Genomic DNA, 50,882 nt, shown 5'->3' with positions numbered 1-50,882 from the left:
AGCAGCGGCGCAGCCGCCCCTGCATGCTGGTCGAGTAGCGGCGCAGCCGCGTATCGAGACCCGGCGTCGTCTGACGGGTGGATCTCGATACGCCCTCTGCGAGGGCTACTCGATCAGCATGACTCTGCAGGCTCGTCCGTTCATGGTGGTCGAGGAGCGGCGCAGCCGCCCCTGCATGCTGGTCGAGTAGCGGCGCAGCCGCGTATCGAGACCCGGCGTCGTCTGACGGGTGGATCTCGATACGCCCTCTGCGAGGGCTGCTCGATCAGCATGGCTTCGCCGGCTCGGCATCGCAGGGCGGCGTCCCTCCCATGCTGGTCGAGTAGCGGCGCAGCCGCGTATCGAGACCCCACGTCTCCGCTCAGACGCCCCGCGGCGTCTTGTCGCGCAGCGACCACACCGCCGCGCTCGCGACGAGGAGCAGGAGCGCTCCGACGCCGAGGGCGAGCGCGCTCAGCGGCACGCCGAGGTCGCCGACGGCCCGCGGCTGGAACCCGCCGTGGAAGACGAGCCACGGCGCCGCGACGCTGGGAACGAGGTTCCGCGGGTCCCACGGCCCCAGGATCGGCAGCAGGTAGTAGGCCAGGGCGAAGACGGTGAGCGAGAACGCGCGCTCCCGTGTCAGCGTCGCGACGAGGAAGCCCAGCGCCGCGAACGCGACTCCGATCAGCACGAAGGCGGCCGCCACTGCGCCGATCGCCGCGGGATCCGCGGACGGCGGCGCCGACGATCCGTCGACGGGGAACGGCCTCAACTGCGCGGTGACGAGTCCGGCGACGGCCGCCGTCAGCACGAGCGCCGCGCCGAAGGCCAGGACGGCCACGACGAGGAGCGCCGCTTTCGCCGCGACGAAGGTGCGAGCCCGGCGGACCTGCGGCCATCGCACGATGATCGACCCGCCGCGGAGATCCGTGGTCGCCGCGAAGAGCCCCGTCGCGTAGCCGAGGAGCGGGGTCACGAGGAACACCGCGAGGCTCAGCCCCGTGCCGACCGCACCGAGCGGAGTCAGCGCCGCCGAGGCCGCCGTCGCCGCCTCGAAGTCGTAGCGCAGCGGATTGTCGATCTCCGTCCGCCCGTCCTCGTCCGTGGTCACGCTCACGGGCTCCGCCAGTGCCTCCTCGACGGAGTGCCCGGCCGAGCGGTACTCCGCGGCGGTCCTCTCGAACAGCGACGCCGTCGACCGCGCGTTGCCGACGTCGGTCACCGCGCTCCCTACCGCGAAGACGGCGCCGGCGAGCAGGACGACGAGGAGGAGCCGGGAGGCGACCGCACCGCGCAGCTCCCTCCGCACCTCGCCGCCCAGGGTCCTCATCGCCCCTCCGCCCGACGCAGGCTCGGGTGCGCCTCGGTGACGTCGACGAGCCTCCCGTCGACGAGCTCGGCGACCCGGGAGGGCAGGCCCTCGAACGCGGAGAGGTCGTGGCCGGTGGCGAGCACGATGCGACCGTCGGCGCAGGCGCGCCGCAGCCCGGTCCGCAGCTGCTGCCGGCCGGCGAGGTCGAGGCCGTTCGCGAACTCGTCGAGCAGCAGGACGGGGGCGTCCCCGGCGAGGGCGATCGCGAGCATGACCGTCTTCCGCTGGCCGGTGGACAGCCGTCCGGCTGCCGAGCGGAGGATCGCGGACGGGATCAGCTCCTGCACGAGAGGGCGGCGATGCCCCTTCGAGTCGTTCAGCTGGTAGTCCACGTTCGCCCGAACGGACCAGCCGGGGTGCAGGCTCGTCCGGTCGAGAACGGGGGCGAAGTCGGCGCGGCGCCCTGTCGCCGCGCCACCGACGTCGACCCGGAGGGAGCCGGAGTACCGGGTGAGCCCCAGCAGGCACCGGAGCAGCGTCGTCTTGCCTGCACCGTTCGGCCCCAGCAGCAGCATGAAGTCACCCGGCGCCAGCTCGAGGTCGATGCCCCGCAGGACAGCTCGCCCGCAGCTCCGCGTCGCGAGCTGCTCGATGTGCAGGCCCTCGCGCACCGTCGCTACCAGGAGGCCGACCAGCCGTCGCCGGAACGCACCTCGGTCGTCGCCGTCGCACTGGCGTTGTAGACGTTCGCATTGCCCCACGGCGTCGGGACACCCGCGCCCACCGTGTATCCCCCGCGCCAGATGTGCTTCGCGCGACTGTTCAGGATGCGGGACGTGCCGTTCTGCGTCACGTTGTTCGGGAAGACGGCTCCGGACTCCTGGAAGCCGGAGCTCCAGAGAACGGAGGAGGAGGTCGAGCTGAAATCAACCCTCTCGTTCGCCCACATCAGGATGCTGCCGCGGTAGAGGCTCGTCCGTGTCTTCCAGGTCTGCTCGTCGCTCATCGCACCCGGCGCCGGTGCCGAGGCGGTGGAGCGTCTCGGTGCTGATTCCGACGTCTTCTGCGGCGCCTCCCAGATCGCGATCGCCTCCTTCTGCTGGGCGGTCAGGTCGTCCGGGGTGAAACGGTCCTCGGCGTGAGCCGCTCCCGGCGCCAGTAGCAGCGCGCCGATCAGCGCGGCCGTCCCGGTGATGGCGACGATCGTCCTCGTCATCTCGTTCCTCTTCCTGCTCGGAGAAGGGCCGACCGCTGATGAGGCCTCACCGGCATGACCTTCTGTGTGTGGCCATAACCCTCCTCTCGATCGCCCCCGTCGGCAAGGGCGTGACGCGAAACGCAAGGGGCGAGGCCGCGCCGCGTCGCATCGACGGCTCGGGTGCGAGCGAGCGGACAGCGTCGGACCCGTCGTGCCCGGAGGGGTGGATCTCGATATGCGCCCTGCGGGCGCTACTCGATCAGCATGCTGCGGTCGGCGGGCTGCCGTGGGGGCGGGCGGGCCATTCATGCTGGTCGAGTAGCGGCGCAGCCGCGTATCGAGACCCCACGTCTCCATGCCGGTGGATCTCGATACGCCCTCTGCGAGGGCTAGTCGATCAGCATGGCTCTGCCGGCCCGGCATCGCAGGGCGGCGCCTCCTCCATGCCGGTCGAGTAGCGGCGCAGCCGCGTATCGAGACCCGCCGCCCCGCGCCGCTACAGTGACCGGCATGACCCCCTCGCGCGTCCTCGCACCGGAGCCTCCCGCCGACGGCTCGAAGCCGAAGGGACCCGCGTCGTACTTCCCGAGCATCGAGACCACCTACGGCCGTCCGATCCAGGAGTGGCTCGACCTCGTGAACGAGCGGCTCGACTCCGAGACGCACATGCAGGTCGTCTCCTGGCTGAAGACCGAGCACGGCCTCGGCCACGGGCACGCGAACGCCCTCGTCGCCTACGTCAAGGCGGCCCGCGCGTAGCCACCCCTTCAGGTGCAGAGCCATGAGCGAGGAAACGATCTCGTCGCTCATCGGCGACCACCTCCACTCGGAGCTATGATGCTAATTTATAGTCATCGACTCAGGAGGGCCGCATGTACGTCGCCCCCGACCTGAGCAGCGAGGAGCGGGACGTCCGCGTCGCCATCCAGGAGCTGAGCGCTTCGCTGAGGTACCAGGTGCGTCAGGGCAACCGGTGGACGGCGTCGCTGCGGCGGATGACGTTCGCGCGGAACGTGCAGGGGTCGAACAGCATCGAGGGCATCCACGCCAGCGTCGACGACGTGGCGGCGATCGCGCAGGGCGAGAGGCCGGTCGACATCGACGAGGAGACGGAGCGCGCTCTCGCGGGCTACCAGCTGGCGATGACCTACGTGCTCCAGCTCGCGCAGGACCCCGTCGTGGTCGACCCCACCCTGATCCGCAGCCTGCACTACATGGCGACCTCCTACGACCTCTCGAAGCGACCGGGTCGCTACCGGACCGGACCCGTCTTCGTGCAGCAGGAGACCACGGGGGACATCGTCCACGAGGGAGCCGACGCCGATGCCGTCCCGGCCCTGATGGAGGAGCTGGCCGACACGATCGTCGTGACCGGCGACCACCTCGTCGACGCGGCGATGGCGCACCTCAACTTCGTGCTCGTGCACCCCTTCAAGGACGGCAACGGGCGCATGGCACGCGTGCTGCAGTCCCTCGTCCTCGCCGCGCACGACGACGTCTCGCCCGTCTTCCTCTCGATCGAGGAGTACCTGGGCCGCCGTACGCAGGCCTACTACGACGTCCTCGCGCAGGTGGGCCGGGGCCGGTGGGATCCGGACTCGGCGACGCCCGAGAGCGTGCGCCCCTGGATCCGCTTCGTCCTCGCCGCACACCTCAATCAGGCCCGGGAGCGCGCCGCGCGCATCACTGCAGCCAGCGACGCCTCGACCGCCCTCAGCGAGCTGCTGCGAGCCGCGGGCATCGACGACCGGGCCCTGGATCCGCTGTTCGACGCCCTCTTCGGGGCGACCGTCAGCCGCGGCCGCTACATCGCGTCCCTGGCGGAGGCGGGAACGCCGATCAGTCCCCAGACCGCCACGCGCGACCTGGCGACGCTCGCGCAGGCGGGACTCCTCGCGACGAGCGGCGAGAAGCGCGGCCGCGTCTACACCGCGGGCGACTCGCTCCTCCGCCTCCGCCGCGAGGTCGGCCTCGGCCGCGCCTGGCGCGACGTCGACCCGTTCGCGTAGCCGACTAGGACGGGGACGACCTGCTCGCCGACCAGCCGGAGGTCGGTGACAGCCGTGCTCGAGGAGGGGGATCTCGATACGCGCCCTGCGGGCGCTACTCGATCAGCATGCTGCGGCGGCCCGGCGGCTGGTCGATCAGCATGCTGTGGTCGCGCTGCGGCTGGTCGGTCAGCATGCTGGGGCCGCACTGCGGGTGGTCGATCGGCATGCTGTGGTCGCGCTGCGGCTGGTCGATCAGCCTGCTGGGGCCGCGCTGCGGGTGATCGATCGGCGTGCTGTGGCCGGCGTGCAGGTGGTCGATCGGCATGCTGGGGCCGGCGTGCTGCCGTGGGCGAGGCGGGCCGTCCACGCTGGTCGAGTAGCGGCGCAGCCGCGTATCGAGACCCGGCTCCGTCTGCCGGGTGGATCTCGATACGCCCGCGGAGCGGGCTACTCGATCAGCATGACGCTGCCGCTCGACCGCTCCGCCGATGCAGCGCACCGTGGTGCCTCAACGGATCGAGGGCGCCTCGCGGGCCGCGCGATCCGGGCCGCCGCGAGTGAGGCTACGGGAATCTACCCGAATCTAAGAAAAACGTTAGACAGCGGTAGAAAGTCTTAGACAGCGCCGGCGGGCGGGCCGCTCGGCCTCATCGCCCTCGAGCGGTCGCACGGAGATCCAGCTCGAGGTGGCCGCGAGGACGATCGACAGGTGCGGGTGATGCGGCACTTCGGCGACCAGTTCCGCACGGACGACGTCGGGGACGACGACGGGTGCTCGCCGGCGACGAGCTCGAGGAGTCCGAGCCACGCGGCCGACGAGTCCCGTCCGGCGACCGAGACCTCCGCCGATCAGCGGACGCCCTCGGCACCCGCTGGATGCCGAGGACGGTGATCTCTAGAAGGAGATGTACTTCCCGTTGTCGAACAGAAGGAAGCTCTGCGCGCTCTCGGGGACGACGTAGGTGGTGTATCCCGTGAAAGTCGAGCCCGGATAGAGCGTCGGTCCGTCGCTCATCGAGGACATTCCCTCGCCGAGGGTCACGTACTCGTTGTCGTAGCGATTTCCCTCCGGAGTCGCGAGGGAGAGGTCGAATCCGGCGAGAGAGGGCTCCACTCCGTCGGGATCGATCCCCGTCATCGTCAATTCGGCGACGACGTACTTGAATCCGGCAGGCGCCTCGGAATTGAACATGTTCCATTCCGCGACCAGTCCGCCGGCATTCGCGTCGACGATCCTCGCGGTGAGGCTGTACTTGTCGCCACCGAACAGACCCTTGGCGGTGTACGGCTGAGCCATCGGAGCCGCGGCGGTCCCCGCGGCCGGGGCAGCTGCTTCGGCAGGAGCCGCCTCCGCGGCGGGAGCCTCCTCCACCGGTGCGGCTTCGGCCGGAACCTCGGCCGCCTGGGCCTCCTCCGTCTCGGCGGCAGCGGGAGCCGGCTCGGCGGGCTCGACGGCACTCGTCTCGGCGGTGACGGAGTCGGAGGAACCGGCGGAGACGGCGGTGGAGACGATGCCGGTCAGCAGGGCGATCGAGCCGAGGGCGAGGCCGGTGACGGCCATGCCCTTCGGCTGCTTGCGCACGAGGGCGAAGACCGCGAGCCCGACGGCCGCGACCGCGAGGATCAGTCCGAGCCCGGGGACCAGGCCGGTGAGGAAGGCGAGGATGCCGAGGATCAGGGCGAAGAGGGCGAGCAGGGCCGGGCCGCCGGAGCGGGGGCGAGCGGCTCGAGCCGACGCCTCGGTCGTCGAGGAGGCGGCCGGCGCCTGGACGTAGGCGGGCTGGACGGGAGGAGCCGGCGGCGCGGCTTCGTGCCAGCGGGTTCCGTCCCAGTAGCGAGGCTGGTTATCGGCGTGCGGTGCTGGGTACCAGCCGGCGGGGGCTTGTTCGGGCATTCTCGACTCTTCCGGGTAGCGCCGATCAGCGGACGCTGCGATCTCCGTCGCGTCGCCGTCGGTCTTTCAGGGGGCTCTCGGAGTATCTCAGAGAGGAAAAGGAATCGGTGACGCGGGGGACTCCGGGTCTCGCTTTTCTCGAGGCGCGAGGAGGACATCCGGTGCCGATCGTCCACGACTAGGTAATACCACCTGCTTGTCGTCCGCTCAGTCGGAGAATCCGGTCATGCCCGCCTGCTCGAATCGCGCTTCCATCACGCGGTGATTCGTGGAGATCGGTCGATCCGGAAGGCTTTCGTCCTCTGAAGTCGCCGGGCGGTCGGCTCGCGTCAGTGCGACCGCGTGTCGGTGACAGCCGTGCTCGAGGAGGGGGATCTCGATACGCGCCCCGCGGGCGCTACTCGATCAGCATGCTGTGGCGGCCCGGCGGCTGGTCGATCAGCATGCTGCAGTAGGCGAGCTGCCCCGGCTTGGGGCGCCCCCATGCTGGTCGAGCAGCGGCGCAGCCGCGTATCGAGACCCGGAGTCGTCTGCCGGGTGGATCTCGATACGCCCGCGGAGCGGGCTACTCGATCAGCATGACTCCGCCGCTTCACCGCCCCGCCGCTGTGTCGGGCCCTGCCCCGGCGCCCGCGCGGCCGAACTCGAGGAGCTTCGCGAAGAGGTCCTCGAGGAGCCAGCGGGTGTCGAAGGACTCGCAGACGCGGATCGGGTGGGGGCCGACGTCGGGCCGGAGGTCGCCGGCGGGGGTGAAGCGCGGCGCGGGGACGGCGCGCCAGCGGCCGCCGGCGGGGTTCATCACGGCGCCGATCGCGGGGCTGTCGCCGAGGGAGCGGAAGTCGAGCGGGCCGTAGGGGATCGTCGCGTTGAAGGCGATCAGCTGGTCGACGAGGTAGTCGCCGAGCGGGCTCGTGCCGCCCAGCCGCGTGCGCAGCTCGGCGTGGCCGACGCCGACCATCGTGTAGACGGGCATCGGGATCTGCCAGACGGCGACTCCGGAGGCGAGCACGGCGTTCGCGGCGGCGACGTCGTTGATCAGGTTGAACTCCGGGTGGTACGCGGCGATTCCCTCGTAGGGCGGGCCGCCCACCCAGACCACGACGACGTCGCGCTCGGCGATCGACGGCTCCGCGAGCAGGGCCGCGGCGACGTCCGTCAGCGGGCCGAGCACGGCGATCCACAGCCGGCCCTCGCCGTGCAGCGCCTCCTCGACGATCACGCGCGAGCCCTCGGACGCCACGGACTCCGCGGAGCCGCCGGCGACCAGCGCCGCGGACGCCCCGTCGAGGACCCGCACGTCGGCCCCGGCGAGGGCGACCACGCGATCGATCTCCGCGCGCGACTCCCGCAGGCTGCCGGACCGGCCGAAGTGCGCGGCCACGAGCGCCCGGACGTCGAGCGTCGCGCTCAGCAGCGCCTGCACGATCGCGAACTGGTCGTCGGCCTCGTTCGCGGCGTCGGTGCTGACGATCAGCCGGTGCGGGGCCGGCCCGACACTCACGCCGACTCCCGCTGCACGAGCGTCGTCGCGAGGATCGGCTGCCGGTCGACCTCGCGGCCCGCCACCACGGCGACCACGGTCTCCGCGGCGACGCGCCCCATGTCCTCGAGCGGCTGGCGGATCGTGGTCAGGGTCGGATCCGAGGTGGTCGCGATGACCACGTCGTCGAAGCCCACGACCGAGATGTCGGCGGGCACGCGCCGGCCGGAGGCCTGCAGCACGCGGATCGCGCCGTTGGCCATCAGGTCGGAGGAGGCGAAGACGCCGTCGAGGTCGGGGTGGCGCTGCAGCAGCCGCGCCATCGCGGCCGAGCCGCTCTCGAGGGTGAACTCGCCGTGCACGATCGGGCTGTGATCCAGCCCCAGCTCGGTCAGCTCGTCGCGCCAGCCGCGGATGCGGTCGCGGGCCGGCTCCATGTCGTGCGGGCCGGCGATGATGCCGAGCCGGCGCCGGCCGGAGTCGGCGAGCGCGCGGGCGGCGAGCCGGCCGCCGCCGTAGTTGTCGGAGTCGATCACGATGGCGTCCTCGGCCAGCGCGACGCGCGGCCGGCCGACCCATGCGATCGGCACGGGGGAGTCGGCGAGCGCCTGCGCGAGGTGCGTGATCTCGTGCTGCAGGATCACGATCGCTCCGTCGACCGCGCGCGAGCGGAGGAACTTGGGGATGCGGTCGCCGTCGTCGTGGTCCGCCGGCAGCAGCACCGGCTGCACCTCGGCGGCGTAGAGCCCCTTCGCGGCGCCCTTGAGCACCGAGGTGAAGAAGGTGCCGGTGAGGCTGTCGAGCTCGTTGAAGGCGACGATCAGCGCGATCGCGCCGGAGCGGCCGCCGCGCAGCATCCGCGCGGCACTGTTGGCCTCGTAGCCGAGCTGCTTCGCGGCGTGCTCGACGGCGGCCGACATGCGGACGTCGACGTTCGTGCCGCCCGCGAGAACCCGGGCGGCGGTGGCGCGGGACACGCCCGCGGCCCGTGCGACGTCCACGAGCGTGGGTCGGGTCATGGCTGCATCCTTCTGAACGAGGAGGGGAGCCGGCCGGGGCGCCGGATGCTCGATCTCCAGAGTCCCACGGGGACGCCTTCCCCGGGGCCGAAGCGGTCCGATTTGCGAAACTTCTTACAGATACTAGGGGAGATCGATATCTCACGCTGCGGTAACGACTCCGAGATCGCGCTTGCACGAGGTGGAAAGGCCAGCTACCTTGGCGTCCAAGAGATCGTTCTCTTGCTCCCGGTCTCCTCCAGCGAGACCCCCCGCGAATCCCCGACGAAGAGGAACAATCGTGAAAAGAAGACTGACGGCCGTGGCCGCAGCAGCCGCCGCCGTGGCCCTCGCCCTCACCGGATGCTCGTCCGGAAGCGGTGGCGGCGCGTCCGACGACCCGAACGCCGAGGCGACCTTCTGGTCCTTCACCGGCATCAACGCCAAGGACAGCGTCGACGAGTACCTCGCCAAGATGCCCGACGCGAAGATCAAGCTCTCCGAGGTCGGCAGCACCACCGAGACCGCCACCGCCCTCACCGCGGCGCTGGCCGGCGGCAAGGTGCCCGACCTGGTCATGATCCAGAACGACGACCTGCCCCAGTTCGTCGCCAACAGCTCGAACTTCCTCGACCTGCGCACCCTCGGCGGTGACGACGTCGCCTCCGCCTACCTCCCATGGGCCGCCTCCGCGGCGACCGCCGACGACGGCTCCGTCGTGGGCGTGCCCACCGACGTCGGCGGACTCGGCTTCGCCTACCGCGCCGACCTCTTCGAGGCCGCCGGTCTGCCGACCGACCCGGCCGAGGTCGCCGAGATGTGGAAGGACTGGCCGTCCTTCATCGCCATGGGCGAGAAGTACACCGAGGCCACCGGCAAGCCGTTCGTCGACAACATCGAGACCAGCGTCTTCTTCTCGACCGTCAACCAGGTCTCCGAGAAGTACTACTCGCCCGACGGCGAGCTCGTCTACGACACCAACCCGCAGGTGAAGGACGCCTTCCAGGTCGCCGTGGACGCCAAGGACGCCGGCATCAGCGCCGGCATCGCCGCCTGGTCCTCGGGCTGGGCCCCCGGCCGCGCCAACGGCGCCTTCGCCGTGACCATCGCGCCGTCGTGGATCCTCGCCGGAATCAAGACCGACGCCCCCGACACCGCCGGCAACTGGCGCGTCACGAGCGTCCCCGGCGTCGGCGGCAACTGGGGCGGCAGCGTCATCGCCATCCCGGCCCGCGCCGAGCACCCCGAGGCCGCCTGGCAGTACATCAAGACGATGATGTCCGCCGAGGGCCAGACCGACCACTTCGCGGCCTCGGGCACCCTGCCCGCCGCCACCGAGGCGGTCGCGAGCGACGAGGTCCGCAACTACACCGACCCGTTCTTCGGCGACTCGAAGATCGGCGAGGTCATGGCCACCTCGGTCGAGCAGTTCCCCTCCTTCTACAACGGTCCCGACACGACGCCGATCAACGGCGCCCTGCTGAACACCCTCGTCGAGCTGGAGGCGGGCAACGTCACCTCCGACAAGGCGTGGACGACGGCCCTCGACACGGCCAAGCAGGCCATCGGCGGCTGATCGCCCCACCCACCCGAGCGGCCCGGCGCCTCGCGCGCCGGGCTGCCCCTTCGACGGAGGTAACCCACGTGTCAACGGCGACAGCCATACGTCCCCCCAGGCAGCGCAAGCAGCCCAGCGTCCCGGTCCAGAAGGCCGCGAGGATCCGCAACTCCCTCTCGGAGCGGATCGCCCCCTACGCGTACGTCGCGCCCTTCTTCCTCATCTTCATCGTGTTCGGGCTCTTCCCGCTGCTCTTCACGTTCTACGTCTCGCTCTTCGACTGGAACCCGATCGGCGAGCAGACCTTCGTCGGCCTCGCGAACTTCCAGCAGCTCTTCGCGGACAGCCGGTTCTGGAACGCCCTGGTCAACACCTTCGGCATCTTCATCATCTCGACGGTGCCGCAGCTGCTCTTCGCGCTCTTCCTGGCGCACCTGCTCAACCACGCGCGACTGCGCTGGGCGAACTTCTGGCGCATGGCGCTGCTGGTGCCCTACATCACCTCCGTCGCGGCGACCGCGATCGTCTTCGCGCAGATCTTCGACAAGAACTTCGGTCTAATCAACTGGTTCCTCGGCATCTTCGGACTGCCCTCGATCAACTTCCTGGCCACCAACTACGGCTCCTGGATCGTCATCTCGACGATGGTCTTCTGGCGCTGGTTCGGCTACAACACGCTCCTCTACCTGGCGGGGCTCCAGTCGCTCCCGCGCGAGATGTTCGAGGCCGCCTCGGTCGACGGCGCCTCCAGCTGGCAGCAGTTCCGCCACCTCACCATTCCGGCGCTGCGCCCGATCATCGTCTTCACCGTGATCATGTCGACCATCGGCGGTCTGCAGATCTTCACGGAGGCGCTCCTGGTGGCTCCCGAATCGGGCCTCACCTGCGGCGCCGGCCGGCAGTGCCAGACGCTCGCGCTGTTCCTCTACGAGCAGGGCTTCGGCCAGTTCAAGTTCGGCTACGGCTCCGCCATCGGCGTCGTGCTGTTCGTGATCGTCGTGGTCGTCTCGCTGATCAACTTCTACCTGTCCACCCGCACCCGGAAGGCGTCCGTCTGATGTCCGATGTGATCGATCAGGCCCTCCCGCAGGCCCGGGCCGTCGCCACCGGCGACACCCCGAAGACGCTGCCGAAGCGCCGCGGCAAGGGCGGCGGGGTCGGCTGGCCGACGTACGTCTTCCTCGTCGTCGCCGTGCTCGTCTCGGTGTTCCCTCTCTATTACATGTTCGTCATCGCGTCGGTCGGAGCGACCGCCGTCACGTCGATCCCGCCGCGCCTGTACCCGGGCACGAACTTCTTCGCCATCGCGGAGAAGGTGTTCGACACCGTGCCGTTCATCGCGTCGCTGTTCAACTCGCTGATCGTGTCGCTGAGCGTCGCGGTCCTCTCCGCGATCCTCTGCGCGATGGCCGGCTTCGCCTTCGCGAAGCTGCAGTTCCCGGGCCGCAACGTGCTGTTCCTGATCGTGCTGCTGACCATGACGGTGCCGGCGCAGCTGAGCATCATCCCGCAGTACCTGATCGTCTCGGCCCTCGACTGGGTCGACACCCTCCAGGCGATCATCGTCCCGGGTCTGGCCAGCGCCTTCGGCATCTTCTGGATGCGCCAGCACATGTCCACGACGGTCAGCGACGAGCTGATCCAGGCGGCGCGCATCGACGGCGCCAACTCCTGGCAGCTGTTCTGGCGCATCGCCTTCCCGGTGGTCCGCCCGGCGGCGTTCGTGCTCGGGCTGATCACGTTCACCGCGGTCTGGAACGACTTCATGTGGCCGTTCATCGTGCTGAAGTCGCCGGAGCTGTTCACGGTGCAGATCGCGCTGAAGCAGCTGCAGGCCAACCGCTCGATCGACGTCGCCCTGGCGATGGGCGGCTCGTTCATGGCCACGCTGCCGCTGCTGATCGCGTTCTTCTTCGTCGGCCGCCGCATGGTGTCCGGGATCATGGACGGAGCGTTCAAGGGCTGATGCACGACGCCTCCACCACTCTCGTCCCCTCCGACCGCACCGACGAGACCGGGGATCGGAGCGGTGGTCGCGACTGGCGGGACCGCTCCCTCTCCGCGAGCGAGCGGGCCCGCCTCCTCACCGCCGAGCTCACGCTCGAGGAGAAGGCGGCCCAGCTCGGCTCCGTCTGGCTCACCGACTCCGCCGACGACTTCGCCCCGAAGCTCGAGGGCGGCCCCGAGACCGCGGCCGATCCGTTCGACGGCGGCCTCGGCCAGCTCACCCGCGTCTTCGGCACCGAGCCCGTCTCGGTGCCGGAGGGCGTGCGCCGGCTCCGCGAGCTGCAGGAGCGGGTCGTCGGCTCGCAGCGCCTGGGCATCCCGGCGATCGCGCACGAGGAGTGCCTGACCGGGCTCGCCGCGTACGGCGCGACCGCCTTCCCCACGCCGCTCGCCTGGGCGGCCACCTTCGACGAGGACCTCGTCGGCGAGATGGCGGAGGCGATCGGCTCCGACATGCGCGCCCTCGGCATCCACCAGGGGCTCGCGCCCGTGGTCGACGTCGTGAAGGACTACCGCTGGGGCCGCGTCGAGGAGACCCTCGGCGAGGATCCGTATCTGGTCTCGCAGCTCGGCACCGCGTACGTCGCCGGGCTCGAGTCGGCGGGGATCATCGCGACGCTCAAGCACTTCGCCGGCTACGCGGCCTCCCGCGGCGCCCGCAACCACGCTCCGGTGAGCATGGGGCCGCGCGAGATCGCGGACACCGTGCTGCCGCCGTTCGAGGCCGCGCTGCGGCACGGCGGCGCGCGCAGCGTGATGACCTCGTACACCGACATCGACGGCGTGCCCAGCAGCGCGAGCCGGCACCTGCTCACCACGATCCTGCGGGAGAAGTGGGGCTTCGAGGGGACGGTCGTGGCCGACTACTGGGCCGTGCCGTTCCTCCAGGCGATGCACCACGTCGCGGTCGACACCGCCGACGCGGGGCGGCTGGCGATCCGCGCCGGCGTGGACGTCGAGCTGCCGCAGACCGCGGCCTACGGCGAGCTGCCGCGGCTCATCCGCGAGGGCGTCGTCGACGAGCGCGACCTCGACCGCTCGGTCGAGCGGCACCTGCGGCACAAGTTCGAGGCCGGGCTGCTCGACGGCGGGCCGCTCGTCCCCGAGGGCGCCGAGTCGGTCGACCTCGACAGCGCGCGCAACCGGGCGATCTCGCTCCGGATCGCGGAGGAGTCGGTCGTGCTGCTGCGCGACGACGACGTGCGTGGGCTGCTCGCCGCGGGCACGGTCGCCGTGGTGGGCCCGGCGGCGGACCAGTTCCGCAGCCTGGTCGGCTGCTACGCGTTCCCGAACCACGTGCTCTCCAAGCACCCGGGGCACGACCTCGGGATCGGGATCCCGACCGTGCTGACCGCTCTGCGTGCCGAGCTCGGCGAGGAGCGGGTGCGCTTCGCGGCAGGCGGGTCGATCACCTCCGCGGACACCTCCTCGATCGCCGAGGCGGTCGCGACGGCGCGCTCCAGCGACGCGGCCGTGGTCGTCGTCGGCGACGTGGCCGGGCTCTTCGGCGACGGGACCTCGGGCGAGGGCTGCGACGCCGCCGACCTGCGGCTGCCGGGTGCCCAGGACGAGCTGGTCGCGGCGGTCCTCGCGACCGGCGTGCCGACCGTGCTGGTCGTGCTCTCGGGCCGGCCCTACGCGCTCGGCGCCTACGGAGCGGCGCGCGGGGTCGTGCAGGCGTTCTTCCCCGGGGCGGACGGGGCGGCCGCGGTCGCCGGCGTGCTCTCGGGGCGGGTCTCGCCGACCGGGCGCCTGCCCGTGCAGATCCCGCGGCTCCCCTCGGCGTCGACGACGTACCTGCAGCCGTCGCTCGGGCTCTCGAACCCGGGCATCACGGCGCTCGACAACACGCCGCTGCACCCGTTCGGCTTCGGGCTGACGCGGGGCGACATCGCCTACGAGGCGCTGTCCGCACCGGCCGTGCTGGCGGTGGACGGGGCGCTCGACGCCGCGGTCACCCTCCGCAACAGCGGCGAGGACACCGTCGAGGTCGTGCAGCTGTATGCCGCGTATCCGACCGCGCCCGTGGTGCGGCCGGCCGCGCAGCTGCTCGGCTACGCGCGCGTGCCGATCGCCGCGGGGGAGTCGCTGACCGTGCACTTCCATGTCGAGGCGGCGCGGCTCGCGGCGACCGGCGAGGACGGCGCGCTCAGCGTCGACCCGGGCCCGCTCCGCCTGATCGCCGGCCCGTCGGCCGCCGAGGCCGCGCAGACCGCCGACGTCGCCCTGACGGGCGCGCGCCGCGTGCTCACGGAGCGCGCCCTCCGCACCCCCTGGTCGGTGACCCGCGGCTGACCCGCCACCTGCTGGCCGAGCGGCGGCCGCACATGCTGGTCGAGCAGCCGCCGAGCGGCGGCCGCACATGCTGGTCGAGCAGCCGCCGAGCGGCGGCCGCACATGCTGGTCGAGTAGCCCCGGAGGGGCGTATCGAGACCCACCCTCCTGGTGACGTCGGATCTCGATACGCGCCCTGCGGCCGCTACTCGATCAGCATGGGTCGGCTCCGCAAGGGGCCTGCGCCCGCCGCCCCGCGCGCCTACCGTGAACAGCAGCACCCCCGGCGCGAGGACGCGCGCGGGGCCGGACTTCTCGAGGAGAGACATGCCTGCACTGACCGACACCTTCACCCTGTCCAACGGGGTCGAGATCCCGAAGATCGGCTTCGGCACCTGGCAGATCGAGGACGGCGCCGACGCCTACGACGCGGTGACCACGGCGCTCGAGGCCGGCTACCGCCACATCGACACCGCCCGCGGCTACGGCAACGAGGCGAGCGTCGGCCGGGCCCTGCGCGACAGCGGGATCCCGCGCGACGAGGTCTTCATCACCACGAAGCTGCCCGCCGAGGTCAAGGACCACGCCGGCGCGAAGGACAGCCTCGAGACGACGATGGCGGCGCTCGAGCTCGAGCACGTCGACCTCTACCTGATCCACGCGCCGTGGCCGTGGTCGGACATGGGCTCGGACCACCGCGACGGCAACATCGCGGCCTGGAAGGCGATGGAGGAGATCTACGACTCCGGCCGCGCCCGCGCCATCGGCGTCTCCAACTTCTCCGTCGACGACCTGGAGTCGCTGATCGCGGCGACCGACGTGAAGCCGCACGCGAACCAGATCCGCTGGTTCGTCGGCAACACCCAGGACGAGACGACCGACTACTGCCGCACCAACGGCATCCTCGTCGAGGGCTACTCGCCGCTCGCGACCGGCGGCCTGCTGGAGAACTCCGACCTCGCCGACATCGCGAAGGCGAACGGCGTCTCCGTCGCGCAGCTCTGCATCCGCTACCTGCTCGAGAAGGACGTCCTGCCCCTGCCGAAGTCGACCACCCCCGCGCGCATCCGCGAGAACGCCCAGGTCGACTTCGACCTCTGCGCCGACGACGTCGCCCGCCTCGACGCCCTCACCGACACGGAGTCCTGACCCGCCCCGAGAACGCGAAAGTTGCGGTAGTCGCGCCCGACTACCGCAACTTCTGCGCACTGGCGGCGGCGCGCTGGTCGAGCAGCCGCGCAGCGGTCCCGCATGCAGGCCGAGCAGCCGCGCAGCGGCTTCCTTTTTTGCTGGTCGAGTAGCCGCGGAGCGGCGTATCGAGACCCGGCGTGCTTGCGGTGGTGGATCTCGATACGCGCCCTGCGGGCGCTACTCGATCAGCATGGGCAGCGCTGCGCCCCTCCCTGCTTCTCCCGAGAACTCGGAAGTTGCGGTAGTCGAGGGCGACTACCGCAACTTTTGAGGACTCGGGGTGGGCGGGCGCGGCGGGTCAGGCGAAGCGGAGCAGGTGCGCGCCGTGGGGCTCGAGGGTCAGGGCGACCGCGCCGTCGGCGACGGGGAGGGGCTCGCCCGTCCAGGCGTCGACGGGGGTGCCGGTGCAGCCGAGGTCGGCGAGGTGCGCGGAGTACTCGCGCGGGGCGTCGCCGAGCCAGAAGACGCCGCGCCACTGGACGTCGCCCTGCCAGGCGCTCCAGACGACGAGGTCGCCGTCGCGGACGATCTCGCGGCTGCCCTCGCTGGACAGCAGGGCCAGCACGTCGTCGTTCGTCAGCAGCGCGAGCGTCTCGGGCGGGGTGTCCGGCAGGTGGCCGCCCACCATCAGCGGCGACCGCAGCAGGCACCACAGCGTCACCAGGGTGCGCTGCTCGGCGGGGGTGAACCGCGAGAGGCGGTCCTCGCCCACGTGCGCCCGCACGCCGATCCGCCCCAGAGGCAGCATGTCGGCGTCGGCCCACGCGCCCGGTCGCTGGTGCGGCGCCCAGCGCGCGGCGCGCTGGAACTGCTCCTGCAGGTGCCCCCAGTCGTCCCAGAAGTCGTCCGAGATCCGCCACATCTGCGCGGTGTCGCGCAGCAGCTCCAGGTTCTCCAGCGAGAGCTGCTTGCCGGGCGAGAGGCTCAGCACCATCGGCCGGCCGGTCGCGTCGATCGCGCGGGAGAGCGCGGCGATCTCGTCGGCCTGGATCGGCGGGTAGAGCACGTCGTCGAGCTTGACGAAGTCGACGCCCCACGACGCCAGCTGCGCCATCACCGAGTCGTAGTACTGCTGCGCGCCCGGCACCGTCATGTCGACGCCGAAGTTGTCCGGGTTCCACGGGCAGACGTTCCCGCGGTCGGCGATGTCGGCGCAGGTCGCGTCGGAGCCGAGCACCGGCAGCGCGAGCTCGGCGGCCCGGCGGGGCACGCCGCGCATCAGGTGCACGCCGAAGCGCAGCCCGAGGGCGTGCACGCGCGCGGCGAGCGCGGTGAAGCCCGCGACGGAGGCGGACGGGAAGCGCCCCACCGCGGGCTGCGGCCGGCCCCAGTCGTCCAGGACCGGCTCCGACACCTCCTGGTAGTCGCTCGTGCCGGGGTCCGGCTCGTACCACTGGATGTCGACGACGACCGTGTCCCAGCCGTGCGGCAGCAGGTGCTCGGCGAGGTACTCGGCGTTGGCCAGCACCTCGTCCTCGGTCACGGAGGAGCCGAAGCAGTCCCAGCTGTTCCAGCCCATCGGCGGGCGGCGGGCGGCCTCGGTGCGTGCGGCGGCAGTGCTCACGGCGGTCACGCCTCCGACCCTGCCACGAGAGCCCCGACGAGCTCCAGCGACACCGTCGCGAAGGAGTGCGGCGGCAGCGTCACCCGCAGCCCCGTCGCCGTGGTCTCCAGCCCCTCGAGCGCGACCGGGCTGACCGCGTCGGCGTCGCCCGGCCGGTTGTGCGCCTGCGGCGAGTCGGCGGTGAGGAGCCGCCCCGTCGCTCCGGTCACGGAACCGCCGCGGAAGGACAGCTCGATCTCCAGCGGCTCGTCGAGGTCGACGTTGGTCATGGAGACCAGCACGCGCCCGTCCTTCACCGAGGCGGAGGCGGAGGCGAGCGCGATCTCGCGCCCGTCGACCGCGTGGGTCGGTCCGGCGACCGTGGTCGGCAGCACCGTCGCGTCCTGGTGCCCCTTGTTCATCTCGAACACGTGGTACGTGGGCGTCCGCACCATCTCGCCGCCGTCGGGGTCGGTGAGCAGCATCGCCTGCAGCACGTTGACGGTCTGCGCGATGTTCGCCATCGAGAGCCGGTCGGCGAAGGCGTGGAAGACGTCGAAGTGGATCCCCGCGACCATCGCGTCGCGGATGGTGTTCTGCTGGAAGAGGAAGCCCGGGTGCGTGCCCGGCTCGACGTCCCACCAGGTGCCCCACTCGTCGAGCACCATCCCGTACTTCTTCTCGGGGTCGTGCACGTCCATCACGGCGGCGTGCGAGCGCAGCAGCTCCTCGATGCCCTGCGCGGCGACGATCGTGCTCCAGTAGGTGTCCGCGTCGAAGTCGGTGGCGCTGCCCTTCGCGTGCCAGCTGCCGCCGATCGTGTAGTAGTGCACCGAGACCGACTCCCAGGGCACGGAGGAGAAGGGGTGCCCCTCGATCTCGGGGATCACCTCCATCAGCGTCTGCGTCCAGTGCGTGTCCGCGCCGTCGGCGCCGGCCGCGATGCGGTGCAGCGGCACGTCGTTGCCGCTCTGCACGAAGGTGCCGAACTGGCGCGCGAGGTCGGCGTAGGCGCCGGCGCGCATGTTGCCGCCGCAGCCCCAGGTCTCGTTGCCGAGGCCCCAGTAGCGGACGGTCCACGGCTCCTCACGGCCGTGCGAGCGGCGGAGGTCGGCCATCGGCGACTTCCCGGAGCCGGTGAGGTACTCGACCCAGTCGGCCATCTCCTGCACGGTGCCGGAGCCGATGTTGCCGGAGATGTAGGCGTCGGCGCCGAGCAGCTCGCAGAGCGCCATGAACTCGTGGGTGCCGAAGGAGTTGTCCTCGGCGACCCCGCCCCACTGGGTGTTGATCAGGCCGGGGCGCTCCTCGCGCGGGCCGATGCCGTTGGTCCAGTGGTAGCGGTCGGCGAAGCAGCCGCCCGGCCAGCGGAGGTTGGGGATGTCGAGGGCGCGCAGGGCCTCGACGACGTCCAGGCGGATCCCGCCGGCGTTCGGGACGGGCGAGTCCTCGCCGACCCAGAAGCCGTCGTAGATGCAGCGGCCGAGGTGCTCGGCGAAGTGGCCGTAGACGTGCTTGCTGATGGTGGCGCCGGGCCGGTCGAGGTCGACGGTGACGGTGGTGTTCACGGGGTGCTCCAGGGTGGTGGCGGGCGAGTCGGCAGTGATCGGGGCGGCGGCGCTCACGCGTCGACGCGGACGAGCCGCAGGACGATCGCGCGGTCGGCGTGGAAGGTCGGCAGGTCCAGGCCCGCCTCGCCCAGGAGGCTCCCCGAGTAGGCGGGGGCCGGGGCGTCGGAGTCGAGCGGCACGGTCGCCTCCAGCCAGCGCGGGCTCTGCCAGGGCGGGCCGAGCGAGCCGGGGCGCGCGGCCTCGACGCGGTAGCGGGCGAGCGGGTCCAGGCCCGGGAGGCGGACGCGGCGGCGCGAGTCCGCCGTCAGCGCGGGCGTGACCAGCGTGTAGAGCGCCTCGGAGCCGTCGGTCGCGACGACGCCGCGCAGCGACGGCGCGTCGGGATCGGAGTCGCCGCTCCCGACGACCCGCCCGGTGGCGATGAGCCCGCGGTGCTCGCGGTACGCCGCGATCCAGCCGGCCAGCACCGGCTCCTCCTCGGCGTCCAGCTCGCGGAGGTCCCACTCGAGGCCGAAGTGGCCGAGGAAGGCGATCGCGCAGCGGGTGTGCAGGTCGCTGGTGCGGCCGGTGACGGAGTTGACCGGCGAGGCGACGTGCGAGCCGAGCATCTCCGGCGGCACGAGCAGCCCGGTCCAGCGCAGCATCCGCGAGCGGTCCAGCGGGTCCTGGTTGTCGGAGGTGTGCACGCGGTCGGTGCGCTCGAGGATCCCGAGGTCGACCCGGCCGCCGCCGGAGGCGCAGCTCTCGATCTCGAGCTCGGGGTGCCGCTCGCGCAGCTCGTCGATCAGCCGGTAGAGCGCGAGCGTCTGCTCGTGCACGGCGGCGGTGCCGGTCGCCGGGTGCCCGGCGTCGATCAGATCGCGGTTGTGGTCCCACTTGAGGTACGCGACGCCGAGGTCGGCGACCAGCCCGTCGAGCACCCCGAGGATGTGCGCGAACGCGTCCGGGTTGGTCAGGTCGAGCACCTGCTGGAACCGGAAGCGCGGCGGCAGCTCCTCGCGAGCGCGCAGGATCCAGTCGGGGTGCGCGCGGGCGAGGTCGGAGTCCTCGTTGATCATCTCGGGCTCGACCCAGAGGCCGAACTCCATGCCCCGGCCGCGGACGTGCTCGGCGAGGGGGAGGAGGCCGTCCGGCCAGGAGACGGGGTCGGGCGTCCAGTCGCCGAGGCCCGCGCGGTCGTCGCTGCGGCCGAGGAACCAGCCGTCGTCGAGCACGTAGCGCTCGACCCCGAGGGCGGCGGCGCGGTCGGCCAGCTCGGCGAGGGTCGCGAAGTCCTGCTCGAAGTACACCGCCTCCCAGACGTTGAGGGTGACCGGGCGCGGGCGGAGCGAGGAGCGCGAGACTCCGCGGAGGTAGGTGTGGAAGCGGGCGGCGGCGGCGTCGAGGCCGACACCGAAGCTGCCGGAGATCCAGGGGGAGGAGTAGCTCTCGCCGCTCGCGAGGCGGACCTCGCCGGGGAGGAGCAGCTCGCCGCCGCGGAAGGCGAGCCAGCCGTCGCCGCGCTCCACGGCGTGCTCGTGGTTGCCGCCGATGCCGACGTGGCAGAGCCAGACCCGTCCGTCGGCCGCGTCGAAGCCGGGGGTGCCGATCGCGACGACCGTCGTCGCGTCCAGGCCCGTGCGGCCGCGCCGCGAGGAGCGCGAGTGGCTGCCGGTGACGACGGGGTGGCGCTGCGGGATCTTCTCGGTGCCCCAGCGGCCGGAGAAGTCCAGGATCTCGCGCGCCTCGGTCGGGATTCGCAGGGCGGGGTCGGCGCCGATCACCTCGAGGCTCCCGGCGCCGTCGTTGCGGACGGAGACGCGGGTCCGGAGGAGGCCGGCGGGCGAGAGAACGATCTCCAGCACGACCCCGATTCCGGCCTGCGCGTCGTGCGCCTCGACCGTCACGGCGGCGCTGCCGGGCTGCACGACGGCGCCCTCCGCGAGGGCCTCGCCGGCCACCGAGACGGCGTCCACGGTGAGCCGCGGCGACCAGCCGGCGCCCTCGCGGTGCACCCGGAGGCCGGGCAGGCCGGCCCAGCCGAAGGAGTGCTCGGGGAGGATCCCGGGCTCGTAGGGCACGTCGGAACCGCCGTCCATCCCCGTCCTCTCGGGGGTTCTTGCGAAACCGGCGAGGTCGTCGTCGCTCGCGTCGATCCGCGGACCCCAGTGCAGCAGGACGGGCAGGTCACCTCCCGACTGAGTGAGGAGGGCGGACACGTCATCGGCGACGAGATGGATCACTCTCGGGGATTGCATGATGACATTCCTACCGTCGATCCTGGTCTGAGTACAGTGAGAGATCGATCTCGACCACCGGCGATCCCGTCGTCGTCCCGCTCACTGCAGATCCACCCCGCTTCGATCCACCCACCCCGATCACTCACCGCCGAGGAGCATCCATGCCGCTGACCCACCCGGCCCCGCACGAGTCCCGCTTGGAGCGCGGGGTGCTCGACGCCCGGCGGCGGCTCAACCGCGACTACCTGCTCTCGCTGACCGACGAGGGGCTGCTGCAGAACTTCCGCATCGAGGCCGGGATCGGCGACCAGGGCTGGCACCTGCACCCGTCCCAGGAGTCGCGCGAGGCCCGCGGTCTCGATCGGCACTGGGGCTGGGAGACGCCCGGCTCGCAGCTGCGCGGTCACTTCCTCGGCCACTGGCTCTCCGCCGCGGCGCGCGAGGTCGCGGTCACCGGCGACCCGCTGCTGCGCGTCCGGATCGACTCCGTGCTCGACGGCCTCGAGCGCTGCCAGGAGGAGAACGGCGGCGGCTGGATCTGGGCGATCCCGCGCGGCTACCTCGACCGCCTGGCGACCGGCCGCCCGATCTGGGCGCCGCAGTACGCGATGCACAAGCTGCTGATGGGCCTGGTCGACCTGCACCTCGACCTCGGCGACGAGCGGGCGCTCCGGATGGCGCGGGCGGCGACGACCCCGCTGCTGGAGTGGGTCCGCGGCTTCGACGACACCGCGTTCCAGGAGATCCTCGAGGTCGAGACCGGCGGCATGCTCGAGGTCTGGGCCGACCTCCTCGCGATCACCGGCGACCCCGTCTACACGGAGCTGCTCGAGCGCTACGACCGCCGCTCGCTCTTCGAGGGCCTGCTCGCGGGCCGGGACGTGCTCACCAACATGCACGCCAACACCACGATCCCCGAGGTGCTCGGCGCCGCCCGCGCCTACGAGGTCACCGGCGACGAGCGCTGGCGGCGGATCGTCGAGGCCTACTGGGAGCAGGCGGTCGTCCTCCGCGGCACCTTCTGCACCGGCGGCCAGACCTCGGGCGAGATCTGGACGCCGCCGTTCGAGTTCGCCGCCCGCCGCGGCGAGAAGACGCAGGAGCACTGCACGGTCTACAACATGATCCGGCTGGCCGACGTGCTGCTGCGCTGGACCGGCGACCTCGCCTACGCCGACTACATCGAGCGCAACCTCTGGAACGGCCTGCTCGCCCAGCAGAACCCGAGGACCGGGATGGTCGCCTACTTCCTCCCGCTGGAGGGCGGCGCCCGCAAGGACTGGGGCAGCCCGACCGAGGACTTCTGGTGCTGCCACGGCACGCTGGTGCAGGCGCACACCCGCCACTCCGGTCTCGTCTTCTACCGCGGCGGCGACGCCGAGCTGACGATCGCGCAGCACGTCGACGCGAGTGTCCGCGTGGCGACCGCCGCGGGCGAGGCGGCCGTGCGGGTCGAGGTGCTCGACAACGCCGGCTACGTGGGGCCGGACGCGAACGCGGGGGCCGCGGGCGACGCGCACCGACCCTCCGCCTCGCGGATCCGCATCGAGGTGGAGTCGGCGGAGGGGGTCGCGCTGCAGGTGCGGATCCGGGTGCCGGAGTGGACCGTCGGCGAGCCGGGCGTCGCGGGCGACTCCGCGCACGTCGAGCGCCTCGACGGCGCGCTCCTGCTGACGCACCCCGGCGGCCGCACCGGCGTCGACCTCGCCTTCGGCACCGAGATCCGCGCCGTGCCGATCCCGGACGAGCCCGGCACCGTCGCGTTCGTCGAGGGGCCGGTCGTGCTGGCCGGCCTCGTCGACCGCGAGGTGAGCCTCCGCGGCCGCCTCGAGGACGCCCCCGCGCTGCTCGCCCCCGACAACGAGCGGCAGTGGACCCAGTGGCTCCGCGGCTACCGCACCCTCGGCCAGCCCGCCGCGATCCGCTTCCGGCCTCTGCACGAGGTCGTCGACGAACCCTTCTCGCTCTACTTCCCGGTCTCGGCCGGGAGCTGATGGACAGGACCCCCTCCGTGACCTGCGCTCCGCGCTCATGACCGCCTCCGCCACCACCGCTTCCGCCACTCGCGCGATGCCCCGCGGCCGGCTGCTGCTGCCGATCTTCGCGATGCTGGTCGGCTTCGGGCCGCTCACCATCGACCTGGTGCTGCCCTTCCTGCCGACGCTGCAGGACGACCTCGGCGTCTCGGTCGCGACCGCCCAGCTGGTCGTCACCGGCGCGACCTTCGGCTTCGCGGCCGGCCAGCTGATCTCCGGTCCGCTCAGCGACGCGGTCGGCCGCAAGTGGCCGCTCGGCGTCTCGGCGGCCCTGCACATCGCGGCGAGCCTCGTCGCGGCGATGACCTCGGACACGGCGGTGCTGCTCTCGGCCCGCTTCGTTCAGGGTGCGGCCTGCACCGCGGCCGGCGTGGTCGTCACCGCGATCGTCCGCGACCTCTACAGCGGCAAGCGGCTCGTGACGATGCTCGCGAACCTCGCCGTGATCGTCTCGGTCTTCCCGATCCTGGTGCCCTCGGTCGGCGCGCAGCTGACCAAGGTGATCGACTGGCGCGGCTCCTTCCTCGCGGTCGCCGCCTGGGGAGCGCTCGCCACCGTGATCGCGCTGCTGGTGCTGCCCGAGACGCTGCCCCGCGAGCGGCGGCACCAGGGTGGACTCGGCCCGTCTCTGCGGAACTCCTTCGGGATGCTCCGCCGGCCGCGGGTGCTGGCGCTCGCCGCCGCGTCGGCCGCCGGCTGGTCGGTCGGCTTCGCCTACCTGGCCACCGCGCCGTTCCTCTACACCAACGTCTACGCGGTGGGGCCGGACCTCTACGGGCTGCTGTTCCTGGTCACCTCGCTCGTGACGATCGCGGTCGGTCAGACGACGGGCCGGGTGATCGTGCCGCGGTTCGGGCCCCGCTTTGCCATGTTCGCCTCGGCGATCGTCACGGGCCTCGGCGCCGTCGTGGTCGCGGTGCTCGCCCTCACCGGGACGCAGCCGCTGCTCGTCGTCGTCGGCGCGCTCACCTTCGCGCTCGCCGGGCGCTCGCTCGGCTTCGCGCCGGTGCAGTACCTCTCGCTCCAGGGCCCGTCGAGCGAGGCGGGGAGCGTCACCGCGATCCTCGGCACGGTCAGCTTCACCGCGGCCGGCCTGGTGATGCCGGTGATGGGCGCGTGGGCCGAGATCTCGCTGATCCCGTTCGCGATCCTCCTGCTCGTCGCGGCGCTCGTCGAGGGCGGCGTCGCGCTGCTGTTCCGGCCGGGCTCGCGGCGCTTCGATCCGGGCGCGCGGCGGCTCGAGGACGAGCCGGGGCCGGCGGAGTCGACCAGCCCCGCGGACGAGAAGCACTGACATGACCCTCCAGGAAGGAACCACCGTGGAACTCCGCTCCGGCGACTACACCCTGCGCGCCCGCGCGGGCGGCCTCGAGGTGCTCGCGGGCGAGCACGTCCTCTACGCCAACGACCGCCCGCTGCGCGTCACGGTGAAGACCGTCACCGCGATCAGCGAGTACTCCGGCGCGCCCTACGACGACGTCTCGATCGCGGACGGCGCGCTCACCGCCACCGGCACGATCACCGCGCGCTCGGGCTCGTCCTTCGCCGTCACCGACGTCTGGCGCGTCACGGGCGCGGGCTTCTCCGTGCACCGCGAGGTCGAGGTGCTCGCGGCCGGCGGCGACCTCGGCTTCTCGACGGCGATCTCCCTCGGGCTGACCGGGTCCGCCGACCTGCGCGACTACGAGTGCTTCGCGCCCGGCGCCTGGTACCGCGACAACGCCTTCGGGCCGGCCGACGCGATGGGCCGCGACCCCGGCAGCGAGTACTTCTGGCGCACCGAGACGCACTACGCGCTGCCGCTGTTCGCCGCGCAGAGCCGCGCCACCGGGGAGACCGTGGCGCTCTCGCGCTGGGCGGCCGACGTCACCCTGCCGCGCCTGGACGTGGTCCGCTCGGAGAACTTCACCGACCCGGAGTGCACGGTCGGCTCGATCGGCGTGAGCCGCCCGCAGGGCACCACGCTGAACTACCTCTACTACGGCTTCGGCGTGCGGACGCCGCTCGACGAGGAGCCGGCCGGCCTGTCGATCGACTACGTCTACCCGGGCGCCGACGGCGAGCGCCCGGTCGACAACCCCTACTCCGGGCTCGACTACGACGCGGCGCCGAAGTCGCTCCAGCGGGTCAACCACCCGGTCGAGGTCGGCTTCCGCCAGCGCTACGCGGTGGCCGTCGACCTCGGCCGCCACGACGACTTCGCGACGATGATGCGCGCCACCTGGCGCAGCGCCTACGCGCGCCTCCGCGACGACCTGTTCGAGGTCGACAACGAGCGGCACTTCCACCACGGCATGGCGATCCTGCGACGGCTCACCCGCCGCTACGGCGACGCCTGGGGCCTGCCGTTCGCCTGCCAGCTGCCGGACCTCGACGTCTCGAGCGTCTCGTTCCAGTTCGGCTTCGTCGGGCAGCAGCCGGGCATCGGCTACCAACTGCTGCGCTACGGCGACCGCGAGGGCGTGCCTGAGGCGTTCGAGCAGGGCGTCGGCATCGTCGACTTCTGGGCGCGGACGGCCCTGCCCGAGTCCGGCCCGCCGCGGATGTGCTTCAACCCCTCCCTCGGCGGCTTCGAGCCGTACCCGCACTACCTGCGGATGCTGGCCGACGGCGTCGAGGCGATCCTCGACGCCTACCTGCACCTGCGCGGCCTCGGCGACGAGCGGACGGTCTGGCTCGAGTTCTGCCGGCGGACGGCCGACTGGCTGCTCGAGGTGCAGGACGCCGACGGCAGCTTCCACCGCGCCTACAACGCGGACGGCTCGGTGCGGATGGACTCGCGCTCGAACACCCCGAGCGTGATCCGCTTCCTGGTCCAGCTGCACCTGGTGACGGGGGAGGCGCGCTACCGCGAGTCCGCCGTGGGCGCCGGCGAGTGGTCGTTCGCGAACATCCACCAGACGCTCGAGTACCGCGGCGGCACCTGCGACAACGCCGACATCCAGGACAAGGAGGCCGGCATCTACGGCCTGTTCGGCTTCCTCGCGCTCTACGACCTGACCGAGGAGCACCGCTGGCTGGAGGGCGCCGTCCGCGCCGCCGACTACACCGAGACCTGGACCTACGCCTGGTCCTTCCCGGTGGTCGCGCCCTGGCCGCATCCGTTCAACCGGTACTCGATCAGCGGCCAGAGCATCATCACCCTCGGCGGCGGGGCGGATGTGTATCTGGCGGCCTGCTCGTACAGCTACTACCGGCTGTTCCTGATCACCGGCGACGACCACTACCGCGACGTCGCGGAGTTCCTGCACCGCAACACCCGGCAGTCGACCGACGTCGACGGCAGCATCGGCTACGCGATGCCCGGCCTCGGCCACGAGAGCGGCGACTTCGCGAGCCAGACCCTCCGCAGCCACCACCACTGGCTGCCCTGGTGCACCTTCGTCGAGGTCGACCCGTCCTCCCGCCTGCGCGACACCTTCGGCGTCTACGAGATCGCCGACGCCCAGCGTCTGCCCCCGGCCGAGCTGGCGGCGCGCAACCGCATCTACGACCGCTACGGGCGGTCGGACGCCTGAGGGCGCGCGGCGTGCGGCGGCACCTCTCGCGGCACCTCCGGCACGCGGAACCGCCTCCGGCTCGCCGGATCCGGCTGTTCCCGCGTGCCGAGGCGCGTTCCACGTGCCGGAGGTCACCCCGGCCGACCTCCGGCTCGCGGATTCATCCCCGGCTCGCTGAATCCGCCTGTTCTCACGTGCCCAGGCGTGTTCCACGTGCCGGACGTCCCCCGGCTGACCTCCGGCCGATCTCCGGCTCGCGGTTCCGCGTCCAGCTCGCTGGATCCGCGTGTCTCAGCGCGCCGAGGCGTGTTCCGCGTGCCGGAGGTCGCCGCGGCTGACCTCCGGCCGATCTTCGGCTCGCGGTTCCGCGTCCGGCTCGCTGGTTCCGTCTGTTTCTGCGTGCCGAGGCGTGTTCCGCGTGCCGGAGGTTTCGCCGACTGATCTCCGGCCGATCTTCCGCTCGCGGTTCCGCGTCCGGCTCGCTGGTTCCGTCTGTTTCTGCGTGCCGAGCCGCGTTCCACGTGCCGGAGGTCGCCCCCGCAGCCTCAGTCGCGCCACTCCACGTCCACGCGCACCGCCTCCGCGCCGATCGGCAGCCCGCCCGACAGCTCGCGCCCGTCGACCCGCAGCACCGCGTCACGGAGCGTCCGCAGCCGCGTCCCGCCCGTCGGCGCCAGCCACTCGGCGCTCGGCACCCGCCGCACCGTCAGCGACGCGCGTCCCGGCTCCCACTCCAGCCGGTCCACCACGATCCCGCCGCGCGCCCGGAGCCCCGTCACCGCACCGCGCGCCCACACCGACGGCAGCGCGGGCAGCACCGTCAGCGACCCGTCGTCCGACCCGAGCAGCATCGCCGCCACCAGTCCCGGCAGCCCGCCGCTCGCGTCGAGGTTGAAGATGCGCCCCGCGTCGTGCCGGGTCGTCAGCGTCGGCGACCAGTGCTCGACCGCCAGCCACTCGGCGCAGGTCAGCGCCGACTCCGCATCCCCCAGCGCCGCGGCCGCCATGCCGACCTGCACCAGCCCGAACGCCATCTCCATCCGCCCCGGGGGAGCGGTCGGCGCCTCCGCTCGCCACGCGATCTTCGCGGCCACCGTCGCCGCCGCGGCCGCCCGCAGCCGCACGGCAGCCGGACCGTCCCCCTCGAAGGCCGCGTCGCCCCCGTACCAGAGCGGGTACAGCTGCGAGGCGTGCCGGTGCGCGATCTCCTCCGAGAACCGCGGGTCGACCCACTCCGCGAGCGTGCCGTCCTCCGCCACGCGGTACTCCGGCAGCTCGGCGACCACCCGCGCCCAGCGCTCGTCGAGCGACTCGTCCCCGCGGGCCCGCCCGAGCAGCGCGGTCGCCCGGGCGGCGTCGCGCAGCACGGCGACGTCGATCGTCGCGTCGACCGCCAGCGGCGAGCTCGCCCCGCCGGGGGTGTTCTCGGGGGAGTAGGAGGGGACGATCCGGCGCACCCCGTCGATCACGGTCGTCCCGGTCTCGGCGAAGCGGAGCACGCCCTCGGCCAGCTCCCACAGCCGGTCGTCGACGATGCCGCGGTCGCCGGTCGCGGCGACGGCGTCGGCGGCGAGGCGCAGCACCCAGCCGCCGCAGCCCGTCCAGAACAGGTGCGGGTAGCTCGCCGCGAAGTGGTCCGCGCGGCCGTGCGTCGACATCCGCGACGGCAGGAGCATCCCCTCCGCCCCGTAGACCAGGCGCGCGTTCTCGCGGTAGTCGTCGAGGTGCGGCAGCACCAGCTCCAGGATCGAGAGCGCCAGCTCGGGCGTGCCGGTCGGGATCATCCCCGCCATCGCCCCGTTCTGCACGTTGCCGTTGAGTGTGTAGTCGGCCGACCAGGCCGGCCGCCAGGTGCCCTGCCAGACGCCCTGCAGCGTCGGCGGCAGCTCGCCCGTCGACGCGACGATGTTCGCCCGGCCGCTGAGGTACGCGAGCTCGACGACGCGGCGGCGCGCGCCCTCGTCGCCGGCGCGGGCCTCGTCCCAGAGGTCCTCGGTGAGCACGGCGGTGGAGGCGCCGGCCAGGTCGAGCGCGGAGGCGCCGACGAGGCGGCCGTGGCCGTCGCGCTGCGCCGCGCGCAGGTCGGTCCACGACAGGTCGTCCGCCACCGGCTCCTCGCCCGAGAGCGAGAGGTCGAGGCGGAGGAGCCGGGGCGCCCCGGCCGCGACCGGCGCGACGGAGCGCGTGACGTCTCCCTCCACCTGCCACGGCGTCCCGGTGGCGGCGGTCACGACCGCGCGGACGCGCTCGCCCCCGGTCTCCGCGCTGCCGGTCCCGGCGAGGGCGACGAGCCGCCCTGTCGCCCCGCCCTCGACGCTCGCCTCGACGACCGCCGACGCGTCCGGGACTCCGGTGTCGAACGAGGTCGCGTCACCCCCGCCCAGCCCGAGCTCGACGACGCTCTCGCCGGCGCGGTCGGACTCCACGCACAGCCGCACGCTCTCGCCGCCGTGCGGGGCGAGCAGCCGCACCGCGTGCCTCCCGCCGTCGAGGTCGGTCCACTCGACCGCGACCTCGCCCAGCCGCGGGTCGATGAGGCGGCGGCTCGACGCGACGCCGCCGGCCGTGCGGATCGAGACGGTCGCGCAGATCCCGAGCGGGTCGGTCCAGATCAGTCCGCCGTCGTAGCCGCTGGAGCGCGCGCCGCGGGTCAGCGCCTCGCTCGCCGCCACGGCGTCGCCGGCCAGCAGGGCGCGGCGCAGTTCCTCGCGCACTCCGGCGAGATCGGGCGCGGCGGGCCGCGCGTTGACGGGCAGGAAGTACTGCTCGTGCGCCAGGGACACGGTGAGTGCATCGGCCGGCCCGTGGACGACGGCGCCGACGCGGCCGCTGCCGACGATCAGCCCCTCCTCCCAGGTGGGAGCGGCGGTGGCGGTGACGAGGAGGTCGGTGCGCGACGATGCGCTGTCGATCGAGGAGATGATCGGTTCCTTTCGGGCTCGAGGGAGCGCCTGATATGTTGCCTGGAACTTCAAATTACCTCTCCCGGTGCGACGGCGCACGGGAGTCGAGAGTAAGGACTCCGCGATGACGCGACCGATCACCCTCTTCACCGGCCAGTGGGCAGACCTCCCGTTCGAGGAGGTGGCCCGTCTCGCCGGCGAGTGGGGCTACGACGGCCTCGAGATCGCCTGCTGGGGCGACCACATCGACGTCGCCCGCTGGGACGACGCGGAGTACGTGCAGAGCCGGAAGGACATCCTCGAGAAGAACGGCCTCCAGGTCTTCGCGATCTCGAACCACCTCACCGGCCAGGCCGTCTGCGACGACCCGATCGACGCGCGCCACCGCGACATCCTCAGCGACCGCGTCTGGGGCGACGGCGACCCCGAGGGCGTCCGTCAGCGGGCCGCGCAGGACCTCAAGGACACCGCCCGCTTCGCCGCCGCGCTCGGCGTGAAGCAGGTCAACGGCTTCTCCGGCTCGTCGATCTGGAAGGGCGTGGCGATGTTCCCGCCGGCCTCCGACGAGTGGATCGCCGCCGGCTACCAGGACTTCGCCGACCGCTTCAACCCGATCCTCGACGTCTTCGAGGAGGTCGGCGTCCGCTACGGCCTCGAGGTGCACCCGAGCGAGATCGCCTACGACTACTGGACCGCCAAGCGCACCCTCGAGGCGATCGGCCACCGGACGTCCTTCGGCTTCAACTTCGACCCCTCGCACTTCGTCTGGCAGCAGCTCGACAGCGTCGCGTTCATCCTCGACTTCGCCGAGCACATCTTCCACGTGCACGTGAAGGAGTCGATCGCCAACCTCGACGGCCGCAACGGCGTCCTCGGCTCGCACCTGCCCTGGGCCAACCCGCGCCGCGGCTGGACCTTCGTCTCGACCGGCCACGGCGCCGTCCCATGGGAGCCCGTCTTCCGCGCCCTCAACGCGATCGGCTACACCGGCCCCACCAGCGTCGAGTGGGAGGACGCCGGCATGGACCGCCTCGACGGCGCCCCCGAGGCCCTCGCCTTCGTCCGCAAGCTCAACGCGATCACGCCCCCGGCCGACGCCTTCGACGCGGCGTTCTCGACCTCCCGCTGAGCGAGGCGGCGCCGGTGATCGAGCGGCCGGCACCGTCATCGAGCGGCTGGCGCCGCACCCCTCTTTCATGCTGATCGAGTAGCCCGCGCAGCGGGCGTATCGAGATCCACCGTCTCAAAGACCTCGGTCTGCAGCTCCACCGTGCTGACGGTGGGAGGTCTCGATACGCCCCTTCGGGGCTACTCGACCAGCATGATTGCGGGCGTTCTTCCAAGGAGATCCACCGTCACCGAGAGCTGGGTCTGCAGTCCTGCCCTGCTGACGACGTCGGGTCTCGATACGCCGCTCCGCGGCTACTCGACCAGCAGGCGGTCCGCACACCATCAGCTGAGAGCAGGGCCCCTCGCCTGACAGAGGAGGCCACCCCTTCTCAGTTGATGTCGTGCAGCGCCGCACGCTCGACGTAGGTCGAGCGGCCTCCTTCATGCTGATCGAGTAGCCCGCGCAGCGGGCGTATCGAGATCCACCGCGCGGCGCCCCGCCGCGCCGTCAGCGCCGGTGCCGGCTCCGGAACTCGCTCGGCGTGACCCCCACCCGCGCGCGGAAGACGCGGGTGAAGTAGCCCGGGTCCTCATAGCCGACCGCCCGCGCGACGGCCGACACCGGCAGGTCGCCCTCCGAGAGCAGGGCCTTCGCTTCGTCGACGCGGATCCGGAGGAACAGCTCGATCGGAGAGGCGCCGGTCCGCTCCTCCGTCCGGGCCCGCAGGGCGCGCAGCGACAGCCCCAGCTCTCTCGCCGCGTCCTCGACGCCTGCGCCGGAGAGCGCGATCCGCTCGATCCGGCGGTCGAAGCGGCTCCGCCCCCGCGACTCCGACAGCCGCAGCAGGAGCAGCAGGGCCCGCGCGCTGCTCCGCGCGACGGAGGCGGCACCGGTGTCCTCGAGTGCGTCGAGGACCGCGGCGAACAGGAGCGAGGCGTCGCCCCCTTGCACGTGCAGCACTCCGGCGCCGCGCGGCAGCAGGCCCTCGGCCACGAGGTGCTCGAGCGCGCTGCCGGCGAGCAGCACCCAGTGCTCCGTCCAGCCGCTCGCCACCGACCGGTAGGAGTGCTCGACCCCCGCCGGCACCCACAGCGCATCGCCCGCCTCGACGGCGCTCGTCTCGTCTCCCACCCGGAACTCGCCCCGGCCCTGCTCGATCAGGACCACCGCGCTCTCCGACAGCACCCGCTGCCGCACGGGGGAGGAGACCCCCGCGCGCCGCCCGGCCCCGAAGACGTACAGACCGAGCCCCGTCGACGTGTCGGGGGTCCGGTAGCGAGCGCTCGGCGCGGTGTCCAAAAGTCCTCCTTCGAATCGCATCGGTCCCTGGTGACGGGGATCCATGGGCATCACGATGGTGACAGAAGTGCGGACGGTCCGCACGATCCGATCGCAGGGAGGCCGTCGATGCCGACGTCCAACGGCTATGCACTGAGCACGGCGCCGGAGCGCTGGGGTCCGCTCGACGAGGTCCCGGAGGAGGAGCTCACCGACCGCGACGCCCTCTGGCGGCGCCTCCGCCGCGACGGCTACCTGCTCGTCCGCGGGCTGCTCGACCGCGAGACCGTGCTCGACTTCCGCCGCTGGTACTGCGGGTCCCTCGCTCCGTCCGGCCTCTTCGCGGACGAGGACGCGTGGGACTCCGGCCGCGACGACGGCGCGGACCTGGACCTCGCCCGCTTCCGCGACATCCTCTTCTCCTCCCTCGTCCCGAGCCCGGAGTACGCCGCGTTCTGCCGCCAGCCCGCGATCCTCGCGATGATGCGCATGCTGCTGGCCGACGAGATCCACCTGCACCGGCGGAAGATCCTCCGGCAGGTCCGCCCCGGCCAGAAGGGCATCGGCACGGCGACCCAGGCGCACTACGACCTCGTCTACCTCCGCGAGGGCACCCGCAACCTGCTGTCGCTCTGGATCCCGATCGGGGACACGCCGATCGAGAACGGGCCGCTCGTCTACCTGGAGGGCTCGCACCTCCGCGTCGAGGAGCTGGAGCGCACCGGCCTCCTCGGCCGCCCCCGCTCGCTGACGGCCGACCTCCCGGCCCTCGCCGATGAGCACGACGCGCGCTGGCTCGCCGCCGACATGCGGGCCGGCGACGTCCTGATCCACTCGCCCTTCATCGTCCACGCCTCTCTCGACAACGTCGCCGCCGACCGCCGCCTCCGCCTCTCCACCGACATCCGCTACCAGCGCGCCGGCGACCCCATCGACTGGCGCTGGCAGAACGACTGGTTCGACGGCGACGGCCTCTGAGCGGCCTGCCTGCAGTCCCGCCGTGCTGACCACGCGGGGTCTCGATACGCCCCTGCGGGGCTACTCGACCAGCAAGGGGCGCGCACAACATCAGCTGAGAGCAGGGTCCCTCGCCTGACAGCGGAGGCCACCCCTTCTCAGCTGATGTTGTGCAGCGCCGCAGGCCCTTCATGCTGATCGAGCAGCCCGCGCAGCGGGCGTATCGAGATCCACCGTCGCCGAGACGTCGGTCTGCAGCCGGCGTGCTGACGGTGGGTGGGTCTCGATACGCCCCTGCGGGGCTACTCGACCAGCAAGGGGCCCGCACAACATCAGCTGAGAGCGGGGGGCGTCGCCTGACAGCGGAGGCCACCCCTTCTCAGCTGATGTTGTGCAGCGCCCGAGCGCTCCCCTGCGAACGGAGTAGCCCGCGCAGCGGGTCCTTCATGCTGATCGAGTAGCCGGCGCAGCCGGCGTATCGAGATCCACCGTCATCACGACACGAGGCCGGCAGACCCGCCCTCTCGACGACGTCGGGTCTCGATACGCCCCTGCAGGGCTACTCGACCAGCATGCGAGGGGGACCTCCGCTGACCAGGCGACCCCCGCAGACGCACGAACGGCCGGCCCCCCGTGGGGAGCCGGCCGTCGGTCGTGCAGTCGTCCCTACAGCCCCTGCGCGAGGCGGTAGTACGCCGCGTTCGAGCGGATGTCGGCCTCGAAGCCGCGGAGGGTGGTCGACTCGTCGATGACGAGGAGCTCGACGCCGGCGATGCGGGCGAAGTCCTCCCACGCCTCCAGGCCGATCTGCGTCGTCATGACGGTGTGGTGCGCGGCGCCGGCCGTGATCCAGGCCGCGGCGCTGGTGCCGAAGTCGGGGGCGGGCTGCCAGACGGCACGGCCGACCGGCAGGTGCGGCAGCGTCTGCGGCGGCTCGACGGTGGTCACCTTGTTCGCGACCAGGCGGAAGCGCTCGCGCACGTCGCTCAGCGCGACGACGACCGCGGCGCCGGCGTCGGCGGTGAAGACCAGGCGCACCGGGTCCTCACGGCCGCCGATGCCCAGCGGGTGGATCTCGAGCGACGCGCGCTTCGACGACAGCGACGGCGACACCTCGAGCATGTGCGCGCCGAGGATGAGCTCCTCGCCGGGCGTCATGTCGTAGGTGTAGTCCTCCATCAGGCTGGTGCCGCCGGGCAGGCCGGCGCCCATCACCGCGGCGATGCGGATGAGGACGGCGGTCTTCCAGTCGCCCTCGCCGCCGAAGCCGTAGCCGTCGGCCATCAGGCGCTGCACGGCGAGACCCGGGAGCTGACGCAGCCCGCCGAGGTCCTCGAAGCTGTCGGTGAACGCCTCGAAGCCGCCCTCCTCCAGGAAGGAGCGCAGGCCGATCTCGACCGCCGCGCCGTAGCGGAGCGACTCGTGGCGCTCGCCGCCGGGGAGCAGCTCGGGCACCACGTCGTAGCTCTCGACGTACTCCGCGACCAGCGCGTCGATGTCGGCGTCGGTCGCGGCGTCCACGCGCTCGACGAGCTCGTTGACGCCCCAGGTGTTGACGCTGACGCCGAGGCGGATCTCGGCCTCGGTCTTGTCGCCCTCGGTGACGGCGACGTTGCGCATGTTGTCGCCGAAGCGGGCGACCTTCATGCTCTGCGAGGCCGACCAGCCGGCCGCGGCGCGCGACCAGATGCCGATCGACTCGGTGACGCGGGCGTCGCTCGCGTGGCCGACGACCGTCTTCCGCGGCACGCTCATCCGGCTGAGGATGTAGCCGTGCTCGCGGTCGCCGTGCGCGGCCTGGTTGAGGTTCATGAAGTCGAAGTCGATGTCCTGCCACGGCAGGGCGACGTTCGCCTGGGTGTGGAAGTGCAGCAGCGGCTTGGCCAGCGCGTCGAAGCCGTGGATCCACATCTTCGAGGGGCTGAAGGTGTGCATCCAGGTGATGACGCCCACGACGGAGTCGTCGGAGTTCGCCTCGATCATCGTGCGGCGGATCGCGTCGGAGCTCTTCAGCACCGGCTTCCACTCGATCGTGACGGGGATGTCGCTGGACTCGTTCAGCTGCGCGACGACGGCCTGCGACTGCTCGGCGACCTGGCGGAGGGTGTCCTCGCCGTAGAGGTCCTGGCTGCCGGTGAGGAACCAGACGGTGCGGGTCGCGAGGTCGGGGATGATGCTGCGGGTCATGCGAGTGCTCCGGTGGGGTTCTGTCCGTAGACGTTCTGGTAGCGGTCGAACAGGGCGTCGATCGACTCCTGCGGGATGGGGACGAGCTCGCCGCCCTGGCGCGCGATGTGCACGGTGCGGGCGACGTCCTCGGTCATCACCGCGGCCTTGACGGCGTCCTTCGCGTCCTTGCCGATGGTGAAGACGCCGTGGTTCTGCATCAGGACGGCGCGCGAGCGGTGCCCGGTGAGCGTCGAGACGACGCCGCGGCCGATCGAGTCGTCGCCGATGATCGCGAACGGGCCGAGCGGGATCTCGCCGCCGAACTCGTCCGCCATCGCCGTGATGACGCAGGGGATCGCCTCGGCGCGGGCCGCCCAGGCGGTGGCGTAGGTGGAGTGCGTGTGCACCTGGCCGCCGACCTCGGGCATCTCGCGGTAGACGTAGGCGTGCGCGGCGGTGTCGCTGGACGGGCTGCGCTCGGACCCGAGGCTGCCCGGGACGACGGTGCCGTCGAGGTCGCAGAGGATCATGTTCTCGGGCGCGAGGTCGTCGTAGGAGACGCCGCTCGGCTTGATCACGAAGAGGTCGGCGCCGGGCACGCGGCCGGAGATGTTGCCGCCGGTCCAGATGACGAGGCCGTAGCGGACGAGCTCGGCGTGCAGGCGGGCGACGTCCTCGCGGACGCGGGCGATCGCCGCCTCGACCTCGGGGCCGAACCCGGCGGGCGCAGCGGTCGTGCTGTCGGTCATGCGGTGTCTCCTTGCGTGGTGAGGGTGTCGACGGCCGTCTGCTCGACGGCGAGGCCGGCGCGGTAGCGCTCGAGGTAGGCGGTGAAGCCGGCGACGTCGGCGCCGTCGGGCGCCACCGTCTCGAAGCCGGCGTCGCCGAAGACCTGCTCGGTCAGGTAGGAGTCGAGGGTCGTCCCCTCCTGCAGGCGGAAGGCGGCGAGCACCGCCATGCCCCAGGGGCCGCCCTCGGAGGCGGTCGCGGCGACCGAGACGGGGGCGTCGAGCGCTCCGGCGAGGAAGCGCTGGGCGACTCCGGCCGTGCGGAACATGCCGCCGTGCGCGAACATCTCGTCGATCACGACGCCCTCGCCGGCCAGCACGCGCATGCCGAGCGCGAGCGTGCCGAACACGCCGTAGAGCTGCGCGCGCATGAAGTTGGCCAGCGTCAGGCGGGAGTCGGGGGTGCGCACCACCAGCGGGCGGCCCTCGACGAGCCCGGCGATCGGCTCACCCGCGAGGTGGTTGTAGGCGAGGAGCCCGCCCGCGTCCGCCTCGCCGGCGAGCGCCTCCGCGAAGAGGGTGCCGTAGACGGCGTCGCTGTCGGAGGGGCCGCCCGAGGCCGCGGCGAACCGCGAGAACAGGCCGACCCAGGTGGCGAGCTCGCTCGCGCCGTTGTTGCAGTGCACCATCGCGACGAGGTCGCCGGCCGGAGTCGCGACCAGGTCGAGCTCGTGGTGCACGCTCTCGAGCGGGCGCTCCAGGACGACCATCGCGAAGATGCTCGTGCCGGCGCTGACGTTGCCGGTGCGCGGGGCGACGGAGTTGGTGGCGACCATGCCGGTGCCGGCGTCGCCCTCGGGCGGGCAGAACGGGACGCCGGCCTGGAGGGCGCCGGTCGGGTCGAGCAGCAGCGCGCCCTCGGCGGTGAGCTCGCCGGCCGCGGCGCCCGCGGGGAGGACCGCCGGCAGCAGCTCGCGCAGCGGCGGCAGGGTGCCGGCGACGCGGGCGTCGTAGCGCTCGAGGACGGTCTCGTCGTAGTCGCGGGTCGCCGGGTCGGTGGGGACCATGCCGGAGGCGTCGCCGACTCCGAGGACCTTCTCGCCGGTCAGGCGCCAGTGCACGTAGCCCGCGAGGGTGGTGAGGAAGTCGATCTTCTCGACGTGCGGCTCGGAGTCGAGGACCGCCTGGTGCAGGTGGGCGAGCGACCAGCGCAGTGGGATGTTCGCGCCGAACAGCTCGGTCAGCTCGGCCGACGCGGGGCCGGTGCTGGTGTTGCGCCAGGTGCGGAACGGGACGAGCAGCTCGCCGGCCTCGTCGAAGGCGAGGTAGCCGTGCATCATCGCGGAGACGCCGAGCGCCCCGACCGTGGTGAGGCGCGCGCTGTGGCGCTTCTCGGCATCGGCGACGAGGTCGGCGTAGGCGGCCTGGAGCCCCTCGTGCACGGCGTCGAGCGAGTACGTCCAGCGGCGGTCGACGAGCTGGTTCTCCCACTCGTGGCTGCCGACGGCGAGGACCACGGACGGGTCGGCCGCGTCGACGAGACAGGCCTTGATGCGGGTGGAGCCGAGCTCGATCCCGAGGGCGGTCGCGCCGCTCGTGATCGCCTCGGCGGGGGGCCGTCGCTGGTCCATTGCACTCCTCGCTGAGGGCCATGTGACCGTTCACAAAGCCACGGGCCAGCGTAGGCGAACGGGCGCGCGATCGGCAAGCGCGCCGCTCCTGCGTGCTGGCAGCGGACGCCCGCAGGGCGCGACCTCCATGCTGATCGAGTAGCGCCCGGAGGGCGCGAATCGAGATCCACCGTCCGGCGAAGCCGCTTCGCGTCTCGGCGGTGAGGGAAAGCACGCGGCGGTCTTCAGTCATGCTGGTCGAGTAGCCCCGCAGGGGCGTATCGAGACCCGCCGTCCCCAGCAGGGCGGGCCTGCAGACTCGTCTTCTCACGCGGGTGGATCTCGATACGCCCGCGGTGCGGGCTACTCGATCACCATGGCTTCCCCTCCGCAGGAGGTGATCTTTCCCAGGAGACCCGCAGTCTTCATGCTGGTCGAGTAGCCCCGCAGGGGCGTATCGAGACCCGCCGTCAGCGCCTCCGCCTCAGACCGCCCGCGTCGAGTCCCGCTCCACCAGCACCGGCGGCACCGGCCGGTCGACGGCGGCCGGCTCGCCGCGCAGCTCCGCCAGCACCACGCCGATCGTGCGGCGGCCGACCTCGGCGAAGTCCTGCCGGATCGTCGTCAGCGGCGGTCGGTAGTGCGCGGCCTCGGGCACGTCGTCGAACCCGACGACACTGAGGTCCTCGGGAACCCGCACGCCGCGGTCCGCGCAGGCGTGCAGCAGCCCGAGCGCCATCTGGTCGTTCCCGGCCACCACCGCGGTGAGGTCGGCGACCTCGTCGAGCAGCCGCCGTCCCGCCCGATAGCCGGACTCCGCGGTCCAGTCGCCGCCGATCACCGCGGCCGGCTCCAGCCCCGCCTCCGCCATCCGGGCGGTGAACCCGTCGAGTCGGGCGTGCGCCTCCACCCAGTGCTGCGGACCGGCGAGGTGGGCGATCCGGGTGTGGCCGAGCGCGAGGAGGTGCTCGGCGGCGAGCCGCGCACCGGCGGCCTGGTCGACGAGGAGTCGCGGGTCGGCCCCGCGCCCCGCCGCCCCGAGGGTGACGAACGGCACTCCGATCGCGAGGCTCTCGATCGCCTCGAGCGCGCGCTCCTGCGGCGCGAGCACGACGATCGCCTCGACCGCCTCGCGCTGTAGGTGCTCGAGCGCGGCGGCCAGCGACTCCGCGTCGGGCGCCGCGTTGACCACGGGCACCCGGTAGCCGGCGTCGCGCGCGGCCTGCTCGATCGCGGCCATCGCCGTGGCGGTGCCGTAGAAGCTGTGGCTCTCGGCGGCGAGGATGCCGATCAGCCCGGAGCGGCCCGCTGCCAGCGCCCGAGCCGCGGCGCTGCGCCGGAAGCCGAGGTCGTCGATGGCCGCGAGCACCTTGTCGCGGGTGCGCGGCCGGACCTGCGGGCTGTCGTTGAGCACGCGCGACACCGTCTGGTACGAGACGCCCGCGCTGACCGCGACGTCGCGGATCGTCGGCTGTCTCGGCATGGGGTCACCGTAGCGCCCGGCGCGGGCGGCCGCGTCGGCCCACCCTGCTGGTCGTGCAGCCCGGCCGCGGTCTCCGCTCGCCGGCCGAGCAGCCCCGCAGGGGCGTCTGCATGCTGGTCGAGCAGCTCCGCAGGGGCCGCTGCATGCTGGTCGAGTAGCCCCGCAGGGGCCGCTGCATGCTGGTCGAGTAGCCCCGCAGGGGCCGCTGCATGCTGGTCGAGTAGCCCCGCAGGGGCGTATCGAGACCCGCCGTCCTCAGCAGGGCGGGTCTGCAGACCGATGTTCTGACGCTGGTCGATCTCGATACGCCCGCTGCGCGGGCTACTCGATCAGCATGGACAGCCCTGCACCGCCAGGGTGATCAATCCGGAACGCAAGGATGCGGCGGCGTCCCGTCATGCTGGTCGAGCCGCCCCGCAGGCACCTCTGCATGCTGGTCGAGCCGCCCTGCAGGGGCCCGTGCATGTTGATCGAGCAGCCCCGGAAGGGCCGCTGCATGTCGATCGAGCAGCCCCGCAGGCACCGCTGCATGTTGGTCGAGTAGCCCCGCAGGGGCGTATCGAGACCCGCCGCTCGGCAGAACATCAGCCGAGAGCGTCCCTCATCGCCCCTCGGCGATGAGAGCCATTCCTGGCCGATGTTCTGCGCGGCCTCCGTCCCGTCGCCCTCGTCCAGCCCCGCTCGCTACGGTGAAGCTGAGGATTCACTCACGCAGTCAGGAGCCGGACGTGGAGAACCAGCAGATCGCGGCGCTCGTCGCCCTCGTCGTCGCCATCGCGGTGGTCGGATCGGTCATCGCGACCGTGCTGCGGATGCGCGCGGGCGCACCGGGAGCGCGCCCGGCCTCACGGGACGGCGGCTCGACCGCCGCGACGGGCGACAGCAGCTCGAGCGGGTCGGACACCCGCGACGGCCGCGCCGACGACGGCGGCTCCCCGGACGGCGGCTCGTCGGACAGCGGAAGCTCCGACGGCGGCGGCGGCGGCTCGGACGGTGGAGGCGGCGGCGGCTCGGACGGTGGAGGCGGCGGCGGCTCGGACGGTGGAGGCGGCGGAGGCGGCGACTGAGCCACGGCACCGCCCACCGATTCTGGAGGCCCGCCCCACTTCCGGCTCGCGCAAGCACCTCCGGCTCGCTGAATCCGCCGATCTCCGCGAGCCGAGGCCCGTTCCACGTGCCGAAGGTGACGGGCCCGATCTTCGGCTCGCGGAGTCACCGCTGGCTCGCCGAATCTCGCGGTTTCCGCGTGCCGACGTTCATCCCACGTGCCGGAGACGACACCGGTCACGCCGGGTCCGCGCGAGCGCCCGCCGGCGTCAGTGCTGGTGCAGGACCGCCCAGGCGAGCAGCGAGTCGAGCCGGCGGATGTCCGCTCCGCGCCCGAGCTTCACCTTGATGTGCCCGGCCCGCGTCCACAGCTCGACCTCGGAGTTGAGGTCGAACGTGCCCGCGTTCTCGCTCGACCACATGTTGATCGAGCTGTACGGCAGCGAGTAGATCTCGACCTTCTTGCCGGTCAGCCCCTGGGCGTCGCGCACGATGAGCCGCTTCGTGGTGAAGGTGGCGGAGTCGCGGAGCGTGCGGAACGACGCGACCGCCTTCTCCCCCTCCACCAGGAGGGAGTCGACGTCGGCGGGGACCGGGATCTCCTGCGCGAGGGTCCAGGTGAGCAGCGGTGCAGTGTCCATCGCACCACCCTGGCCGAGCGGGGCCGCGCCCGCATCCGCCGCGCGCCGGAGCGCCCAGGCTCCGCTGATTCCCGCGGGAGATGCTGGGGCATGCCCCTCGCCGTCCCCGACGCCCTCGTCCCGCTCGCCCTGCGCCTGGCCCGCGCCAACCGCACGTTCGTCAGCGCGGACGGCGCTCGCCGCCGGATCCGCGAGAACGCCCTCCGGCCGGCCCGCTTCGGCCCGCCCCCGCGCCTGCGACCCGGAGTGCGCGTCGACGTCGAGCAGGTCGGCGGCTGGCCGGTCTACACGATCCGCCCGCAGCGCATCCGCGGCGGGGTCGTCTACGCCCACGGCGGCGGCTGGGTCAACGAGATCGCGCCGCAGCACTGGTGGCTGGCGGCGCGCATCGCGGACGAGGCCTCTGCGGCGGTCACCCTGCCGATCTACCCGCTGGTCCCGTTCGGCACGGCCCTCGAGGCGCGCGACGGCGTCCGCGCGCTCGTGCACCGGAGTCTCGACCGGTACGGCGCGACGGCGCTCGCCGGCGACTCCGCGGGCGGCCAGATCGCGCTGTCGACGGCTCTCGCCCTCCGCGACGAGGGCGTCGTCCTGCCGTCGACCACGCTGATCTCGCCCGCGCTCGATCTCTCCTGGAGCAACCCGCGCATCCCGGAGGTGCAGCCGAGCGATCCGTGGCTCGGCACCCCGGGCGGCCGCGTCCTGGCCGAGAAGTGGCGCGGCGAGCTCGACCTGCTCGACCCGATCGTCAGTCCGCTCTTCGGCGACCTCGCCGGCCTCGGACCGCTGAGCGTCTACACCGGCACCCGCGACGTCCTGAACCCCGACGCGCACGTCCTCGCCGAGAAGGCGGCGGCGGCCGGTGTGCCGTTCGAGCTGCACGAGGCGGTCGGCCAGCTGCACGTGTACCCGCTGGTGCCGACCCGCGCGGGCCGGGAGGCGCAGCACGACCTGGTCGACGGCCTCCGGGCGGCGCTCTGACCCCGGGCGCGACCTCCGGCTCGCGGAATCGCCTCCGGCTCGCGAGAATCTCGCGATTCCACGAGCCTGAGCTGCTTCTGCGTGCCGGAAGGCGTCGGAGCGACCTCGGGCTCGCGGAAGCACCTCCGGCTCGTCGAAACGGGCCGATCCCGCGTGCCGAGGCTCGTTCCGCGTGCCGGCGGATGCGGAAGCGACGTCGGGCTCGCGAAAACACCTCCGGCTCGTCGAAACGCCGCGATTCCACGTGCCGGCACTCGTTCCGCGTGCCGGAACGTGCCGGAGCCACCTCAGGCTCGCGGAAACACGTCCGGCTCGTCTGAACGCCGCGATTCCGCGTGCCGGAGCGCGTTCCGCGTGCCGGAGGTCATGCGGAAGCGACATCGGGCTCGCGGAAGCACCTCCGGCTCGTCGAAACGCCGCGATTCCACGTGCCGGAGCGCGTTCCGCGTGCCGGAGGTCATGCGGAAGCGACGTCGGGCTCGCGGAAGCACCTCCGGCTCGTCGAAACGCCGCGATTCCGCGTGCCGGAGCTCGTTCCGCGTGCCGGAGGTCATGCCGGAGCGACGTCGGGCTCGCGGAAGCACCTTCGGCTCGTCGAAACGCCGGGTTTCCGCGTGCCGGAGCTCGTTCCGCGAGCCGGAGTTCATCTCTGTCAGCCGGACGGCCCGATCGGCCCCCGGATCCCGCACCCGACGGCGCTCAGGACCCCGCTCGCCGGCCGGTCACACCCCGCCGCCGTGCACAACGAAGGCTGGAAGCCCCGAATCCGTCGAGAAACGGTCGGATCGGCCCTTCCAGCCTGAGTTGTGCGCGGATTCCCGCCGAGACCTACGCGCCCCAGCTCGACTGCGTGCCGCCGACGCGCTCCTCCGCCAGAGCCTGCGCGTGGCCCGACGCCGCATACGCCGCCATCGGGTCGGCCGGCAGCCCGCGCTCCGAGCGCCAGGCCGCGAGGGCGGGGCGGACGTCGGAGTAGAAGGCGTCCATGAAGATTCCGTTCGCGCCGAGCACGTCGCCGGCGAGCTGGGCCTCCTCGAGGGCTGCGCGGTCGACGAGCAGCGCGCGCGCCGTCATCTCCTGCACGTTGAGCACCGAGCGGATCTGGCCGGGGATCTTGTCCTCGACGTTGTGGCACTGGTCGAGCATGAAGGCGACGGGCGAGTCCGGGCCGTAGCCGCCGCCGCGCACCACCTCGTAGAGGATGCGGAACAGCTGGAACGGGTCGGCCGCTCCGACGATCAGGTCGTCGTCGGCGTAGAAGCGCGAGTTGAAGTCGAACGAGCCGAGCTTCCCGAGGCGCAGCAGCTGGGCGACGATGAACTCGATGTTGGTGCCCGGCGCGTGGTGTCCGGTGTCGAGGCAGACCAGGGCGCGGTCGCCGAGCGCGGCGACGTGGGCGTAGGAGGTGCCCCAGTCCGGAACATCGGTGTGGTAGAACGCGGGCTCGAAGAACTTGTACTCGAGGACCAGGCGCTGCTCGGTGCCGAGGCGCTCGTAGATGGCGGCGAGGGAGTCGGCGAGGCGGTCCTGACGGCCGCGGATGTCCTGCTGTCCCGGGTAGTTGGAGCCGTCGGCGAGCCAGATCTTGAGGTCGCGCGAGCCGGTCGCGTCCATGATGTCGATGCAGGCGAGGTGGTGGTCGATCGCCTTCTGGCGGATCACCGGGTCGGAGTGCGTGAGCGAGCCGAACTTGTAGTCGTCGTCCTGGAAGGTGTTCGAGTTGATCGTGCCCAGCGCGACGCCCTTCGAGGCGGCGAACTCGCCCAGCGCCGCGTAGTCGTCGACCTTGTCCCAGGGGATGTGCAGCGCGACGCTCGGCGCGAGGCCGGTCAGCTCGTTGACCTTCGCCGCGTCCGAGATCTTCTCCTCGATGGTCCGCGGGGTGCCCGGCGTGCTGAACACCTTGAAGCGGGTGCCGGAGTTGCCGAACGCCCACGAGGGCAGTTCGATCGCCTGCTGCTCGAGCTGGCGGAGGATGTCGGGGCTGAGGTCGGTCACGGCGGGGTCCTTCTGTGCGGGGCGATCCGGCCGTGCGGTGGAGCGCCGACCGGGCGGCACCGTATGAATCGTTTCACAGCGCCGTGGGGCGAGCGTATCGCTCCGCTTCCCGGGCTGTCAAAGGCCTGCAGAGAGGGGGCACGCCTGCGGTGCCGCCGGATGAGATGATTCCCGGATCGCGCGCAGCCCTGCGATCCGCGACGACCCGAGGAGACGATGTGCCGTCGATCAGTGTCCGCGAGGTCGCCGCTCGCGCCGGAGTCTCGGTCGGCACCGTCTCGAACGTGCTCAACCGCCCCGAGAAGGTGGGCGCCGAGTCCGTCCGCCGCGTGCAGTCCGCGATCGCCGAGCTCGGCTTCGTCCGCAACGACGCGGCCCGCCAGCTCCGCGCCGGCCGCAGCCGCAGCATCGGGCTCGTCGTGCTCGACGCCGGCAACCCGTTCTTCGCCGAGCTCGCCCGGGGTGCCCAGGCCCGCGCCGCCGAGGCAGGGCTCTCCGTGCTCCTCGCGAGCACCGACGCCGAGGCCGACCGCGAGGACTCCTACCTCGATCTGTTCGAGGAGCAGCGGGTGAGCGGGGTGCTGATCTCGCCGCAGGGGGAGGGGTCGGCGCGGCTCGACCGCCTCCGCGCGCACGGCATCCCCTGCGTGCTGGTCGACCGGGAGTCGGGTGACAGCGCGTTCTCGTCGGTCGCGGTCGACGACGTCGCCGGCGGGCGGCTCGCGGTCGAGCACCTGCTCGGGCTCGGGCGCCGCCGGATCGCCGTGGTCGGCGGGCCGGAGTCGATCCGTCAGGTCGCGGACCGGTTCGCCGGCGCGCGCGAGGCCGTGGGGGCGGTGCCGGGCGCGACGCTCGAGGTGCTGCCGACGCCGGGGCTCACCGTGCTGGACGGCCGGGCCGCGGGCCGGGCGCTCGCCGAGCGCGCTCCCGCCGACCGCCCTGACGCCGTCTTCTGCGCGAACGACCTGCTCGCGGTCGGCGTGCTGCAGGGGCTGATGCTGCTGGGCGAGCTGCGGGTGCCGGAGGACGTGGCGCTGATCGGCTACGACGACATCGCCTTCGCGACCGCGACCATCGTGCCGCTGTCGAGCATCCGGCAGCCGAGCGCCCTGATCGGCGCGACCGCCGTCGAGCTGCTCCTCGAGTCCGAGCCCCGCCAGGTCGTCTTCCAGCCCGAGCTCGTCGTCCGCGCCTCGACCGCCGGCTGACCCGCGCGTCCGCCCCCTCCCGCGAGATGCCACTTGTGTGCACTTCTCACGGCGTGTCGCGCTCATAAGTGGCATCTCGCGGAGACGGGCAGAACGGGGGACCTCCGCCCGGAGGCTGAGCGCGCTGGTAGCGTTTAGTGGGCCGGGTCCAAGAAACGCGGCTTCCCCCTCCTGACGAAAGCCGCCATGACTCTGCGCCGTTCCGCCCTCGCCGCCCTCGCGGCCTCCGCCCTCCTGCTGACCGGCTGCACCGCCGCGTCCGACGGCGACGCCGGGGGAGACTCCAGCACCCCGGTCGCCGACGGCGTCCTCACCTACGCGACCGGCGACGCCGAGCCCACCTGCCTCGACCCGCACGTCGGCGGCAACTACCCGCAGGCGCTGCTCGCGACCCAGGTCCTGGAGTCGCTCGTCTCGCGCAGCGACGACGGCACCATCACCCCGTGGCTCGCGGAGTCGTGGACCGTCTCGGACGACGCGCTCAGCTACGACTTCACCCTCCGCGAGGGCCTGACCTTCACCGACGGCACCCCGCTCGACGCCGACGCGGTCGCCGCCAACATCGAGCACCTGCAGGACCCGGCGACGAAGTCCTCCACCGGCTACCTCGCCGTCGCGAAGGTCGAGTCGGTCACCGCCGTCTCGCCGACCGTCGCCCGCTTCGCGCTCAGCGCCCCTGACAGCGCGCTGCTCGAGTCGCTCTCGCAGCCGTGGACCGCGATCGAGTCGCCCACCGGCATCGCCCGCGGCGAGGAGGCGAACTGCGAGGCGCCCGTCGGCACCGGTCCGTTCACGGTGACGGAGTGGGTCAAGCAGGACCACGTGACCCTCACCCGCAACGATGCTTACGACGCCGCGACCGGCCCGACCGGCGAGGGCCACGACGGCCCCGCCTACCTCTCCAGCATCACCTGGCGCTTCATCCCCGACTCCGCCACCCGCTACGCGGCACTGCAGGCGGGCGAGGTCGACGTGATCGACAACGCCCAGCCCGACACGCTCGCGGCCGCCACCGACGCCTCCGACCTGGTCGAGATCGACGCGCCCCGCCCCGGCTCGGTGAACCGCCTCGAGCTCAACTCCGGCCAGGCGCCCTTCGACGACGAGAGCGTGCGCGAGGCGTTCATCCGCGCCGTCGGCGTGAACGACGCCATCGACTCCCTCTTCTTCGGCACCGCCGAGCGCTCGTACTCGCCGCTGTCGAGCAGCGAGGCGACCGCGTACTCCGACCCGTCGCTCTTCGAGGACGCCGGCTCGGACGACGAGATCGCCGCCGCGGAGGACCTCCTCACGGCCGCGGGCTGGGTCGACTCCGACGGCGACGGGATCCGCGAGAAGGACGGCGCCCCGCTCGTCCTGCGCCTCCCGGTCAGCACCAACCAGTCGATCCCGGCCGAGCAGTCGCTGTTCGAGCAGATCCAGGCGTCGGCGAAGGTCGCCGGCTTCGACGTGCAGATCAGCCTGCTCGACCTCTCCAGCTGGTACACCGCGCTCGCGGCGAACGAGTACGAGCTGGTCAGCGCGCCGTACACGAAGGTCGGACCGGACGTCCTGCGCACGCTCTACGCGTCCTCCGGCATCACCCCGGCGCCGAGCGGCTACTTCGCCAACCACGCCCAGGTGAACGACCCCGCCCTCGACGCCCTGCTCGAGCAGGCGAGCGCGACCGTCGACGAGACCGAGCGCGCCGACCTCTACTCCCAGGCGCAGCGGATCGTGCTCGAGGGCTACTGGATCCTGCCGCTCTACGACCAGCAGAACCACTACCTGCACCGCTCGGCCGTCCAGGGCGTCGCCGCCCTGGCCACCGTCTCGACCCCCTGGTTCGCGGACGCCTGGCTCTGACCGCGCAGGGCACCCCTGCCGATCGAGGAGCGGCGCCGCCGCCGCCCTGCCGATCGAGGAGCGGCGCAGCCGCCCCCATGTTGGTCGAGTAGCCGCGGAGCGGCGTATCGAGACCCGCCGTGTCCAGCACGGGGGATCTCGATACGCCCAGTACGAGGGCTACTCGATCAGCATGATCCGCACCCCGGTCGAGCAGTGGCCCCCGTGCTGGTCGGACAGCCACGCAGCGGCCCCCATGCTGGTCGAGTAGCCGCGCCGCGGCGTATCGAGACCCGCCGTGTCCAGCAGGGTGGATCTCGATACGCCCGCTCCGCGGGCTACTCGATCAGCATGGTTCGCACGCCGGTCGAGCAGCGGCGCAGCCTCCTCCACGCTGGTGAAGGAGCGGTGCACTCTCCTCCTCCATGCTGGTCGAGTAGCCGCGAAGCGGCGTATCGAGACCCACCCGCAGAAACCCGCACCCCCGAGAGGAGCCTCCGATGATCCGCCTCCTCCTGCGCCTCGGCGGCGCGCTCGTGGTGCTCTGGGCGGTCGCGACGGCCGTGTTCTTCCTCATCCGCCTGATCCCCGGCGACCCGGCGCAGGCGATCCTCGGCGGCCCCGGCTCGCAGGCGTCTCCGGAGGCGCTCGCCGCGGTCCGCGAGCAGTACGGCCTCGACCAGCCGCTGCTCGTGCAGTACCTCACCCAGCTCGGCCGCCTCGCCCGCGGCGACCTCGGCACCTCCTACTCCCTGCGCACCCCCGTCGCCGACCTGCTCGCCCAGCAGCTGCCCGGCACCCTCCTGCTGGCCGCGCTCGCGCTGACGCTCGCGTGGATCCTCGCCCTCGCCACCGCGCTCTGGTCCACCCGCGGCGGCCGGGTCGCCGCCGCGATCGGCTCCGGCCTCGAGCTGACCGCCGCCGCCCTCCCGCACTTCTGGCTCGCCACCGTGCTGATCGCCGTCTTCGCAACCGCGCTGCGCTGGTTCCCGCCGGTCAGCACCGGCTCCGCGAACGGCCTCGTCCTCCCGGCGCTGACCCTCGCGATCCCGCTCGCCGGCTTCCTCGGCCAGGTGATGCGCCGCTCCCTCCTCGACGCGCTGGAGTCGCCGTTCGTGCTCGCCGCCCGCGCCCGCGGCGAGGGCGAGCTCGGCATCCGGCTCCGGCACGCGCTCCGGCACGCGGTGCTGCCGGGCGTCTCGCTCTCGGGCTGGGCGTTCGGCTACCTGATCGGCGGCGCGGTGGTGGTCGAGACGATCTTCGCCCGGCCCGGCCTCGGCCGCACCCTGCTGGCCGCGGTGACCGTCCGCGACGTGCCCGTCGTCACCGGCGTGGTCCTCGTGACCGCCCTCGCCTACATCGTCGTCACCCTCGCGACGGACCTCGTCGCCCGCCTCGTCGACCCGCGCCTCGCCGCCGCCCGCCCGCAGGAGGCCCGCGCGTGAGCGAGCTCGAGCTGCGCGCCGCCCGCCCCGCGCGCCGGGCCGCCGGCCGCCTCCGCGTCGGCGAGCTCCTCGCCCTCGCCTTCGTCGTGCTGCTGCTGCTCGCGGCCCTCGCGCCCGGCTTCCTCGCCCCCTTCGATCCGCTCGCGATCGCCCCGCGCGACGCCTTCGGCCCGCCCTCCGCGGCCCACCTCCTCGGCACCGACGAGTCGGGCCGCGACGTGCTCAGCCGCCTGATCTCCGGCGCCGGCGCCTCCCTCCTCATCGGCGTCAGCGCCACCGCCATCGGCCTCGTGCTGGGCGCGGTGCTGGGCGTCGCCGCGGCGTTCGGCGGCCGCTTCATCGACGGAGTGATCGGCCGGGTCCTCGAGGTCCTCTTCGCCTTCCCCGCGCTGCTGCTCGCGCTGCTGGTCATCGTGGTCACCGGCCCCGGAGTCGTCCCCGCGACGGTCGCGGTCGGCCTCTCGACCGCGCCCGGCTACGCGCGCATCCTGCGGACCCAGCTGCTCGGCATCCGCGACTCCGGCTACGTCGAGGCCGCGCGGGTGCTCGGCCACTCCTCGCCGCGGATCCTGCTCGCGCACGTGCTGCCGAACACCTTCGGCCCGCTTGCGGTGCTGGCGACGCTCGGCGTCGGGCAGGCGATCGTCTGGGCCTCGGCGCTCAGCTACCTCGGCCTCGGGGCCGAGCCGCCGGCGCCGGAGTGGGGCGCGATGCTCTCCGCCGGCCGCACCTACCTCTCGAGCGCCTGGTGGCTGACGGTGTTCCCGGGGCTCGCGATCGTGCTGACCACGCTCGCGACCACGGTCCTCGGCGGCCGGCTGAGGGGTGCGCGATGAGCGCCGGGCGAGCCGGCAGCGCCGCCGTGGTGGAGGACCTCCGCGTCGCCTTCGACGGCGTCGAGATCGTGCACGGGGTGTCCTTCCGCATCGAGCCGGGGGAGTGCGTCGCGATCGTCGGCGAGTCCGGCTCCGGCAAGAGCGTGACCGCGCGGGCGCTGCTCGGGCTCAGCGGGGGAGCGGCGACCGGCAGCGTCCGGGTCGGCGACCAGGAGGTGATCGGCGCGGGCGCGCGGACGCTGCGCCGCCTCCGGGGTGCCGGCGTCGGCTTCGTGCCGCAGGACGCGCTGCTCTCGCTCGATCCGCTGCGCCCGATCGGCCGCGAGATCGCCGACGTGCTGCGCCTGCACTCCCGGCTGTCCGCGGCGGAGGCGTCGGCGCGGGTGGCCGAGGTGCTCGCGAGCGTCGGCATGCCCGACCCGGAGGAGCGGATGCGCGACCGCTCCGGCGAGCTCTCCGGCGGGCTCCGCCAGCGCGCGCTGCTGGCCGCCGCGATCGCCCTCGACCCGCCGCTGCTGGTGGCCGACGAGCCGACCACCGCCCTCGACGTCACCGTGCAGGCGCGGGTGCTCGAGCTGTTCGCCGAGCAGAAGGCGCGCGGCCGGGCGCTGCTGCTGGTCTCGCACGACCTCGCCGTCGTCGCCGGGCTCGCCGACCGGATCCTGGTGCTCGCGGACGGCCGGGTCGTCGAGGACGGCCCGGCGGCGCGGGTGCTGCGCTCGCCGGAGTCGGTCCAGGCGCGGACGCTCGTCGCCGCGGTCCCGGCCGGGCGGCCGCGCGGCTCGCGGCTGACGGATCCGGACGCGCCCGTCGTCCCGCCCGCGCCGCCCGGCGGGCTGCTGCTGCGCGCGACCGACCTGGTCACCCGCTTCCCCCGGCCCGGCGGCGGCACCCGCACGGCCGTCGACGGCGTCGGCCTCGAGCTGCGCCGCGGCGAGACCCTCGGTCTCGTCGGCGAGTCCGGCTCGGGCAAGAGCACGGTCGCCCGGCTGCTGCTCGCGCTGCGCCGCCCGGATGCGGGCTCGGTCGAGTTCGACGGCGGTCCGTGGTCGGCGGTGACCGAGCGCGCGCGGCGACCGCTCCGCCCGCGGATCGGCGCGATCTACCAGGACAGCCTGTCGTCGTTCGACCCGCGCTGGAGCGTCGGCCGGCTGCTCCGCGATGCCGGGGCGAAGTCGGTGCCGGCCCTGCTCGAGAGCGTCGGCCTCGCGGCGTCGCTGGAGCGGCGCTCGCCGCGGACCCTCTCCGGCGGGCAGCGCCAGCGCGTCTCGATCGCGCGCGCCCTGGCGACCCGTCCCGACGTCCTGATCTGCGACGAGCCCGTCTCGGCCCTCGACGTCTCGGTGCAGGCGCAGATCCTCGACCTGCTCGACGACCTCCAGCGCCGCCACGGCCTCGCCCTGCTCCTGATCTCGCACGACCTCGGTGTCATCGCGCACATGAGCGACCGCATCGCCGTCATGCGCGACGGCCGCCTCGTCGAGTCCGGCCCGGCCGCCGCCGTCCTCGGCACCCCGCGCGAGGCCTACACCCGCCGCCTGCTGGCCGCGGCCCCCCGCCTCGACCGCCCCTGACGCCGCCCGCCGCCCCGAGACGTCGGCGGTGGCCTTGAATGCCCCCTTGCCTGCTGGTCGAGCAGCCCCGCAGCCCTGCTCATGCTGGTCGAGTAGCCCCGCAGGGGCGTATCGAGACCCGCCGTCATCAGCAGGGCGACTCTGCAGACGCGTCTTCCGACGGTGGTGGATCTCGATACGCCCGCTGCGCGAGCTACTCGATCAGCATGCATTGCCACGCACACTAGGCGGTGGGCCCTCTTCATGCTGGTCGAGTAGCCCCGCAGGGGCGTATCGAGACCCGCCGTCATCAGCAGTGCGTGTCTGCAGACTCGCCGTCCGACGGTGGTGGATCT

Annotated in this window: 38 protein-coding genes; 19 read left to right on the top strand and 19 right to left on the bottom strand. The window is 72.6% G+C overall.

Annotated features, from left to right (window positions below; translation table 11 throughout):
• Nucleotides 1-361: 361 nt before the first annotated feature.
• The 3 genes from EDF17_RS09545 to EDF17_RS09535 are packed head-to-tail and all read right to left on the bottom strand — an operon-like array spanning nt 362 to nt 2,510.
• Nucleotides 362-1,312, bottom strand: a complete 951-nt coding sequence (locus tag EDF17_RS09545) for a hypothetical protein (RefSeq protein ID WP_123446877.1) — start codon at nt 1,310-1,312, stop codon at nt 362-364.
• Complete coding sequence (locus tag EDF17_RS09540) at nt 1,309-1,965, bottom strand: ATP-binding cassette domain-containing protein (protein ID WP_123446876.1); 657 nt, start codon at nt 1,963-1,965, stop codon at nt 1,309-1,311. Before EDF17_RS09540 ends, EDF17_RS09545 begins: the two co-directional genes overlap by 4 nt.
• Nucleotides 1,966-1,970: 5 nt before the next feature.
• Entirely contained in the window at nt 1,971-2,510 is a 540-nt protein-coding gene (locus tag EDF17_RS09535; protein ID WP_123446875.1) for a hypothetical protein, read from the bottom strand.
• A gap of 492 nt (nt 2,511-3,002) precedes the next feature.
• On the opposite strand from EDF17_RS09535, the gene EDF17_RS09530 reads away from it, so the two are divergent.
• Nucleotides 3,003-3,251 carry a DUF4287 domain-containing protein gene (locus EDF17_RS09530; protein ID WP_123447064.1) on the top strand — a complete coding sequence of 83 codons (249 nt, stop codon included), beginning with the start codon at nt 3,003-3,005 and terminating at the stop codon, nt 3,249-3,251.
• Nucleotides 3,252-3,364: 113 nt separating this feature from the next.
• Nucleotides 3,365-4,501 carry a Fic family protein gene (locus EDF17_RS09525; RefSeq protein WP_123446874.1) on the top strand — a complete coding sequence of 379 codons (1,137 nt, stop codon included), beginning with the start codon at nt 3,365-3,367 and terminating at the stop codon, nt 4,499-4,501.
• A gap of 94 nt (nt 4,502-4,595) precedes the next feature.
• Here EDF17_RS09525 and EDF17_RS09520 read toward each other — a convergent pair whose 3' ends face one another.
• The 4 genes from EDF17_RS09520 to EDF17_RS09505 form a co-directional block, all read right to left on the bottom strand.
• A complete protein-coding gene (locus tag EDF17_RS09520; RefSeq protein ID WP_123446873.1) occupies nt 4,596-4,808 on the bottom strand; it encodes a hypothetical protein in 213 nt (70 codons plus the stop codon).
• Between the two features lie 570 nt (nt 4,809-5,378).
• Complete coding sequence (locus EDF17_RS09515; RefSeq protein ID WP_123446872.1) at nt 5,379-6,377, bottom strand: DUF2510 domain-containing protein; 999 nt, start codon at nt 6,375-6,377, stop codon at nt 5,379-5,381.
• Between the two features lie 592 nt (nt 6,378-6,969).
• Entirely contained in the window at nt 6,970-7,878 is a 909-nt protein-coding gene (locus EDF17_RS09510) for a nucleoside hydrolase (protein ID WP_123446871.1), read from the bottom strand.
• A complete protein-coding gene (locus tag EDF17_RS09505; protein WP_123446870.1) occupies nt 7,875-8,876 on the bottom strand; it encodes a LacI family DNA-binding transcriptional regulator in 1,002 nt (333 codons plus the stop codon). The genes EDF17_RS09510 and EDF17_RS09505 overlap by 4 nt, the downstream gene beginning before the upstream one ends.
• Before the next feature lie 301 nt (nt 8,877-9,177).
• Here EDF17_RS09505 and EDF17_RS09500 point away from each other — a divergent pair, with 301 nt between their 5' ends.
• From EDF17_RS09500 to EDF17_RS09480, 5 genes are all read left to right on the top strand, one after another.
• The gene (locus tag EDF17_RS09500) at nt 9,178-10,431 is read left to right on the top strand and encodes an extracellular solute-binding protein (protein ID WP_123446869.1); all 1,254 of its coding nucleotides are present in this window, start codon (nt 9,178-9,180) and stop codon (nt 10,429-10,431) included.
• A gap of 68 nt (nt 10,432-10,499) precedes the next feature.
• Entirely contained in the window at nt 10,500-11,471 is a 972-nt protein-coding gene (locus EDF17_RS09495) for a sugar ABC transporter permease (protein ID WP_208110592.1), read from the top strand.
• The gene (locus tag EDF17_RS09490; protein WP_123446868.1) at nt 11,471-12,379 is read left to right on the top strand and encodes a carbohydrate ABC transporter permease; all 909 of its coding nucleotides are present in this window, start codon (nt 11,471-11,473) and stop codon (nt 12,377-12,379) included. The genes EDF17_RS09495 and EDF17_RS09490 overlap by 1 nt, the downstream gene beginning before the upstream one ends.
• On the top strand, nt 12,379-14,715 hold the full coding sequence (locus EDF17_RS09485; protein WP_123446867.1) for a glycoside hydrolase family 3 N-terminal domain-containing protein: 2,337 nt from the start codon (nt 12,379-12,381) through the stop codon (nt 14,713-14,715). Before EDF17_RS09490 ends, EDF17_RS09485 begins: the two co-directional genes overlap by 1 nt.
• Before the next feature lie 306 nt (nt 14,716-15,021).
• Nucleotides 15,022-15,843, top strand: coding sequence for an aldo/keto reductase (locus EDF17_RS09480; RefSeq protein WP_123446866.1), 822 nt, complete (start codon nt 15,022-15,024; stop codon nt 15,841-15,843).
• Nucleotides 15,844-16,183: 340 nt separating this feature from the next.
• On the opposite strand, the gene EDF17_RS09475 is transcribed toward EDF17_RS09480, so the two are convergent.
• From EDF17_RS09475 to EDF17_RS09465, 3 genes are read right to left on the bottom strand one after another with little or no spacing between them, the layout of a single operon-like run.
• Nucleotides 16,184-17,449: an alpha-galactosidase gene (locus tag EDF17_RS09475; RefSeq protein ID WP_243732845.1), complete on the bottom strand. Its 1,266-nt coding sequence runs from the start codon at nt 17,447-17,449 to the stop codon at nt 16,184-16,186.
• Nucleotides 17,450-17,454: 5 nt separating this feature from the next.
• Entirely contained in the window at nt 17,455-18,996 is a 1,542-nt protein-coding gene (locus tag EDF17_RS09470; protein ID WP_123447061.1) for an alpha-L-arabinofuranosidase C-terminal domain-containing protein, read from the bottom strand.
• A 53-nt stretch (nt 18,997-19,049) separates the two neighbouring features.
• A complete protein-coding gene (locus EDF17_RS09465; protein ID WP_123446865.1) occupies nt 19,050-21,236 on the bottom strand; it encodes an alpha-galactosidase in 2,187 nt (728 codons plus the stop codon).
• Between the two features lie 143 nt (nt 21,237-21,379).
• Between EDF17_RS09465 and EDF17_RS09460 the strand changes: the two genes are divergently transcribed.
• Genes EDF17_RS09460 through EDF17_RS09450 form a run of 3 tightly spaced genes read left to right on the top strand, consistent with a single transcriptional unit; the run spans nt 21,380 to nt 26,772 of the window.
• Nucleotides 21,380-23,212: a beta-L-arabinofuranosidase domain-containing protein gene (locus EDF17_RS09460; protein ID WP_123446864.1), complete on the top strand. Its 1,833-nt coding sequence runs from the start codon at nt 21,380-21,382 to the stop codon at nt 23,210-23,212.
• Nucleotides 23,213-23,249: 37 nt separating this feature from the next.
• On the top strand, nt 23,250-24,548 hold the full coding sequence (locus EDF17_RS09455) for a multidrug effflux MFS transporter (RefSeq protein WP_123446863.1): 1,299 nt from the start codon (nt 23,250-23,252) through the stop codon (nt 24,546-24,548).
• Nucleotides 24,549-24,573: 25 nt separating this feature from the next.
• Entirely contained in the window at nt 24,574-26,772 is a 2,199-nt protein-coding gene (locus EDF17_RS09450) for a hypothetical protein (RefSeq protein WP_123447060.1), read from the top strand.
• 527 nt (nt 26,773-27,299) lie between these two features.
• Here EDF17_RS09450 and EDF17_RS09445 read toward each other — a convergent pair.
• On the bottom strand, nt 27,300-29,756 hold the full coding sequence (locus tag EDF17_RS09445; RefSeq protein ID WP_166649638.1) for a glycoside hydrolase family 95-like protein: 2,457 nt from the start codon (nt 29,754-29,756) through the stop codon (nt 27,300-27,302).
• A gap of 25 nt (nt 29,757-29,781) precedes the next feature.
• On the opposite strand from EDF17_RS09445, the gene EDF17_RS09440 reads away from it, so the two are divergent.
• Nucleotides 29,782-30,786 (top strand): sugar phosphate isomerase/epimerase family protein, encoded by a 1,005-nt coding sequence (locus EDF17_RS09440; RefSeq protein WP_123447059.1) that lies wholly within the window; start codon nt 29,782-29,784, stop codon nt 30,784-30,786.
• Nucleotides 30,787-31,275: 489 nt separating this feature from the next.
• On the opposite strand, the gene EDF17_RS09435 is transcribed toward EDF17_RS09440, so the two are convergent.
• Nucleotides 31,276-32,067, bottom strand: coding sequence for an AraC family transcriptional regulator (locus tag EDF17_RS09435; protein ID WP_166649637.1), 792 nt, complete (start codon nt 32,065-32,067; stop codon nt 31,276-31,278).
• Between the two features lie 108 nt (nt 32,068-32,175).
• On the opposite strand from EDF17_RS09435, the gene EDF17_RS09430 reads away from it, so the two are divergent.
• Nucleotides 32,176-33,024, top strand: a complete 849-nt coding sequence (locus EDF17_RS09430; protein ID WP_123446860.1) for a phytanoyl-CoA dioxygenase family protein — start codon at nt 32,176-32,178, stop codon at nt 33,022-33,024.
• A 645-nt stretch (nt 33,025-33,669) separates the two neighbouring features.
• On the opposite strand, the gene araA is transcribed toward EDF17_RS09430, so the two are convergent.
• The 4 genes from araA to EDF17_RS09410 form a co-directional block, all read right to left on the bottom strand.
• Nucleotides 33,670-35,190, bottom strand: coding sequence for an L-arabinose isomerase (gene araA / locus EDF17_RS09425; RefSeq protein WP_123446859.1), 1,521 nt, complete (start codon nt 35,188-35,190; stop codon nt 33,670-33,672).
• Nucleotides 35,187-35,921, bottom strand: a complete 735-nt coding sequence (locus tag EDF17_RS09420; protein WP_123446858.1) for an L-ribulose-5-phosphate 4-epimerase — start codon at nt 35,919-35,921, stop codon at nt 35,187-35,189. The genes araA and EDF17_RS09420 overlap by 4 nt, the downstream gene beginning before the upstream one ends.
• Nucleotides 35,918-37,531, bottom strand: coding sequence for an FGGY-family carbohydrate kinase (locus EDF17_RS09415; protein WP_123446857.1), 1,614 nt, complete (start codon nt 37,529-37,531; stop codon nt 35,918-35,920). The genes EDF17_RS09420 and EDF17_RS09415 overlap by 4 nt, the downstream gene beginning before the upstream one ends.
• Before the next feature lie 463 nt (nt 37,532-37,994).
• The gene (locus tag EDF17_RS09410; RefSeq protein WP_123446856.1) at nt 37,995-38,993 is read right to left on the bottom strand and encodes a substrate-binding domain-containing protein; all 999 of its coding nucleotides are present in this window, start codon (nt 38,991-38,993) and stop codon (nt 37,995-37,997) included.
• A gap of 728 nt (nt 38,994-39,721) precedes the next feature.
• Here EDF17_RS09410 and EDF17_RS20140 point away from each other — a divergent pair.
• Nucleotides 39,722-40,060 (top strand): hypothetical protein, encoded by a 339-nt coding sequence (locus tag EDF17_RS20140; protein WP_185019980.1) that lies wholly within the window; start codon nt 39,722-39,724, stop codon nt 40,058-40,060.
• 249 nt (nt 40,061-40,309) lie between these two features.
• Here EDF17_RS20140 and EDF17_RS09400 read toward each other — a convergent pair whose 3' ends face one another.
• Entirely contained in the window at nt 40,310-40,681 is a 372-nt protein-coding gene (locus EDF17_RS09400; RefSeq protein ID WP_123446854.1) for a PH domain-containing protein, read from the bottom strand.
• A gap of 90 nt (nt 40,682-40,771) precedes the next feature.
• On the opposite strand from EDF17_RS09400, the gene EDF17_RS09395 reads away from it, so the two are divergent.
• Nucleotides 40,772-41,662 carry an alpha/beta hydrolase fold domain-containing protein gene (locus EDF17_RS09395; RefSeq protein WP_123446853.1) on the top strand — a complete coding sequence of 297 codons (891 nt, stop codon included), beginning with the start codon at nt 40,772-40,774 and terminating at the stop codon, nt 41,660-41,662.
• 828 nt (nt 41,663-42,490) lie between these two features.
• On the opposite strand, the gene rhaI is transcribed toward EDF17_RS09395, so the two are convergent.
• Nucleotides 42,491-43,660 carry an L-rhamnose isomerase gene (gene rhaI, locus EDF17_RS09390; protein WP_166649636.1) on the bottom strand — a complete coding sequence of 390 codons (1,170 nt, stop codon included), beginning with the start codon at nt 43,658-43,660 and terminating at the stop codon, nt 42,491-42,493.
• 218 nt (nt 43,661-43,878) lie between these two features.
• On the opposite strand from rhaI, the gene EDF17_RS09385 reads away from it, so the two are divergent.
• Together EDF17_RS09385 and EDF17_RS09380 are read left to right on the top strand one after the other, a co-directional pair.
• On the top strand, nt 43,879-44,868 hold the full coding sequence (locus tag EDF17_RS09385; protein ID WP_243732844.1) for a LacI family DNA-binding transcriptional regulator: 990 nt from the start codon (nt 43,879-43,881) through the stop codon (nt 44,866-44,868).
• A gap of 186 nt (nt 44,869-45,054) precedes the next feature.
• Nucleotides 45,055-46,713: an ABC transporter substrate-binding protein gene (locus EDF17_RS09380; RefSeq protein WP_123446851.1), complete on the top strand. Its 1,659-nt coding sequence runs from the start codon at nt 45,055-45,057 to the stop codon at nt 46,711-46,713.
• Nucleotides 46,714-46,872: 159 nt separating this feature from the next.
• Here EDF17_RS09380 and EDF17_RS09375 read toward each other — a convergent pair whose 3' ends face one another.
• Nucleotides 46,873-47,106 (bottom strand): hypothetical protein, encoded by a 234-nt coding sequence (locus EDF17_RS09375; protein WP_123446850.1) that lies wholly within the window; start codon nt 47,104-47,106, stop codon nt 46,873-46,875.
• Nucleotides 47,107-47,192: 86 nt separating this feature from the next.
• Between EDF17_RS09375 and EDF17_RS09370 the strand changes: the two genes are divergently transcribed.
• The 3 genes from EDF17_RS09370 to EDF17_RS09360 are packed head-to-tail and all read left to right on the top strand — an operon-like array spanning nt 47,193 to nt 50,547.
• Nucleotides 47,193-48,137, top strand: coding sequence for an ABC transporter permease (locus EDF17_RS09370; protein WP_123446849.1), 945 nt, complete (start codon nt 47,193-47,195; stop codon nt 48,135-48,137).
• Nucleotides 48,134-48,973, top strand: coding sequence for an ABC transporter permease (locus EDF17_RS09365; RefSeq protein ID WP_123446848.1), 840 nt, complete (start codon nt 48,134-48,136; stop codon nt 48,971-48,973). The genes EDF17_RS09370 and EDF17_RS09365 overlap by 4 nt, the downstream gene beginning before the upstream one ends.
• Nucleotides 48,970-50,547, top strand: a complete 1,578-nt coding sequence (locus tag EDF17_RS09360) for an ABC transporter ATP-binding protein (RefSeq protein ID WP_123446847.1) — start codon at nt 48,970-48,972, stop codon at nt 50,545-50,547. Before EDF17_RS09365 ends, EDF17_RS09360 begins: the two co-directional genes overlap by 4 nt.
• The last annotated feature ends 335 nt before the right edge of the window (nt 50,548-50,882 follow it).

This window comes from Rathayibacter sp. PhB1 (assembly GCF_004362935.1).
GTDB classification, from domain to species: Bacteria; Actinomycetota; Actinomycetes; order Actinomycetales; family Microbacteriaceae; genus Rathayibacter; species Rathayibacter festucae.
This window is presented reverse-complemented; position numbering and strand designations above follow the sequence as displayed.

What these genes read in the sequence shown, in the direction of transcription:
- EDF17_RS09465 (WP_123446865.1), bottom strand. Translation starts at nt 21,236, where the DNA reads ATGCAATCCCCGAGAGTGATCCATCTCGTCGCCGATGACGTGTCCGCC.
- EDF17_RS09490 (WP_123446868.1), top strand. Translation starts at nt 11,471, where the DNA reads ATGTCCGATGTGATCGATCAGGCCCTCCCGCAGGCCCGGGCCGTCGCC.
- EDF17_RS09505 (WP_123446870.1), bottom strand. Translation starts at nt 8,876, where the DNA reads ATGACCCGACCCACGCTCGTGGACGTCGCACGGGCCGCGGGCGTGTCC.
- EDF17_RS09535 (WP_123446875.1), bottom strand. Translation starts at nt 2,510, where the DNA reads ATGACGAGGACGATCGTCGCCATCACCGGGACGGCCGCGCTGATCGGC.
- EDF17_RS09525 (WP_123446874.1), top strand. Translation starts at nt 3,365, where the DNA reads ATGTACGTCGCCCCCGACCTGAGCAGCGAGGAGCGGGACGTCCGCGTC.
- EDF17_RS09545 (WP_123446877.1), bottom strand. Translation starts at nt 1,312, where the DNA reads ATGAGGACCCTGGGCGGCGAGGTGCGGAGGGAGCTGCGCGGTGCGGTC.
- EDF17_RS09440 (WP_123447059.1), top strand. Translation starts at nt 29,782, where the DNA reads ATGACGCGACCGATCACCCTCTTCACCGGCCAGTGGGCAGACCTCCCG.
- EDF17_RS09515 (WP_123446872.1), bottom strand. Translation starts at nt 6,377, where the DNA reads ATGCCCGAACAAGCCCCCGCCGGCTGGTACCCAGCACCGCACGCCGAT.
- EDF17_RS09520 (WP_123446873.1), bottom strand. Translation starts at nt 4,808, where the DNA reads ATGCCGATCGACCACCTGCACGCCGGCCACAGCACGCCGATCGATCAC.
- EDF17_RS09420 (WP_123446858.1), bottom strand. Translation starts at nt 35,921, where the DNA reads ATGACCGACAGCACGACCGCTGCGCCCGCCGGGTTCGGCCCCGAGGTC.
- EDF17_RS09380 (WP_123446851.1), top strand. Translation starts at nt 45,055, where the DNA reads ATGACTCTGCGCCGTTCCGCCCTCGCCGCCCTCGCGGCCTCCGCCCTC.
- EDF17_RS09395 (WP_123446853.1), top strand. Translation starts at nt 40,772, where the DNA reads ATGCCCCTCGCCGTCCCCGACGCCCTCGTCCCGCTCGCCCTGCGCCTG.
- EDF17_RS09410 (WP_123446856.1), bottom strand. Translation starts at nt 38,993, where the DNA reads ATGCCGAGACAGCCGACGATCCGCGACGTCGCGGTCAGCGCGGGCGTC.
- EDF17_RS09460 (WP_123446864.1), top strand. Translation starts at nt 21,380, where the DNA reads ATGCCGCTGACCCACCCGGCCCCGCACGAGTCCCGCTTGGAGCGCGGG.
- EDF17_RS09400 (WP_123446854.1), bottom strand. Translation starts at nt 40,681, where the DNA reads ATGGACACTGCACCGCTGCTCACCTGGACCCTCGCGCAGGAGATCCCG.
- EDF17_RS09485 (WP_123446867.1), top strand. Translation starts at nt 12,379, where the DNA reads ATGCACGACGCCTCCACCACTCTCGTCCCCTCCGACCGCACCGACGAG.
- EDF17_RS09430 (WP_123446860.1), top strand. Translation starts at nt 32,176, where the DNA reads ATGCCGACGTCCAACGGCTATGCACTGAGCACGGCGCCGGAGCGCTGG.
- EDF17_RS09370 (WP_123446849.1), top strand. Translation starts at nt 47,193, where the DNA reads ATGATCCGCCTCCTCCTGCGCCTCGGCGGCGCGCTCGTGGTGCTCTGG.
- EDF17_RS09530 (WP_123447064.1), top strand. Translation starts at nt 3,003, where the DNA reads ATGACCCCCTCGCGCGTCCTCGCACCGGAGCCTCCCGCCGACGGCTCG.
- EDF17_RS09360 (WP_123446847.1), top strand. Translation starts at nt 48,970, where the DNA reads ATGAGCGCCGGGCGAGCCGGCAGCGCCGCCGTGGTGGAGGACCTCCGC.
- EDF17_RS09415 (WP_123446857.1), bottom strand. Translation starts at nt 37,531, where the DNA reads ATGGACCAGCGACGGCCCCCCGCCGAGGCGATCACGAGCGGCGCGACC.
- EDF17_RS09455 (WP_123446863.1), top strand. Translation starts at nt 23,250, where the DNA reads ATGACCGCCTCCGCCACCACCGCTTCCGCCACTCGCGCGATGCCCCGC.
- araA (WP_123446859.1), bottom strand. Translation starts at nt 35,190, where the DNA reads ATGACCCGCAGCATCATCCCCGACCTCGCGACCCGCACCGTCTGGTTC.
- EDF17_RS09480 (WP_123446866.1), top strand. Translation starts at nt 15,022, where the DNA reads ATGCCTGCACTGACCGACACCTTCACCCTGTCCAACGGGGTCGAGATC.